A 42,569-nucleotide genomic window follows, 5' to 3' on the forward strand; every position below is an offset into this window, starting at 1 on the left:
TAGTTGGGGGCTGTCCCCCTGCGAGAGTAGGTCACTGCCAGGCAAATGATAAAGAACAGGCGCTTCTCAGAAATGAGCGGCGCCTGTTCTTTTTTAAGATAAGAAAGTTTTTCACACAAAAATGCAGCGCAGGTGCGCTGGCGCCTTGCGGGAAGAGTACTGTCTGTCCGAGGAGGCTCCCGTCCTGCCCGCGGTAAGCGAGACCGAAGCGCATTTGATGCAAAATAAAAACCAAGCATAGATAGAACATTCCGATTCATAAGGCGTTCATATTGATCCGATACACTAGTAGGGTTGGCAGTTCTCATAAATAGCAGGAAATATTATTGTCTGTAAAGAATAAATAAAATAGCTGTTTGCTGCATGAAAATGGAGTGAGAAAAATTGATCAAATTAATGCCTTATCTAAAGCCCTATAAATGGGCAGTGATTGTTGCCATTCTATTTGTCTTTTTACAATCGCTTGCAAACCTATATTTACCCACACTGATGGCGGATATTGTCGATACCGGAATCGTCAAAGGTGATATGGCCTATATCTATAAGGTCGGCATTTATATGCTTCTGGTGACGCTTCTTGCGGGAGCATTTACAGCCGTCTCGAATTATCTAGCTTCGAAAGCAGCCTCAGGCTTTGGGCGGGATGTGCGCAACAGCATGTTCGCACATGTTGAATCGTTCTCGCTTAAGGAGTTTGATCAGATCGGAACGAGTTCGCTGATCACACGCGCAACCAATGATATCGCGCAGATTGAACAAGTCTGGATGATGATTTTAAAAATGATGGCAATGGCACCGCTAATGTGCATCGGCGGGATTATCATGGCCGTCAACAAGGACGCCAAATTATCACTTGTTCTAGTTGTGGCTGTTCCTATACTGATTATTATCATTGCACTTCTTGGGAAAACTGCGGTTCCGATTTTTAAACGAATTCAGAAAAAATTGGATCGAATGAATCTGGTCTTGCGTGAACAATTAACAGGTATCCGTGTGCTGCGTTCTTTTAATCGTGAGCACTATGAGCGGGAGCGATTTGACAAAGCCAATCAAGATGTGACAGATATTTCTATCCGCATTAATAAAATTATGGCAGCTGCGATGCCATTGATGATGCTGATCATGAATTTGGCTACGGTTGCGATTGTCTGGTTCGGCGGCTTAAGAATTGATAGCGGCGAAATGCAAGTTGGAGATTTGATGGCATTTATTCAATATGCGATGCAGATTATGTTTTCCGTACTGATGGGCGCAATGATGTTCATTATGATTCCACGTGCTCAAGTGTCCGCAGTACGTGTTAATGAAGTGATGGCGATTGAGTCGGATGTATGCGATGGGGAAACCACTGTTACCAGCGGCGATACGGACCGAGCTGCGACTGTATGTTTTGATCATGTGACCTACCATTATCCAGGAGCGGAAAACCCAGCGGTGTCCGATCTTTCATTCACCGCATTACCGGGTCAGACAACAGCAATTATCGGCGGTACAGGATCAGGAAAATCTACGATATTGAACTTGATTCCGCGCTTTTTTGATGCTGATTCTGGGAAGGTTACAATTAATGGTTTGGATGTTCAGTCATGGTCGTTGGATGACTTACGCCAGCAGATCGGGTATGTGCCGCAGAAGATTCAGTTGTTTAAAGGGACAATCGCTGAGAATATCCGTTACGGTAAGCCGGATGCGACAGAAGAAGAAATTCATGAAGCGGCGCGCATTGCTCAGGCAGACGGATTTATCCGCAAAACAGAAAATGGCTATGATGCGTCACTTGTGCAAGGCGGGAAAAATTTTTCCGGTGGTCAGAAACAGCGTCTGGCAATTGCCCGAGCACTTGTCCGAAAGGCAACTATTTATTTGCTCGATGACAGCTTCTCTGCATTGGACTATCGAACGGATGCGGCACTGCGTGCGGAATTGCAAAAAATCACGCGAAAAGCGACCGTTTTGATTGTCGCGCAGCGCGTAAGTACTGTTTTGCATGCCGACAAGATAGTAGTTCTGGATGATGGTATGATTGTCGGGATAGGTACGCATGAAGAGTTGATGCAATCTTGTACGGTATATCAAGAAATTGTGGCCTCACAGTTGAACAAGGAGGAGTTGGCATGAGTGAAACCAATAATTCCTCTCGGCGACGGGGGAGTCACGGAGGCTTTGGCGGACCAGGTTTTCACGGGCAAATGCCAGTAGAGAAACCGAAAAATTTCAAAAAAACGTTTCATCGGCTGATGAGCTACCTGAAGCCACATACTTTTCTGCTCATCACCGTTTTTGTTTTCGCTGCGCTTAGCACAGTTTTTACAATTATCGCGCCAAAACTGATGGGGCATGCGACCACAAAACTTTTTGAAGGCATGATCATGAAAATGAGGCATGTGCCAGGGGCGCATATTGACTTCGGGGCGATTTGGACGATTGTTGTAGAACTGATTGTTCTCTACATTTTAAGCGCGTTGTTTACGTATCTCATGCAATATTTGATGAGCGGCGTCTCCCAAAAGATGGTCTATACAATGCGACGACAGGTCAATGAAAAATTTGCCCGTCTGCCGGTCAGCTATTTTGACAATCATCCATACGGCGATGTCCTCAGTCGTGTCGTCAATGATTCGCAGAATATCAGCAATACGCTGCAGCAGAGTCTGACGACATCCATCACATCCATTGTAACGCTGATCGGTGTGATTGTGATGATGCTGACGATCAGTCCCATTTTGACGTTGGTTATTTTGCTGACTCTCCCACTTAGTCTGATCGGTGTCAAACTGATCACAGGTCGCTCACAGCAATATTTCAAGAGTCAACAAGAGCGGATTGGTGCGCTCAATGGTCACGTCGAAGAAATGTTTACGGGTCATCAAGTGATCAAAGCGTTTGGAAAGGAGCGGGATGCCAAGAAAGAATTTAGCCGGATCAACGGTGAACTTTATCAGTCAGCTTGGCGCGCACAGTTTCTTTCAGGAATTATGATGCCACTGATGATGTTCATCGGCAACATCGGTTTTGTCTTGATCGCAGTTGTCGGCGGTATTCTCGTGGTCAAACGGGCGATAGAGATTGGCGATATCCAGGCGTTCATTCAATATGCGCGTCAGTTCGGCCAGCCATTAAACCAAATCGCGAATATCTCTAATATTATTCAATCAACGGTTGCTTCAGCAGAGCGTATATTTGAAATATTGGATGAAGTGGAAGAAGTACCGGATAAGCGAGACGCGACAATTATTGCGCATCCGAGGGGCCATGTCCGCTTTGAAGCGATCGATTTTAGCTATACGCCGGATAAACCGCTCATTGAGCAAATGACGATTGACGTGCCCGCCGGCCGCACAGTGGCAATTGTCGGGCCGACCGGAGCGGGGAAAACAACACTTGTAAATCTGCTGATGCGCTTCTACGATACGCAGGCAGGGCGGATTACGGTAGACGGTATTCCTGTGAAAGATATGAAGCGCGAGCATCTCCACCATTTATTTGGCATGGTATTGCAGGATACGTGGCTGTTTCAAGGAACGATTCGCGAAAACATCGCTTATGGGCGGCAAGACGCGACAGAAGAAGAAATTGTTCAGGCGGCTGAGGCCGCGCACGCAGATCATTTTATCCGCACATTGCCAGATGGCTACGAAACGATATTGAATGAAGAGGCAAGCAATCTGTCCCAAGGTCAGAAACAGTTGCTGACCATTGCCCGGGCAATCCTTGCTGACCCGGTCATCTTGATTCTCGATGAAGCGACGAGCAGCGTTGACACGCGGACAGAACTTCATATTCAACATGCCATGAAGACACTGATGCAGGACCGAACGAATTTCATTATTGCGCACCGCTTGTCGACGATAAAAGAAGCTGATCTGATTCTTGTGATGAATCATGGACAGGTTATTGAGCAGGGAACACATCAGCAATTGCTTGAAAAATCGGGCTTCTATGCGGATTTGTATCAGAGTCAATTTGCTGTAGAAATTGAAGCGCGGCCCAATTAAATGATAGAGTAAATTCGGACTGTTACTGTGGAGGAAAATCCAATCTGCAGACAGTCTTTTTTACCGGATCAGGGAAGACAAGACAGGGATCTAGCAGAATCCCAGAAAAAATGAAGAAGTTTTGCTTTTAATGTTTTACTTTCCCGGATCCTGTATTAAACTTTGTAACAGTGGAAACTTCAGCAAGTTCGGAAATGAGGAGAATAATGGCAAAGAAAATTATTTTTACTGGTGGCGGTTCAGCTGGGCATGTGACACCGAACCTCGCCCTGATTGCGCGTCTGAAAAAAGATTGGGCGGTAACGTATATCGGATCAAAGAGTGGGATTGAACGAGAGTTGGTTGAAGGACAAGGTATTCCTTATAAAGCTATTTCAAGTGGAAAACTGCGTCGTTATTTTGATGTCAAAAATTTTAAAGATCCGTTCAAAGTGGCGGCAGGTGTGCTTCAAGCCTATGCCATTATCCACCGAATCAAGCCTGATCTGATCTTTTCAAAGGGCGGATTCGTGTCCGTGCCAGTAGTTATTGCCGGATGGCTGAATCGCGTGCCTATTTATATCCATGAATCGGATATCACGCCGGGACTGGCCAATAAGATTGCGATTCGTTTCGCATCAAAGTTGTTTGTGACATTTGAAGAGGCCGGGGCGCATTTGCCGAAGGATAAAGTCGTGCACACGGGTGCGCCGATTCGCGAGCGTCTTTTTGAAGGACGCGCAGATAAGGGGCTGCAATTTCTCGGTTTTCAGACGGGCAAACCAGTCTTGCTGATCATGGGGGGCAGTCTTGGTGCGAAGAAGATTAATGAGGTTGTTCACGAAGCACTTCCTGAGTTGTTGAAAACCTACCAAGTTGTCCATTTATGCGGCAAAGGAAATGTTGTCCCTGAACTTGAGAATGAACAGGGTTATAGGCAGTTTGAGTATGTGAATCAGGAATTGCCGGATGTGATGGCGGCCGCGGCAATTATTTTATCGCGAGCAGGGTCCAACGCTATTTTTGAATTTCTGGCGCTCAAGAAACCAATGATTCTCGTTCCGCTGCCGCTGCGCGCGAGCCGCGGCGATCAAATTCTGAATGCTCGTTCTTTTAAACAAAAAGGTTATTGTGAGGTTTTAGATAACGATGCGTTGACCGAGGCACAGTTGATCGAGACGCTCAATCGACTTTATCGGGATCGTTACGACTATATTGATCGGATGGCGGCCGCGAAGCATGCGACGAGCGGCCTGCAAAATATCTTGGACTGGATACAACGTGCTTAATAACGTTTCAAAGGAAAAATCGTCCAACAGCTCGTCGGCTGTTGGACGATTTTTTCGTGGAAAGAATGCATGCGGTTTGGAAGCTATAGCCGGTTTATTTTTAATCAAAAATTAAGTAACTATGTTTACGCTTTATATATCCTAATATAAGGCGGTAGTCACGGATGAAGAAGAACTCTATCAAATGGATAATCGATTTGGTCATGGGGTTAATGTTCTTGCTGTTCTTCAATTCGCGCGTTTTAGGCGGCTTGACGTATCATGAAATCGCGGGACTTGTTTTTGCAGGCGTGTTCCTGACCCATGTATTGTTAAATAGTAGCTGGGTCAAAAATATTACGTTGAGAATGTTCGATGGCAAGCTTCCTTGGCGCGCGCGCGGCGCATATTTGTTGAATTTCTTGCTGCTGCTTTCGATGAGTTGCGTTATTTTCAGCGGTATCGTGATTTCGCGCGTTGTTTTTCCGAACTTTAATCTCGGTAATGAAAGCTGGTTCCGAACGGCGCATGAAGCTTTATCCTTCTTTGTTTTAATTTTGGTTGGTCTGCACGTGGGTATTCACTGGCACTGGGTGGTTAATGTATTCAAAAAAATGGTTGGTCTCAAAGCGAAAGTTAGGTGGACGACATACGTCTTACCAATAGCGGCTTTGGCCATTCTTTTATTCGGTGTGTACGAGATTCAGCAGACCAGTTTTCTCAATCGCGTCGCAAGCGTTTCATCTGTCTTCAGTGGCAGCGGTGGTGATATGAGGGGCCATGGAACTTTTGAAGCCGGCGGAAATCACCCTGCTGGTTTTAAAGGGGGTCATGGCTTTGCTTCCGCGGGCGGACAAAAACCGGATTTAACGAATGGTCAGCGACCAAATTTTGCTCATAGACAGGGCCTTCGAGGAGAAGGTGATGGCGGCGGAGCGAATGTGCTTGGCGTCATAGTGGTTTATTCAGCGATCACCGGTGTTTTTGTTGTACTCTCTTATTACCTCCGAAAATTATTTGTGCGAAGAAGACAATCGGCAAATGCAATCGGATAAGCAGGTCAATGAGGGCTGGATAAAGTTGGTATCTGTTCCGTGTTTCTAAATGTTACATGTTATCGGGCAGCATTTTTCAGTGGAAAAATGCTGCCCGATTTCTTTTTTTATCAATTAGGAAATGATATGAATTTTCGCGCGCGTAAAATGTAGCGCAAGAGCTTTGGCTTACGTGGCAGCAAGCAGCAGCTGAAGTACATTGTTACAAAAAAGACTTGGCCAAGCCAAGCTATCTCAATGAAACAATTAAGGTTCCTATGATAATCTATAGGCCTCTTGAAATGGGTTCACCCGATGATCGATGCGTATCCATGTTGAGGCAATGCTCAAGCATCCACGGCCAGGGACCGAAATGCGAGGAAACATTGATATGACCGACATCTGGGAAGATGCGGATTGGCACACGGTAGGGTGCATATTGCGCCCATTTTTCCGGCGGAAGATAGGGATCGTTTGTTGCTGTGATCAGTAAGATGTGTCGGGCGCTTTTTCTGAGATAATCATCGCCTTCTGGAACCGGAAAGAAGCTGCGGAGCTCTTGAATTTTCGTATCGCAGGCAGGCGGGCTGACGAGCGTGACGCTTTCTGCTATCCGGGTGTTTGGTTGGGCTGCATAATGCATCCAAAGGATACAGCCAAGACTATGCGTGATCACGCGCAAGGGTTCTTCCTCAGGAATATGGGCGATGGTCTGTTTCAATTGAGCGAGCCAGTCGGTTTTGTCTGGATGATTCCAATTGGTAAATTGAGGAAACCAGACCGATTTTCCCCGACCTTGCAGTTTATGGGCGAGCCATTCCTGCCAGTGGCCGCCAGTGCTTCCTCCGAAACCGTGGAGGATCAGATAACTTGTCATGGATACACCTCGGGCGCAAGTTTGTCCGCTGCTGATCGAGCGGCATGTTGTTCTATCTATAACCCAGTATACCAAACAATTGCCACGGCTGATTCAGTTGATTTGACGCACATCAACGATCACATCTAGCTTCTGCTGTGGTGTGCCATGATAAATGCCTTTAACAGGGACAATGTCTTTATAGTCGCGGCCGTAAGCAAGAATAATATAGCGCCAGTTTATGGGGACATTGTTTGTTGGATCGAAGCCAGTCCAACCGACGCCGGGTATATAGGCTTCAACCCATGCATGCGATGCTTGTTCAAAATCGGCGTTGCCACCGTTGATATCTGTGATGTATTGGTAGCCACTGACATATCGGGCGGGGATACCCATGGTTCGACACAAAGCGATCATCAGATGGGCAAAATCCTGACAGACACCACGCCTTAGTTGAATCATTTCATCAATTTTTGTCTGAACCTGTGTGGCCGATGGATCATAGGTAAAATCATTCTTAATTTGTGCGGTCAAGGCGGTTAATTTATCAGCAAGTGAGGCGAATGTGTGCGACGCTTCGAATTGGGACGCCATTTGGGAAATGTCCGGTGTGATTGGCGTATATTCTGACGGATGGAGATACTCTGCGTAGTCGTCCAGAAACCGTTCGCTTGCTAATTCTTCTAGCTCTTGCGCCCCAGTTAGCACACTTTTTATGACGGGTTCCTCGTTGCTCGTGACAACAATCGATTCGGAATGAATGGTCAAAAGGGTATGCGGATCGGCAACCGAGAAACTATAAACAAGATTTTTAAAATAATCCTCATATGTATAAATCGGGGCCTGCGGCGATGTTGTGATCCGGCTTTGCAAGCAGGTTTGGTGCGTGTTTGTCCGCGGTGTCAGACGAATTTCATTGACACTGTCTGCAATTTCGCTGGCATATTTATATTTTGTCAGATGAGAAATATTAAATTTCATGCGTTTTGTGCTGCTCTGATCGAATTTGCTGGATCAAAAGGGCAGAACACTCACCTCCTTGGTATTGAAAATAGTTTCGATGGCCTGACCAATTGTGTTACAAACACTTATTTCCTCGATAAGAAATGAAATAATGCCCGATTCGATAATTTCAGGAATTTCCATATAGGCTAGCTGTGCATGCATGCGGCCAGTCAGACGCATGACACGCTGAATCGTTTTCGATGCGGCAATGTTCGCGTGAAATAGGCTGTGCAGATGATTATTCAAATGATTCAATGCAAAGCGCGTTGAACGTGGGAAAATCGCGTTCAAGATCATAAATTCAATCATCCGTTCGATCGTAAGCGGGCTAGTTTGGCACTTGCGATAGGCCTCAAAACCGCTTACGGATTTTAGCAGAGCGAGACAATTGTCGAAGTCAACGGTCCTTTTGTGTTCGGAGATGATTACCTTAAGAATACGCAGGGTGTTTTCAGCGCGTTCAATATATTTCCCAGATTCCAAAATGTGCCATTCTTGACCCCTTAGCATCGTGGATTCAATAATGCCCTGATATAAAGCTGTCTGTTCTTTAATTTTTTGAAAAAAGGAGTGGGGATAATGAAGCATAGCCTGGGCTGTCTCATCTTTCATCCAGAGATAGAACCCATTTATTGCCTCCCATAATTCGCTCGGCACGCGTTCACGTACAGATTGGGCATCGTTTCGTGCACTGACAAGACAGGAGATGATGGAATTACTGTAATCTCGGCTGAAAACAAGCAGCTGCATGACGTTGGATTCGGAATCAATAGGGTTCTTTAGAAGAAGCTCGTTCGGTACGCCGAATGTATCAATCAATTCTGTCCACGGGTGTAGGTCTTGGCCCATGTGGTTTGCCTGCATATGATAGGCGACATCAATTAAACGTGCATGGTTCTCAATGCGTTCCATATAACGACCAAGCCAGTAAAGTGATTCCGCGATTCTGCCGATCATTTGAATCCCCTCTTATGCTTCATTCCACTGAAATTTTATTAATCTTAAGCGTATAAAAAGAATAGCTAAGCAAATGCATCTCTGTTTTTGTTAGACAATCCAGGTATCCTTGCTTCCGCCGCCTTGTGAGGAATTAACAACGAGCGACCCCTTCTCCATAGCGACGCGCGTCAGACCACCGGGGAGCACAACTTGCTGTTTGCCTTTAAAAATAAAAGGACGCAAATCAATGGTTCGACTTTCAATCATGGAACCGCTGAGTGTTGGTGATTGAGAAAGACGGATCGCGCGCTGAGCAATATAACTTTCGGGATGTCCCAGGATCTGGGCGCGGAAGGCTTTAATGGTTTCTTTATCGGCTTGAGGCCCCATCAACATTCCGTAGCCGCCCGACAGCGATGTTTGTTTAACGACCATTTTCTCCAGGTTATCAAGTACAAAACTCCGCTCTTCTGGATTGCGCAGCGAATAGGTCGGCACGTTTTTCAGTACAGGCTCTTCGCTCAGGTAGTAGCGGATCATGTCTGGCACTCTCGTATAAATAAGCTTATCATCAGCAATGCCAGTTCCTGGCGCATTGGCAATTGCCACATTTCCGGCGCGATAGGCGTTCATTAGTCCAGGTACGCCGACAAGTGAATTTGGATTGAAGGCTAGCGGATCGAGAAAACTGTCGTCAAGCCGGCGGTAAATGACATCAACGGGTTTCATACGCCCGCTAATTGTCTGTAGATAGACTTTTTGATTAATGACGCGCAAATCAGATCCCTCAACCAAATCAATGCCCATTTGCTGAGCAAGAAACGCGTGTTCGAAATAAGCTGAGTTATACCGTCCGGGTGTTAAAAGGACAACGACTGGATCCTTTTTGTTATTCGGCGCCAAGTCCTGTAACGTCGTTAAAAGCTCTTGTGTTCCTTTTTCTAATCCGCGCACGTGATAGGAAAAATAGAGATCGGGGAAATAATGCATCATTAGTATCCGATTTTTGAAGATATAAGAAAGCCCAGATGGTGTCCGCAGATTGTCTTCAAGAACAAAATAGTTGCCTTGTTCATCACGAATGAGATCAATGCCAGATATAGCGGTATAGATATTTTCCGGAACGTCAAGATGCATCATTTCTGGGAGAAAGTAGGGATTGTTGACAATCATTCGACGTGAAATCAATCCGTCTTTAATAAAACGTTGTTCATGATACATGTCGCCTAGAAAGTGATTCAAGGCGCGAACACGCTGGTTTAGGCCGCGTTCAATCATTGACCAATCGTTGGCCGGTATGATTCTTGGCAGAACATCAAAAGGGATCGTCCGTTCCGCGCCTTGCGTCGCAGAAGCAATTTGGAAAGTAATTCCTTGGAGAATCATTTGCTGCTTGATCTTTTCCGAACGACTGATCAATTCGCTCGTGCCAAGCTGTTGCAATTGATCATAAAGCTTTTGATAATGTGTGCGAATGGTTCCGCGCGCGTCAAACATTTCATTGAAGGTATTCTTTGCCGCCGGCTCTTTGGTAAACGTTATCAGCCGCCTCCCGGAGATGAAATAAATCGTAAATCACGTCAGTCTGTCTTTTTCGCGATCCTGCAGATGCAGAAGTAAAATGAAGAAATAAAGGCGTGAATTATTTGATAATTCGATAATTTTTAATAAATTATAAACATTGCCAGTGATTGCTGTCAATGTTTATGTATGCTAAGGTCGCCTTTTTTCATGAAGCCGCCTGCGGCAAGCGAACACATGGCAATAAATGATTAAAAACAACAACAGATTTTAACAAGCCTTCTATGAAAATAGCGATCAGCAACAAAAGAACAGAAAAAAGGGAGCAGAGGCCTGCCAGGCTCCGGATAAGCCTAGCGGACATAGACTGAAGGCAGAAAATGTTTTCACGTGTACGAATAGATTACAAGAAATTGGTCTATCCTAAAACAGGAGGTGGAGACATGGGGATAAACGCGCAACAGGCCGGAGAAATTTGTCTGATTTGCGGCCAATTGAAACATGAGGGTATTCACATCGGTAATCAATTAATCTGTTATTCTTGTCAAGATAAAATTGTCGCGACGGATGTCACAGACTGGAAATATCGATATTTTATTAAGAAATTATCAAAAATTAAGTGGGACACAAAGCAGCCCGCGGGGAAAATCAAATAAGCTGTACGGAGAAGCACGTGATTTGGAGCTTCTCTTTTATTTTATGATAATGATTTTTTGTGGAAAATGGCGCAAGGTGCAACACTCGCGGCAAACGAGCAACCGAAGCATATTGCTGCAAAAAAGAATGAGACGCTATTTGCCCAGTTCTTCTCATACCGATAAACGATACAGACTTGAAAATATTTCTCCGTTTCGGTCGGCAGCTAGCAGCATCTGTTTCGCGATATGCTAAAATAAAAGCAATCAATAAAACACGTTTAAACGATTCATTGACCGCTTAGTACGGTCAATTTTGAGGAGAGACGATGAATCAGAAAGCAACGCCGGTGTTTGACGGCTTGAAGACCTATGTACACGATCAGCGTTATTCTTTTCATGTTCCGGGACACAAGGACGGGCATATTCTTCCTGAACCGGCTAAGGTAATCTATCAATCTTTGTTGACAATAGATGCGACAGAAGTTGCGGATCTAGATGATCTTTATCATCCAACCGGTATTTTGCGCGACGGTGAGGCGCTGCTCGCCGATTATTACGGCACGCGTTCTAGTTATTTCCTTGTAAATGGATCAACCGTTGGCAACCTGATCATGATCTTAGCCACTATTCGTCCAGGGGATCGGGTGCTCGTCCAACGCGATAGTCATAAGTCAGTCTTCAATGGACTGAAGCTAGCAGGAGCGGAACCTGTTTTTCTGGCACCAGAGATTGATCCACAGACCGGAATTGGCTACGGTGTGTGCCTAGAGTCGCTGAACGTAGCCCTTCAGCGTTTTCCAGACGCCCGCGCCTTGATTCTGACCTACCCGAATTATTATGGGATGGCGGGAGTGATTGGGCCGGTGATTGAGCGCGCCCATCATCACGGGATGGCGGTGCTCGTCGATGAAGCGCACGGACCGCATTTTCACTTGGGCGCTCCGATGCCGCCAAGCGCGCTTGATCAAGGAGCCGACCTCGTTGTGCAGTCTGCGCACAAGATGCTGCCGGCGATGACGATGGGCGCATGGCTTCATTGCAAGACGACGCGCGTTGATCAAGAGAAAATTGAAGCAATCCGGGCGATGTTGCAGACGTCCAGCCCGTCTTATCCGATCATGGCTTCGCTTGATCTCGCTCGGTATTTTCTAGCGAGCCTAACAACCGATAAGCTTACAGCCATTTGCCACAACAGGGACACCTTCGCTGCCGAGTTGGATGCGATAGAGGGAATCGATGTGCTGAAAGCCGTTCCTGGCGCGTTTCACCTTGATCCTTTTAAGTTGACGCTCGGTTTGCAATTTGAGACCAGCGGTTTTGCCTTTCAGGAGCGGTTGATCGCGGCTGGCATTTATCCGGAATTGGCTGATCCGCATCACGTTCTGCTTACGCTTGGGCTCTCCGAACGGGAAAACTATGCCGAGGCGGTATACCGCATTCGCGCCAGCTTGTCCAGTTTCCCTAGGACCCACGCGAAGCGGAAAACGAATGAGTGCCTTTCCTTTCCACTTGTTCAGAAGCTAGACATATCGTATCGGGAGATGGATCAGCTGTCACGTGAACTTGTTGATCTGCAGGCGGCAGAAGGCGCGGTTGCCGCTGAGGCAATCATCCCTTATCCGCCGGGCATACCGCTCGTTCTTCAGGGCGAAAAAGTGACGGCGGAACAGATTCGGCGGATAGAGACGCTGCTGGCCGCAGGCGCCGTCTTTCAAAACACAGAAACGGCACAGCATAAAATAATGATTTACCAATCAGGAGTCGCATAACTATGAATAAAAGAGGACTATTTATTACATTTGAAGGACCGGACGGATCCGGGAAATCAACCCAGATTCGACGGATAGCTGAATTCTTAAAAAACCATAATTTGCCTTTTTTGCTGACCCGTGAACCGGGCGGTACGACTGTCGGTGATCAGATTCGAGCGATGGTGCTGAATCCGGAGAATCGAATGATTGTCGATCAGACTGAGATCCTTCTCTATGCTGCTTCGCGCAGTCAGCATGTTCAGGAAAAAATTCGACCGGCCCTTGAGAAGGGTTGGATTGTTCTCTGCGATCGATTTACCGATGCGTCCATTGCTTATCAAGGTTATGGCTTGGGGCAGGACGTGGCGATGGTCCAAATGATTAACCGCTTTGCAACAGACGGACTGGAACCCGATCAAACCTTTTTGATTGATGTCTCGCCGGAGACCGGGCGGAAACGTATGGAGAGTCGGGAAGGCGCCGCGGAGGTGGGTATCACGCAAAACGCGGCTGAACTTGATCGAATTGAAGCTCGGGCGCTGGCTTATCACCAGCGGGTACGGGAAGGGTTTCTGGCGCTGTACCACGAAAATAAACAGCGGATCACTTTGATTGACGGAGAAAAAGACCGCGAAGAAGTGTACAGCACGATTATCAAAGCGCTGCGTGGTTCTCTGAATCTCAAGTAAACGGATGGCTGAAGGAGTGGCTTGCATGAAACTTGTTATAGCGATCGTTCAGGATAAAGACAGCAATCAATTGCAAGGAACGCTGGTCGACGCAGGATTTCAGGTGACTAAGATGGCAAGCACGGGCGGATTTCTCCGATCCGGGAATACCACATTCATGATCGGAACAGCCGATACTCGAGTTGACGAATTGTTGACCATCATTCATGATCAATGTAAAAGCCGGCGTCAAGTCGTTTCGCCGATGTCCTCACTCGACGGCAATTCCGAAGGTTATATGATGCATCCAGTCGAAGTAGAAGTCGGTGGCGCCAATGTTTTTGTTATGGATGTCGATCGATTCGAACACTTTTGACGCGCTACATTCAGGCACTTGATGTACGTCAGTCAGTGAAGGGGGGCAAAGCATGTCCATTGAAATCAGTCGTGACTCTGTAGTGAAAGAGAAACCATCTAGAGTTGAAACACCTGTTGCGCGCACAAGTGATTCCTTTGAACAGGTCTTCTCTTCCAGAAAATCAAGCGGCGACGCAGAAGCTTTAAAAGCGCTTTTCAAGCAAATTGATGATCAGGCAAGGCGTGTGTCTGGCTCGCGAACAGTCCGCGATTTGCAGCTCTACAAGAAATATGTGCAGTCGTTTTTGCAGAACGCGGTCCAGCTCGGCCTGAAAACGGATCAGTCGCGTTCCTGGCAGCAGGGTGGTACGCTGCAGACACTTGTCAAGACGGTCAATCAAAAACTGGTTGATTTAACGAACGACGTGTTGAATAAAAATAAAGATTCATTGGATTTGCTTGGCCATCTTGATGAAATTCGCGGGATGTTGATCAATTTATATGTGTGAATGCTGTTTAAGGGGAAAGACAAGAAGCGCGTGAATACGCGCCTTTTACATACAATTTGGAATCATTAGGATTGAGCCGGGACGGAGGAGTAAGACATGGATTGGCAGCAATTAAAAGACCAGCAGAAAACGGTTGAAAAAGTCCTGCGCCATGCCGCGCTCCGGCATGAACTGGCACATGCCTATTTATTTGAGGGTCCGCGCGGCACCGGCAAACGAGACACAGCATTGATGCTGGCACAGATGCTTTTCTGCGAGGCTGCGGAGGCGTTCAGACCATGCGGTGAATGCCGGAATTGCCGGAGAATTGCCTCTGGGAATCACCCAGATGTGGTTTGGATCCGTCCTGAAGAAAACGCTCAGACGATTAAAAAAGAACAAGTGGCTTTCTTGCTGCGTGAATTTGCTTATCATGGCGTCGAATCCGCGCATAAAGTTTTTATTCTTGAAGAAGCGGAGAAATTAACTGTTCAAGCAGAGAACAGTTTGCTCAAATTTATTGAGGAGCCCAATCCTGGCACGCTAGCGATTCTCGTAACGTCGCAGATTCATCAGCTTCTGGATACAATTGTTTCAAGATGTCAGGTGCTTACTTTTGTACCGCTTTCGGACAAGGATCTTGCTGAGCGGCTTGTGGTTGACGGACAGCCGCGGCAGCTCGCTTCGCTTGCCGCCGGTTTGACCCACAACTATCAGAGCGCAGTCGATCTTTGCCATGAGCAATGGTTTGCCGATGCGCATTCGCTAGTGTTACAATTAACCCAAAGACTTCAATCGTCTTCTGAACCGATACTTCCTTTTATTTATGATAAGTTTTATCCGCTTTTTAATGATATGCCCCGCATGACGACAGGCCTGGATCTGCTGCTTCTGTGGTATCGCGATCTGCTGAATCTGCAGTTGAATCGTTCGGAAAATCTCTTCTACGCGCCTGTGAGAGAGACATTGGAACGTCAGATGATGGCGTTGACAACGGACCAGATTGTTCAATTTATTGAAATGATTCTGGAAGCGCGTAAACAATTGAATGCCCACGTCAACGGATTAAGTGTTATGGAGCGTCTCATGGCTCAACTAGGAGGTATACGAAGCTAATGAAATACGATATTGTCGGCATTCGATTCAAGAAGGCCGGTAAGATATATTATTTTGATCCCGGGGATCTAGCGTTCTCGCGCGAAGATCAGGTCGTTGTTGAAACGACGCGGGGCATCGAATGCGGGACAGTCGTCATTGAAAGGAAATCGGTTGATGAGTCGGATATCATTTTGCCACTGAAGAAGGTGATTCGTCTTGCAACCGAGGAAGACAAACGGCAGGTGCTACAGAACAAAGAAGACGCCGAAGCAGCAATGGATATTTGCCTTCAGAAAGTATACAATCATCAGCTCGAAATGAAGCTGGTTGATGTTGAATATACATTTGATCGGAATAAAATTATTTTTTATTTTACTGCCGACGGACGGGTTGATTTCCGTGAATTGGTCAAGGACTTGGCAGCGGTATTCAAAACGCGCATTGAGCTGCGGCAAATTGGTGTCCGCGATGAAGCCAAGATGTTGGGTGGAATCGGTCCTTGTGGACGGATGCTCTGTTGCTCAACTTTTCTCGGTGACTTTGAGCCGGTGTCGATAAAAATGGCTAAGGATCAGAACCTCTCTCTGAACCCGGCGAAGATTTCCGGGGTCTGTGGACGGCTGATGTGCTGCCTGAAATATGAGAACGACATGTATGAAACGGCTAAAGAGGAATTGCCGGATATCGGCGAGCCAATTGTCTTGAACATTGGCAAGGGCCGTGTCATTGGTCTGAATATACTGGAGAAACTTATTCAAATTGAATTGAAGGATCAGAGTAAAGTGGTTGAGTACACACTGGACGAGCTTATTGAAGAAGGAGCAATTTCTTCGCGAGCTACGAAATAAGAGGTGGATGACCTTGGAGAAGAAAGATATTTTCTCTCAAGTCAATCATTTGGAAGAACAGCTAGGTCAAATTTATGTCGCATTCGGCCAGATGAAAGCGCAGTTGGCTCATGTTTTGGAAGAAAATCAAAATCTGACGCTTGAAAATGATAATTTGAGGAAGCGTCTGGAGAGCGAACAAGATGCTGGAAATCCGCCCAAGAGCAGGCGAGCCTCAGCAGCGAAACCTGCGCAACGCGATATCGGCGAGGGCTATGACAACTTGGCCAGACTCTACAAAGAAGGGTTCCACATTTGCAATCTTCACTACGGCAGTGTGCGTAAAGATGGCGACTGTCTTTTTTGCCTGTCGTTTCTAAACAAGAAATAATTAATAATGAACAAGGAAGAAAACTTGGCTCGCCGCATCGGCGGGCTTTTGTCTACAGATGAGGGACGCTTAAGGGGTCTGTGAAAGGAGGAGACGCGTATGTCGCTTCAGAGCAACGCGCATGAGCGGATTGATTTTATACCGCGGACGGATCTGAAAATTGTACAGTCCGACTTGCTTTTTCCATTTTCAATTGATTCTGTGCTTCTGGCGCACTTTGCCTATGTACCGATCCAGCGAGGATTGTTAGCTGATCTGTGCACAGGCAATGGCATTATTCCGCTGCTCCTTTCTCAGCGCAGTAAAGCGGCGATTGTCGGTGTTGAGCTGCAACAGGAGGTGGCTCGTCTGGCTGAGCGGGGTATCCAAATCAACCGGTTGGAAGAGCGGATAGACATCTATTGCGGCGATGCGAAAACACTTCCGGAGCACATTGGTCGTCATCAATGCGATGTTGTGACGTGCAACCCGCCTTATTTCAGCCGCGAGGCTGCCCGAGATGTGAAAATGAATCCGCATTTGGCGATTGCCCGTCACGAATTGATGATTAACCTTGAGGATGTGGTCCAAACGGCAGCACTCTTGCTCCGGCAAAATGGCAAACTGGCGCTCGTGCACCGACCGCAGCGGCTTGCAGAGATTCTTGCTGTCATGAGCCGCGAGCGTATTGAACCGAAACGGCTGCAATTCGTTCACCCACGACCGGGAAAAGCGGCGAATATGGTACTGGTTGAAGGGGCAAAGGACGGAAAACCCGGACTCAATGTTCTGCCACCCATTTTTGTCCATGAAGCAGACGGCTCGTATGCCGATGAGGTATGGAGCGGCTCATGAAATCATTCAGTGTCTACATTCTGGAATGCGCCGATGGCAGCTATTATACCGGTTATGCCGCGGATGTCGAGGCGCGATTTGCCCGCCATGTGCGTGGAAAGGGAGCTAAATACACGCGCAGCCATCGTCCGCTGCGTATTGTTTACAAGGAAACATTGGAAGATAAATCAGCAGCGATGCATCGCGAATGGCTGATCAAACAGATGACGCGCAAGCAGAAAGAACAATTGATTCAAGGGGATGATCGCAATCTGGGAACAGAAAAGCTTTCAGGGAACGAATGAGAAAGGAATGCTGTATCTTGTGCCGACGCCGATCGGCAACCTGGACGATATCACCTTTCGTGCGCTGAATGTATTGAAGGAAGCAGATATTCTCGCTGCTGAAGACACCCGGCACACGATGAAGCTGTGCACACATTTTGATATTCACGCGCCGCTTTGGAGCTATCACGAACACAATAAGAAAACGAGCGGCGAGAAACTGATTGCTGCGCTAGAAGCGGGGCAAACTGTAGCCTTGGTCACAGATGCGGGTACACCGGGGATTTCTGATCCCGGCGCTGATCTTGTCACAGCCTGTGTCACCCAACGGATTCCTGTCGTGCCGCTACCGGGCGCCAATGCGGCGATTACGGCTTTCATTGCCTCAGGCCTGCCGACCGATCACTTCCTCTTTTACGGCTTTTTGCCACGGACAAAGAAAGAGCAGACCGAAGTCCTGCAGGGGCTGAGCCGATTCACATGCTGTCTTATCTTCTATGAGTCGCCGTTCCGGATTAAGGAGACGCTCGGAAGAATTGCTGCGGTTTTGGGCAACCGACGTGTGGCGCTGGCTCGCGAATTGACCAAACGGTACGAAACGTTCCTGCGCGGCACGGCAGAGGAAGTGTTGCAGTTCTTATCGAGCACAGACTTGATCAAAGGGGAATTCTGTCTTGTTGTTGCCGGCGCGGCAAAGGAATTGGCTGATCAAGAGTCTGACTGGTGGCAACCACTTAGTATTGCAGAGCATGTTGACCATTATGTGGCGAGTGGTTCGATGCCGGTTAAGGAAGCGATCAAGCAGGTCGCCCTGGACCGCAAGCAAACGAAACGGGAAATTTACGCGGTTTATCACGGGCTAGATCAGGCTTAGACAGTAGGATCATCGGGCTTTTTACGCGCAGCGCTTTCTTGACATTGGGTGCGGCGAAACGTATAGTTTTTTAGAGAAGAATGGCTCGGAATGAGGCAATTAAGGAGGCTGCTAGAAGGCTTATGACGGAAGACAGGAAATCATTTTATTTAACGACACCTATCTATTATCCAAGCGGGCGCTTGCACATCGGGCACGCCTATACGACGGTTGCTGGCGATGCAATGTGCCGCTATAAACGACTGCGTGGTTATGATGTCATGTTCTTGACCGGAACGGATGAACATGGTCAGAAAATCGAGGAAAAAGCAAAGGCAAAAGGAATTGCTCCGATTGCTTATGTCGATGATATGGTTGCCCAGATTAAACAACTCTGGGATAAACTAGATATTTCATATGACGATTTCATTCGGACGACACAGGAACGCCACACAAAAGTGGTTCAGAAAATTTTCAAGCGTCTGCTGGATCAGGGCGATATTTATCTGGGCGAGTACGAAGGCTGGTACAGCATTCCAGATGAAACGTATTATACCGAATCGCAAATTGTTGACATCGAAAAGGATGCCAGCGGCAAGGTGATTGGCGGCAAGAGTCCGGACAGCGGTCACCCTGTTGAGAAAGTCAAAGAAGAATGTTATTTCTTTAAAATGAGCAAATATGCCGACAGGCTATTAAAATATTATGAAGAACATCCCGATTTTATTCAGCCCGAAACACGTAAAAATGAGATGATTAATAATTTCATCAAGCCAGGGCTTGAGGATTTGGCTGTATCACGTACTTCGTTTACCTGGGGCATTAAGGTGCCAGGCAATCCAAAGCATGTGGTCTACGTCTGGCTGGACGCTTTAACCAACTATATTACGGCACTTGGCTACGGATCGGAAAATGAGGAGAAATTCGAGCAATTCTGGCCTGCCGACGTTCATTTGGTCGGTAAGGAAATTGTGCGTTTCCATACGATCTACTGGCCAATCATGCTGATGGCCCTTGATCTGCCGTTACCGAAAAAAGTATTCGGCCATGGCTGGCTATTGATGAAAGACGGCAAAATGTCGAAATCCAAAGGGAATGTTGTTGATCCGGAGACGTTAATCGATCGATACGGTCTTGATGCCTTGCGTTACTACCTGCTTCGCGAAGTGCCGTTTGGCGCTGACGGCTTATTCACACCTGAAGCTTTCATTGAGCGGATTAACTTCGACCTAGCGAATGATTTGGGTAACTTGCTGAACCGAACCGTAGCGATGATTCAGCAATATCGCGAAGGCCACGTGCCCGCTTACGCCGGCACGGTGACAGCCTATGATCAAGGTCTGGAAGCAGCCCTTTCCGAAACGCGCACGACGGTTGAACAGCAAATGGAAAACTTGCAGTTCTCTGTCGCACTGTCCGCCATTTGGAAATTGGTTGGTCAGGCGAATAAATACATTGATGATACGCAGCCATGGGTTCTGGCGAAAGACCCGCAACAGGCAGCTGCTCTTGAGTCCGTACTGGCGCATCTTGCGGATACGCTCCGCTCGGTAGCGATCATGATCCAGCCGTTCTTTACCTCTACACCAGCGAAGATATTCCGTCAGCTTGGTGTTGTGGAAACATCTGATCAGGCATGGGATTCCATTGGCTACCCGAAGACAAACACAGGCAAATGGACAGTACACAAAGAGGCACCGATCTTCCCGCGATTGGATATTAAAGAGGAAGTGGCTTATATTCAATTGCAGATGCGCGGCGGTGCGGCGGAAACGAAACCGAATGGCAATAAAGAGACAAAGTCGAAGGCAAAACCGAAAACAGCCGTACAGGCACCGGAAGAAATCGGTATTGACAGCTTCCAGAAAATCGATCTACGTGTCGGTGAAATTCTGCAGGTCGACAAAGTCAAAGGTGCGGATAAACTGCTGAAGATCCAAGTTGATCTTGGGTATGAAAAAAGGCAGATCGTTTCGGGTATCGCTGAATTTTATAAACCCGAAGAGTTGGTTGGCATGAAGATTATCGTGATCGCTAATCTAAAACCAGCGAAGTTGCGCGGCGAAATTTCCCAAGGGATGCTACTTGCTGGCGACGCGGACGGCAAATTGAAATTAGCAACAGTATCTGGGCCGTTGCCAAATGGTACAAAGATTCGTTAAAACAGATAGAAAAATGAACAATTTCAGGCGGGAAGAGATGTGCTGCAGGCGTGCGGCGCAAAGCTTCCCGTTTTTTGCGAAATCGATTGCCATAATAAAAACGTGGGGGGGTTTTGATGCTCTTTGATTCGCATACCCATATAAATGACGAGGCTTTTGACGAAGACTTCAGCCAGGTGTTAGACCGAGCGAAACAAGCGGGTGTCGGCAAGATGCTCGTGATCGGTGTGGATCGTTCGTCAATGGAAAAGGTTTTCCCAATCATTGATCGCGAGCCAAATATTTATGGCGCAATTGGTTGGAATCCCGAAGATGCAGTCGATATGACTGAGGAAGATTTTGCATGGATTCAATCCAATTTGTCGCATTCGAAAATCGTTGCCCTTGGTGAAATCGGCCTTGACTACCATTGGGATAAATCACCGAAGTCGGTGCAGCACGACGTTTTCCGCAGACAAATTCGCCTAGCGAAGCAAGCCGGTCTGCCGTTGATCATTCATAATCGCGAGGCAACAGCTGATACCGAGCGCATGCTCCGCGAAGAAGGGGCGGCAGAAATAGGTGGTGTGATGCACTGCTATAGCGATACGGCGGAATGGGCAGAGAAATTTATTGACTTGAATTTTTATATCAGCTTTGGCGGCCCTGTCACTTTTAAAAATGCTCGAATACAGCAGGAAGCAGCCGCCGCGGTTCCGATCGAGCGACTGTTGATTGAAACCGATTGCCCTTTTCTTAGTCCGCAGCCTTATCGGGGCAAACGCAACGAACCGGCACGTGTCCGACTTGTTGCAGAGAAAATTGCGGAATTGAGGGGCGTGTCGCCTGATTTGATTGAGCAGGCGACGACAGAGAATGCGATTCGTCTCTTTCATATAAATAGTTATGTTTAAATTTAATGTAGTTTTTCTGACCAAATAAGTACAGAGTAATGATAGGGGAAGAGAAATGATTGTAAAAGAAATCATTGTTGTTGAGGGTAAGAGTGATACGGAGGCAATCCGCCGGGCACTGCCTGCGGAGACCATTGAAACCAATGGTTCACGTGTCAGCCGACGGACGATTGAGATGATCCGCCATGCTCAGGCGAAACGCGGGGTGATTATTTTTACTGATCCCGATTATCCGGGCGAGCGGATTCGTAAAATTGTCAGCCGCGAGGTTCCTGGCTGCAAGCATGCGTTCATCACGAGACACGAAGGAAAAGGCGGCGATCATGAAAGTCTCGGCATTGAGCATGCATCGCCGGAAGCGATCCTGAGTGCGTTGTCCAAAGTTTACTCGGAAATTGCTGATCCGGAGGAGCGGATCAGCATACAGATGCTGCGGGATTTCGGCCTTCTCGGTGGCGCGGATGCGCGGTGGCGTCGTGAACGGATCGGTGAGGTACTGAAGATTGGTTATACGAACGGCAAGCAGCTGTATAAACGGCTACGGATGTTCCAGGTCTCTGCGGATGACTTGGAACGAGCCATGGCAGATATTCTCCAAAGGGGGAAGTCCAATGGATAAACGGATCGCATCACCCAAGCAGACACAGGAAATAATCCGTGCTCATCGTTTTACTTTAAAGAAAAGTCTAGGGCAGAATTTCCTGGTCGATGCCAATATATTGAATAATATTGTTCAGGCTGCGGCCATTGACGCGGAAAGTTTTGTCTTGGAAATTGGTCCAGGGGCGGGTGCACTGACTCAAATTCTTGCCGCTCACGCGAAAAAAGTTGTGGCGATTGAAATCGATCGCCGACTTGAACCGATTTTGTCAGAGACGCTGCAGGAATTCAATAACGTGTCCCTTCACTTTGGAGATGTGTTGAAAATTGATCTGGATGCGATTCTTCGGAAAGAGTTCCCGCCAGATGCCCCAGTCATCGTTGTGGCTAATCTACCGTACTACGTTACCACGCCAATTTTAATGAAATTGCTTATGCCGAATATGCCGTTCTGTCGAATCGTTGTGATGATTCAAAAGGAAGTGGCGGCGCGTCTTGAGGCACATCCAGGTGAAAAAAGCTACGGATCGCTGTCGATTGCTGTTCAGTACTTGGCGGATGCATCGATCGTCTTGACTGTGCCGAAAACAGTATTCATGCCGCAACCGAATGTCGATTCAGCAGTTATTCGTCTCGACGTCCGAAAAGACAAGAAGGTTGCGGTTGCTGACGAAGCCTTTTTCTTCCGGCTTGTTCGCGCGAGTTTTGCGCAAAGACGCAAAACATTGCTGAATAACTTAATGAATAACCTTTTCTCAAAAAATGAAAAGGATGCGATTCAGGCTGTTCTTGAGGAACAAGGCGTTGATCCTGGTCGCCGGGGCGAAACTTTGACCATTGAGGAATATGCACGGCTGAGCGATGCCCTGCAATACCTAGACAAAAAATAAAGCCTTTTTAAACTTGCTAAAAAAGAAATGAAATAAAACTTTCCAAGCGTCCAACTGTCGCAGGAAAGTTTTTTTATGCATTCAGAAGGCATCAGACTCCTTTGACGAATAATGCAGCACAGGCATTCTGGCGCCCGGATCGCATGTGTTGCACAAAAGACTTGGCTAAGCCAGATTTATCGCCTACGTTAAGAATTTTTTCATATTTGATACGCGATGATCATAGCTTGGTAAGGATGGCTTTGATTTCGGATTTGCGATCAGCTGCCTTCGGAAAGAGAGGATATGGGCGATGGCATTTCAACCGGGCGACCTCGTTTCTCGAAAATCGTATAAGTGTGATTTACCTTTCAGGATCACGTCAATTAACGCAGAGAGCGGGACGGCTGAATTAGCTGGTCATGATTTGCGTCTCTATGCTGATGCACCACTGGATGATCTGGTTCTTGTAACAATTGATGAAAGGGAACAATTTGAACAGAACATACACAGTAAAGAAGCACAGTCACTCAAACTCTTTAGACAAGACTATAAACAAATGCAAATGAAGCACCAATATCGGGCGACAAACGGTTATCGATCCACCGTCTCCTATTTTGAAATGCCAGGACGTGTTCTGCATATTGACGGCGATCCGTATTATCTGAAAAAATGTCTGGCGGTTTATGAGAAATTGAGTGTACCCGTTATCGGCAAATATATGAACGAATCGGAGATGCCTGAGCGCGTGCCCAAACTGATTGCGCAGGTGCGACCGGATATTCTCGTCCTAACCGGACACGACGCTTTTATGAAAAGCAAGGGATCGATAGAGGATTTAAAAGCATATCGTCATTCCGGTCACTTTGTTCGGACGGTCAAGGAAGTACGTTATCACTGGCCGAGTCTCGATCAACTCAATATTTTTGCGGGGGCCTGTCAGTCAAACTTTGAGATGCTGATACGCGCGGGCGCTAATTTCGCCAGTTCGCCAGGGCGCGTGAATATTCACGCCCTCGATCCGGTATACCTTGTCTCGAAAATCAGTTTCAGTTCATTTATGGAGAGCGTCAATGTATGGGAAGTGCTGCGTAACACGTTGTCTGGCGCGAATGGACTCGGTGGTGTTGAAAGCCGGGGGATGATGCGGACCGGCATGCCTTTTCCTACTGAGGACAATCAGGGAGATTGAAGAATTCTGTGAAATTCAGATTTTTTTCTCAAAGGATAAGAATGGGTAGGATTTTGCGGCTCTTACGCCTTGCGAGAAAAGTGAGTCCCCGCGGATTTAAGCTTGTTTGAGGAGAGTTAGTGCGTCCTGGCAAACGCGCACTGAAGCGTAATTGTTGAAAAATGGATTTGGGTGTGAAGCTAGGTGTTTCTTACAGTTGTTTGAATTTTACTGGCGAAAATAGCGCATGCTAAGGGCAGATAATAAAATGGGCAAAAAAAAACAGTAAAATGATTGACAGTATGACCTATTTGCTGTTAGAATTTAAAATATTTGCTTTTTGACGTCCATTGTGTTAAACTTATAATTAAGCGAGGTGGATTGTCGAGATGGGAAAAACCATTGAAGATATCAAAGGCGTTTTGGATGAACGCGTTGGCAAGCGCTTGACGCTCAAAGCCAATGGGGGCCGGCGCAAAACAATTCAGCGCATTGGTATTCTGGAGGGAACTTATCCGGCAGTATTTATCGTTCGGCTGGATAAAGATTCAAATGCTTTTGAACGGGTGTCTTACAGCTATACGGATGTTTTGACAGACTCGGTAGAACTCACCTTTTTAGAGGAAATGGCAAGCGGCCAGTAATTAGAGGCAGCTCTGTTTCTTGATTGATGAATAGAGATAATAAGGATTAGCTGCTGCGCGCACACCTCCCCTCTAGGCAGGGCCAGGCGTGTGCGTTTATGCTGTTTGAAATCCCTTTCATTGTATTCAGTTTATCATAAATCATGCATAGATGAAAGCCTTTAAACAAATGATAAACAGGCTCGACCATTTAAAGGAGGATCGCCAATCATGTCCAGACGCAAAGGTATCATGTCCGAATCGTTTAAAATTGAACTTGCAAAAGAGCTTGGTTTTTATGATACGGTAAAGCAAGAAGGCTGGGGCGGTATCCGCGCACGGGATGCTGGAAACATGGTTCGGCAAGCCATTCGAATAGCTGAGAAGCAGCTGGCTGACTCTGGGAAAAATCAATGATTGAGCGTAAGAGGGGGACTTTGCCGGAAAATGGCAATGTCCTCTTTTTCTTTATGCTTTTTTTCGATACTATTAGGGATAGCGTTGTCTTTTTAAAACATGCGGATAAAGTCGGATAGATGATTCGATCCTGAAAACAAAGTTGTTATAAAAGTGGGGGAGAACGGTGAAAGTACTTGAGAAAGCACCCGCAAAAATAAATTTATCGCTGGACGTGCTTGGACTGCGTCCGGATGGCTACCATGAAGTACGGATGGTGATGACGACGATCGATCTTTCGGATCGTGTTGAATGTGAGTCCATTCCGCAAGATATTATCTTGCTCCATGCCTCGGAAAGTTATATTCCTGAGGATGGGCGTAATTTTGCCTATCAAGCGGCCGACTTAATCAGGGAAAAATACGGGATAAAAGAAGGCGTACGCATTTTTATTCAGAAAAAAATCCCAGTTGCTGCAGGACTTGCCGGAGGCAGCAGTGACGCAGCGGCAACAATCCGGGCCCTTAATCGGCTCTGGTCGTTGGAGATGACCAATGAAGACATGCAGGAAATTGCAGTGCAAATCGGATCGGATGTCGCGTTCTGTTTGCACGGTGGAACGGCGTTAGCGACTGGAAGGGGTGAGATCATCGATCCACTGCCGGATTTGCCGCCGTGCTGGGTGGTGCTTGTGAAACCGGATGTGTCGGTCTCGACTGCGCAGGTTTACCGAGACTGGGACGATCAAGAAGCCGTACATCCGAACGTTAATGCGATGATCTCTGCCGTACAAAATCATGATTTTCAGGAAATATGTCGCCAGCTTGGCAATACGCTTGAGCCGGTGACGGTGAAAAAAGTTGCTGATATCGCTCGCATTAAAGAACATATGCGCCAAATCGGAGCTGAAGGTATTTTGATGAGCGGCAGTGGACCGACTGTTTTTGGGCTGACACAGAAAGAATCAAGGATGCAGCGATTGTTTAATGGAATGAAGGGTTATTGCCGCGAAGTTCATGCGGTCCGTCTGAGCAAATCCTTGGACCACTTGTCCAAATACGAATAATGGTGTAAAATTACTTTAAAATATTCGGATTTGGAGGGTTATCATGAAACTCAGGCGTAGCAGCAGACTGGTTGATATGACCAGATACTTGCTGCAGCATCCCCACCAAATTGTCCCGCTTTCCCATTTTTCCGAACGTTATGAATCTGCTAAATCCTCGATTAGTGAAGATCTTGCCATCATAAAGGAAAACTTTGAGACGCTAGGCGCGGGCAAGTTACAGACGCTGGCAGGAGCGGCGGGGGGTGTTTGCTTTGTCCCTTACATGGCGACGAATGAAGCGGAACAGATGCTTCAGATACTTCGTGAGAAAATGACGGAACCGGAGCGTATTCTGCCGGGCGGCTATCTCTATATGACAGATATTCTGGGGAAACCCGATTACGTCAACGCCATCGGCCGGTTGATTGCATCGGTTTATGCGGATCGTCAAATTGATGCGATTATGACGATGGAGACTAAGGGGATTCCGATTGCTTATGCTGTAGCCACGCAGTTTAGCGCGCCGGTCGTCATTGTCAGGCGTAGTAGTAAGGTCACAGAAGGATCGACGGTTAGCATAAACTATATTTCTGGTTCTTCCAAAAGAATTCAAACGATGGTGTTGCCGAGAAGAAGCCTGAAAGAGAATGCCCGCGTGTTGATTGTTGATGATTTTATGAAGGCCGGAGGCACGATGAAGGGCATGATGAACTTGACCAAGGAATTCGGGGCCTCTGTAGTCGGCATGGCTGTTTTTGTTGAGAAGAAAGAGGAACAATCGAAGCTGGTCAGCGATTACACCTCTCTACTTAAACTAACGATTCTCGAACAAGAGGAGCAGCTGGTTATTGATCCGGGAAATGCTGTTTCCTCACTCGCAGAATGTTCCTTGAATATTTGATGGTTATTCCTGACGCGTCTGAAAAGCCAACTCTTTCGGCTTTCCAGACGTCTTTTTTTAGCGATAAGAAAACATAAGGATTTTTGCCCAAAAATGCTGCGAGGTGCGCTGGCGCCTTACGGGAACAGCGTGCCAGGAGCAGCCAAAGTTTAGTTGTTCAAAAGGACTTGGCTAAGCCAAGTTTTTCTTAAATTCTAGAATGTATAAAGCTTTGTGCAAAAAACGGACCGAAGTCGGTCGGCAATTTTCACTATATTCTATTTTTTGCAGGAGTTTTCTTCTTTGTGTTGAATTCTTTCTCATAATGATTTCGATAAATCACGAGAAGGATGGTGCTCCCTAGTGGAAATTACTGACGTAAGGATGCGGATTGTTCATACGGACGGTCGGATGAGAGCGATCGCATCAATAACCATGGATCAAGAGTTTGTAGTTCATGACATCCGCGTTATAGACGGAAATAACGGTATTTTTGTCGCTATGCCTAGCAAGCGGACCTCGGATGGTGAATTTCGTGATATTGCGCATCCGATTACTTCAGGGACAAGGGAAAAAATCCAAGATGCTGTTCTTCGTGAATATCGGTTGGCGCTTTCGGAGGGAACTTCCTATCAGCAGGCGGGTGCTTCTTAACGGAGCAATCGTGGTTGAGTAAAAAAACGAACACAGATGCTGATTTTAACTTTGGGAGAAGTAGAATGTGTCTAGTGGGGATATGCGCTTGGTCTTGCGCATTTTCTAAGCGATATCGGATAATCGGGAAGCGAGAGTGGACAGAAAAATATTAAAAATATTCTATCGGTTAGGCGCACAGGCAAATCCTTTGCGCCTTCTTGAAATTGGGAATTAATTAGGCTATAGTCAAGTAAGGACGCTATTTTTTCTATTAAAATAAATGGATGGAGCTGTGAGGAGGGAATATCCTCGGCTCTCGATCCTTGTTTTGCTGCTTGGTGTAACCAAGCGCGCCTTTGCGGATGGAGGTTAGTCATGTCAACCCGATATGCAATCATTCTGGCTGCTGGTCAAGGCACCCGAATGAAATCAAAGCTGTATAAAGTTTTGCATCCGGTATGCGGCAAGCCGATGCTGCGGCATGTCTTGGATCAGATCGGCAAGATCGATTTTACAAAGAAAATGGTGATTGTCGGTCATGGCTCAGAGTCTGTAAAAGCATGTGTTGAGACGGATGCGGTTTGCATTTTTCAAAAAGAACAGCTTGGTACGGCGCATGCTGTGCTTCAGGCGCGCGGCGAACTCGCTGGATTAGCTGGGACAACAGTTGTCCTGTGCGGTGACACACCGCTCGTACGCGCGGAGACAATCAAGAAGCTGATTGATTTCCAGGAAAAGGAACATGCTGCTGCTGCTGTTCTGACCGCGCATGCCGGCGATCCAGCCGGTTATGGCCGGATTGTCAGAGACGCTTCCGGGAATTTGTCGCGAATTGTCGAGGATAAGGATGCTTCGGAAGTTGAGAAAGCGATTGATGAAATCAATACAGGTATTTACAGCTTCGATAATCAGCTGCTATTTCAGTTTCTTGAACAGGTCGGCAACGCGAATGCTCAGGGGGAGTATTATCTTCCCGACGTGCTTGCATTGCTGATTCAGGCCGATGAAAAAGTCGTTGCCTGTACGACGCAACATTTTGAAGAAACGGCGGGTGTCAATGACCGCGCCCAGCTTGCCGCGGCGGAAAAGACCATGCGGCAGCGGATTAATCATGAACACATGATGCGCGGAGTGACGCTTACGGATCCGGATCACACTTATATTGATGCAGACTGTCTGATTGGCCAGGATACCGTCATTCAGCCTGGGACAATCATTTCTGGAAAAACCGAAATAGGCGCAGGTTGTCTGATTGGTCCGAATGCGCGGCTTTCGAACTGCCAGATTGGTAACGAAAGTATTGTGGAACAATCAGTCATAGAGGATAGTGAAATTGGTCATGCGGTGCAAATTGGGCCGTTTGCCCATATCCGTCCAGAATCAATCATTCACGATCAGGCAAAAATTGGTAACTTTGTTGAAGTCAAAAAGTCGGAGATAGGCGCAGGCAGTAAGGCGTCGCATCTCACTTACCTCGGCGATGCCGTGCTTGGCTGCGACGTGAATATGGGTTGCGGAACCATCACGGTAAACTACGATGGTAAGAATAAGTATCAGACGCATATCGGAGACGGAGCATTCATCGGCTGCAATGCCAATCTCGTGGCTCCCGTGTCGATTGGGAAGGGCGCATTTGTGGCTGCCGGCTCGACGATTACCGAGTCTGTGAATGACGATGCGCTGGCAATTGCCCGATCACGGCAAACGAATAAAGAGAAGTACGCACAGAAACTGAATTACAGGGTAAACCAATAACTGGAGGGAACCTCAAGAATGGTCAGCTATTTAGATCCGAATTTGAAAGTATTCAGCCTGAATTCCAACCCCGACCTTGCCAAGCAAATCGCCGAACATATCGGTATTCAACTTGGCAAATGTATTGTTTCATCGTTCAGCGATGGTGAAATTCAAATCAGTATTGAAGAAAGTATCCGTGGCAGCGAAGTTTATGTGATCCAGTCTACTTCGGATCCGGTTAATCAGCATCTGATGGAATTGCTGATTATGATTGACGCGCTGAAGCGGGCATCCGCGAAAACAATTAATGTCGTGATGCCGTATTATGGCTATGCACGCCAGGATCGCAAAGCACGCGCCCGTGAACCGATTACAGCCAAGCTTGTGGCTAATCTGTTGGAAACAGCTGGGGCCACGCGTATTCTGTCGCTTGATCTTCACGCGCCGCAGATTCAGGGCTTCTATGATATTCCGGTTGACCAGCTCCTGGGTGTTCCGACTTTGGCTGAATATTTTCTCAGCAAGCAAATGGAGGATGTCGTTGTCGTATCGCCGGATCACGGCGGTGTTACGCGCGCGCGTAAAATGGCGGAACGGCTAAACGCGCCAATCGCGATTATTGATAAACGCCGCCCACGTCCGAATGTAGCTGAGGTCATGAATATTATCGGCGATATTCAGGGGAAAACGGCAATTATTATTGACGATATCATTGATACAGCTGGCACAATTTCGCTGGCGGCGAACGCGTTGGTTGAGCGCGGTGCCAAAAAGGTGTATGCTTGCTGTACACATCCAGTGCTCTCAGGGCCTGCGATTGAACGTATCCAGAAGTCCGCGATCAGCGAACTTGTTGTGACCAATACGATCACGCTTCCCGAAGAGAAAAAAATTGATAAAATCGTGCAGCTATCGGTTGCTCCGCTGATTGGTGAAGCAATCATTCGCATTCACGAAAAACTTTCTGTCAGCCGGCTCTTTAATTAACCGGGACATCTTCCCGGCAGATGTAAAGCAGCGGGACGTACGGCTATAACTCTTGGATCTGTCCCTTTTGAGGGCAGGTGTTCCTTGAGAACTGCAACAGGCTCCCAAGAAATTTTGTGTACTCTACTCACAAACATCAGTTTTTATAACAATTGCCGCATCGCTCCAAGCCACAGAACCGGATTGGCTGGTAACTTTGTGATTCTTTCCCGGATAATCTGGGAATAATGATAAAAACTTTTTTGTTAGTGAAAGGACGTGCAAGATATGGCGCTATTAGCGGCAGCTGTTCGTGACAGTTCGAAAAAATCTGTAACACACGCATTAAGAAAAGAAGGTAAGGTTCCTTCGGTCGTTTATGGAAAGACCGTAGGCAATCAGTCAATAGTCGTCAACGCAGGCGAGGTCAGCAAATTGCTGCACAGCGAGGGTCGCAATGCGGTCATTTCTCTGGATATTGAAGGCAAGAAGAGTTATACAGTGATGGCTCATGAAATGCAGTATGATCCTATCAAAGGCAGCATCCAGCATATTGACTTCCTTGAGATCAATCTTCATGAAAAAATAGATGCGGTCGTGCCTGTTGAACTTGACAATACTGAAGCTTTTGAGGGCAGCGATGCTGTGCTGAATCACACGATCTCAGAATTAACGGTTCGCGCATTGCCGAATGATCTGCCTTCAGCAATTCATGTTGATGTGTCCAAGCTTTCTGTCGGCGACAGCATTCGTATCAGTGATGTAAATCCAGATGCCGATTATACGATTATAGGTGACCCGGAAGACGTCATTGTTTCGCTTTCCCATGGTGAAGCAGATGAAGCGGCCGAAGAGACAACCGCTGATACTACTGCTGAAGCACAAGAGACACCTGCGGAATAATTGATTGTTTCCTGCATAAAATGAAACCGGGCGTAACATTGCGTTACGTCCTTTTTCATAATATAAGAAAGTAAATGATTTTGTGCATTAAATGGAGCTCAGCGCCTTGCGGGACAAGTGAGGCCCCGCAGGTTACTTGCCTGTTTGAGTAGGCTCACGTCCGGCCTGCGGCAAGCGAGCAGCCGAAGCGTATTTTTGCAAAAAAAAAAAGACTTGACTTAACCAACTCCAATTTGCGTGTGCAGTACCGAGGGTGAGAATAAGCAGTGAAAATGATTGCTGGCCTGGGGAACCCAGGGCGAGAATATGCCGGCACGCGACACAACATCGGTTTTGATGTGATTGATCGGCTGGCAAATAAATATGGAATCGAAATCAATAAGAGTAAATTTAACGGCCTGTTTGGAAAAGGAACGGTTAATGGCGAACCGGTCATTCTAGTGAAACCGCTGACTTATATGAATTTATCCGGGGAAGCTGTGGCTCCGCTGCTCCGCTTTTTTCAAATTGAGAGCAGCGATTTGCTGATCATTCAGGACGATATGGATCTTCCAGTCGGGAGAATCCGGATTCGCGCGAAAGGAAGCTCCGGCGGCCATAATGGACTAAAGTCGCTGATTCGCCATTTGCATTCTGAAGAATTTGCCCGAATTAAGGTCGGCATCGGTCATCCACCGAGAGATCAGCAGGCTGTCATTAGCCACGTGCTTCATGGGTTTACAAGAGAAGAGCAGCCGGCAATTGATGATGCACTGGACCGAGCCGCTTCTGCTGCTGTGGACTGGTTGGTTGAACCCTTTGTGAAAGTGATGAATACGTATAATGCAAATAAATAATCGTGTTGCCCGAAATGCAAAAAAATCGGAGCGATTCATCACCGGAGCATGGCAGGGATTCTTCTTTGCCCCGTCTGTTGAAACGCCTGTACAAACACTTGCTTTGGCCGAAAGCCAAGGCGTTTTTCGGGTTGAAGGCGAGGGTGGATACTGATGCGGGGTCTTGGCATTTATTTCAAGCAAAAGCTAGCAGAATTTGAGGCAGTTCGAGACGGCTTTGAAAACGGCATGAAGCAACAGCTTATTTCAGGGTTATCCGGAAGTGCCAAATCGCTACTGATCGCCGCGTTTTATCACGACAACTCGAGCAGATCCTTAATTGCGGTCGCGCATAATTTGTTCCAGGGACAGAAGATGTACAATGATCTGCAAGGGTTGATTGATTCAGAGGAATTGTTGCTGTATCCGACAAACGACATGATCGCCTCTGACCTTGCAGTCTCCAGTCCAGAACTTCTTGCGCAACGAATTCACGTTCTTAATCGTCTTGCAGAAGGCAAAAGGTGTTTGATCGTGGTTCCAATTGCCGGTTTGAAACGATTGATGGCACCATTTTATTTGTGGAAGGCCAGTCTGATGCGTTTTAAGTCAGGGGAAACGCTTGACTTGGCGGAAATCGCGAGCAAATTGAGCGCGATCGGCTATGAGCGTGAACCGATGATTACGAGTCCCGGGCAATACAGTATTCGCGGCGGCATCCTCGATATTTTTCCTTTGACTGAACGGCATCCGCTGCGCATTGAATTATTTGACGATGAAGTCGACTCGATTCGTTTTTTTGACAGCGAATCACAGCGCTCGATAGAGACGTTGACAGAAAGTCCGATTATCGGACCCGCTCGTGAATTATTGCTTTATGACGAACAATACGTACAGGGTAGCGAGCAAGTCGAGCAGAAGCTTTCTCTGACGCTGTCGCGCATGAAAAATGAACAAGTGAAGCAGCTGCTTCATGAACAGATTGGTGCAGAGGTCGAATCGCTTCGTCAGAAACAAACATTTGAAGGTATTGGAAAATACAGCGCCTTGCTTTATAATAGGCCAGCCACGCTGACCGATTATTCGCCTGAAAACGCTTTAATCATTATGGATGAAATCAGCCGCATTCAGGAAATGAGTGATCAGCTTGATCACGAAGAAGCGGAGTGGCAACTTGATCAGCTGCAACGCGGGCGGATCGTCGCTGATTCACCGCTGATGCGGGACGGATCCGAATGGGTGGAACAGCTCAGGCAGCCGGTGTTGCTGCTCTCGCTTTTTCTGCGTTATCACGGGCATTTCCAGCCGCAGAATGTTGTCACGCTCAGCAGTCGATCGATGGAGAACTTTCATGGTCAGATTAATCTGCTGAAGACAGAGACGGATCGCTGGCTGAAGAGCGATTATGCGCTTGTCTTCTTGGCTTCCGACAGCGATCGAGCCGAACGGATGGAACAAGTTCTTCAGGATTACCAAATTGACGCTGCGCTTGTCGATTCGGATTGTTTGCCAACACCAGGAAAGATTCATATTATGCAGGGCATTTTGGGCAGTGGCTTTGAAATACCGCTGCGAAAACTGGCGGTGATTACCGAACAGGAAGTGTTCACCAGTAAACTGGCGAAAAAGGCGCATAAAGGTAAGCGGCTCTCGAACGCCGAGCGCTTGCGCAATTACAATGAACTTTCCATAGGTGATTACGTGGTCCATGTTGATCACGGTATTGGACGTTATGCCGGGGTTGAGACACTGGAAGTCAATGGTATCCATAAAGATTATTTGAAGTTAATTTATAAAGGCAATGATAAGCTCTATGTGCCTGTGGAGCATATTGATCAGGTTCAAAAATACGTCAGTGCTGAAGGAAAAGAGCCGAAAATCTATTCGCTTGGCGGTTCGGAATGGAAAAAGGTCAAGAGCAGAGCACGCTCGTCGATTCAGAATATTGCTGATGATTTGATCAAGCTCTATGCCAAGCGGGAGGCAAGCCGCGGTCACGCTTTTTCGTCAGATGGGCCAGAACAGCACGACTTTGAAACAGCATTTCCCTATCAGGAAACCGTTGATCAGCTGCAGGCGATCGAAGAAATCAAAAAAGATATGGAGAGCGAACGGCCAATGGACCGGCTGCTCTGCGGCGATGTCGGTTATGGAAAAACAGAAGTCGCGTTGCGTGCGGCATTTAAAGCAATCGCTGGCGGCAAACAAGTGGCTTTTCTCGTGCCAACCACAATTCTCGCACAGCAGCACTTTGAAACAGCACGGGAACGCTTTGAGGATTTCCCAGTTTCAATCGGTGTATTAAGCCGTTTTCGTTCACGCAAAGAAAAGCTTGAGACGCTGCGCGGACTTAAGGATGGAACGATTGACTTAATTATTGGCACCCATCGCTTACTGTCCAAAGATGTCGTTTTCAAAGACCTCGGTTTGCTCGTTGTTGATGAAGAACAGCGTTTCGGTGTGACGCATAAGGAGAAGATTAAGCAGCTGAAAGCCAATGTTGATGTGCTGACACTGACGGCGACACCGATTCCGCGGACACTGCACATGTCAATGCTCGGTGTGCGTGACCTATCTGTCATTGAAACACCGCCGGAAAATCGTTTTCCGGTGCAAACCTATGTGACTGAATACAGCGGCTCGCTAATTCGCGAAGCGATTGAACGGGAATTGGCACGAGGCGGACAGGTCTATTTTCTCTATAATCGAGTGGAAACGATTCAGCATATGGCGGAAGTCATCTCTCAATTGGTGCCTGACGCGACGGTTACCGTTGCGCATGGGCAGATGAAAGAGACCGAGCTGGAATCGGCGATGATTGACTTTCTCGATGGAACAAGCGATGTGCTCGTCAGCACGACGATTATTGAAACTGGAGTTGATATCCCGAATGTCAATACACTGATTGTCTATGATGCGGATCGGATGGGGCTTTCGCAATTGTACCAATTGCGTGGGCGTGTCGGGCGTTCAAGTCGCGTTGCCTATGCCTATTTCACGTATCAGCGCGACAAGGTGATGAATGAAGTTGCCGAGAAACGGCTGCAGGCGATTAAAGAATTTACAGAGCTGGGTTCTGGATTCAAGATAGCGATGCGCGATTTATCCATTCGCGGCGCCGGTAATCTGCTTGGTGCGGAGCAGCATGGGTTTATCGACTCGGTCGGCTTCGATCTCTATTCGCAAATGCTCCGAGATGCGGTGGCTGAGCGCAAAGGGTCAGCGGATACGGCACACACTGCTGTTCGGGCGACATTGGCTATCGAAACGGACGCGTACATTCCGGATACCTACATTGAGGATTCGATTCAGAAAATCGACATGTATAAACGTTTTAAAGCAGCCGATTCAATCAGCTACTTGGAGGAACTTCAAGACGAGATGATTGACCGTTTTGGCGATTATCCGGTTGAGGTTGCTGATTTATTCAAGGTGGCTGCCATCCGTGTGTTAGCTGATAAATTGATGATTGAGGAAATAAAAGAAAAAGCGTCCGAGCTTCTGATTGTGTTCTCTGAAATGGGCTGGAAGCATATTGACCGCCAAGCTCTGTTTCAATATGTCAGCACGATGGGCCCGGGCATTGGCGTTGGATCAGACGGCGCAAGAATGAAATTGTCGCTGAAACGTGGACCATTAGGGAGCAAACGGCTTGATCACATTCTTGATCTGTTGAAGAAAGTGGAGCCGATGCAGATCCAAGAACAAACGGCCGGTTAATTTTGGCGGGGCATGCATAGCTTGGACGGGTGGGCAGATACTAATTGCAAGGAATTAACATAAAGAGCAAGCGTTCATCAGGCGATTACAACGGAGGGCTTCCCTCCTTAGACAAGCAGGTGAACGACCTCTATGATGAAAGAGAGGACTTCCTTGTATGAAAGCTACTGGTATTGTCCGCCGAATTGATGATCTCGGGCGGGTTGTTATTCCTAAAGAAATACGCCGCACACTGCGTATTCGCGAAGGTGATCCGTTAGAAATATTTGTTGATCATGATGGTGAAGTGATTCTAAAAAAATATTCACCAATGAGCGAACTTGGTGATTTTGCCAAGGAATATGCAGAGTCACTTGCGGAAAATTCAGGAAAACTGGCGCTGATTAGTGATCGTGATACAGTCATTGCTGTCGCCGGAGGATCAAAAAAAGATTATATTGATAAAAGAATCTTGTCTGTCCCGGAAAAAGCAATGGAACTGAGACAGACCATTTTAGAGAAAGAGCACGGTGAACCATTAACAGAAGGGACAAATGAACTGACGGGTTCGTTTGTTGTTGCTCCGATTGTTGCTGGCGGCGATCCAATTGGTACAATTATGCTGATTGATAAAGATAAAAACCCGCTTAGTGAAGTTGAACGTAAGCTCGCCGAAACAGCAGCAGGTTTCCTTGGCAGACAAATGGAACATTGATAGACGATATGTGTTTGTGGGAGAGAGGCATTTTGTCTCTCTCCTTTTCATTTTCTCAGGCATCGCGGCCCGAGCGGCTCATCAACTATAAGACATAGCGATAGTAAACATTCTTTTTTTGCCGACATAAGGAAAAATGGCTTGTGGTGTATGGTATAATCCACATGAGAATTTGGGCCAAAGGTGGAGAAACGTGCATCAACTAAGAATAGAAAGCGGCAGAATTTGGAGAGGGGCATTTATTCTGACCGTTGCTGCGTTGTTTGTTAAAATTCTGAGTGCTGTTTACCGTATGCCCTACCAGAATTTTGCAGGGGATGTTGGCTTCTATGTATACCAACAGGTTTATCCGTTTTACGCGCTTGCAGTCGCACTTGGCGGAACCGGTTTTCCCATTGTCATTTCGAAATATATTGCTGAATCTGGGCGTAATAAGGGAATAGGAGAAGAAGCGACTGTCCGCCGCCATGCGCGAATTGCTTTATTTTTTCTTTGTGGCTTAATTTTTGTCGTGCTTGTTCTTGGAGCCGAACCGCTGACCGAAGTCATGGGCGACCAGCATCTCGCACCGCTGCTCCGCACGGCGGCATGGGTTTATCTATTCGTGCCGTTCAGCGCGGTTTTACGCGGCGGCTTTCAAGGGAAAGATGAAAACATGGTGCCGACGGCGGTTAGTCAGATTGGTGAGCAGGTTGTTCGTGTGTCACTGATCATTGGTTCGTCATGGTTCCTTTTTCTGCACCATGGCGGTGCCTATCAATTTGGTGAAGCGGCCATCACTGGTTCGGCGATTGCGCCAGCTGCGTCGCTGCTTATCCTCATCCTGTTTATTCGAAAGGGGACCAATCGAGATGTTCAGGAAGTACCAGTGAATCGTTCGATCAACTGGCGCCTGATCGGTAGTCTGCTGCTTGGCGGCAGCGTGTTCTCCATTCTTGCCTTGCCGCTTGTTCTGTTTCAGCTTGTCGACTCGCTGTCGGTTATTCGGCTGTTGCATCATGCGCAGATTGCGGAGCCAAGACAGGCAAAAGGAATTTATGATCGCGCCTACCTCCTGACACAATTTGGAATGATTGCGGCGGCGTCGCTCACAGCATCCATTGTACCGGGCCTTGCGAAGCTTGCCGCTAGACGGAAAGTTCAGGAAATCAGGCGCCAAGCGACGCTCGCGCTCAAAATAAGCCTTGCTTTCGGACTCGCAGCCGCGTGCGGTCTTGCGGCAATCAGCGGTCCGGTCAATATTATGCTATTCCGCAATGATCGCGGCGCAGTGACTTTTGCAATCATTGCGTTTACATTGCTCACCTTGTCTGTAATTCTAACGACGTCAGGTATGTTTGAGGCTGCCGGGCACCCCGTGCTGCCTTTTCTGTTTCTTTGCTTGGGTGCTGCAGTGAAATTGATTTTGAATATTTGTCTGATTCCGCATTTTTCAATAGCCGGGGCAGCGCTTGCGACGTGTCTTGCCACGCTGCTGACTGCCGGATTAAATAGTTTTGCACTTTTGCGAATGCGTCTAATCAACCGTATTCCAACCGCTGCGTTATTGAAACTTGCTGCTGCGTCGGGTGTGATGCTGACGGCTGTCTATTTATTCGGACGCTCGCACCTTCCATTTGGTGGATCTTCTCGATTGGCGGAGACTGCAACCGCATTGGTGGGTGCGGCCGGTGGTGCTGTTCTATTCATTGCGCTACTAATTCTGCTGCGTTACTTTACACCCAATGATATTGCTCGGCTTCCTTTGACGGGCAAGCTTGGCATGCGGCGGCCATCTGATCTGTAATAATCAAGAATGTGAACCACCAATTGGTTTATGATAAAATGAGAAAGAAAATGGAATCAGTTTTTTGTGAGGGCTCTATAAAATATGCCTGAATCGGTGCACGATTAGCATAAACAAGTCCATCAGGAGGGTTTTCTATAATGAATAAAAATGAACTCGTTCAGAAAGTTGCAGAAAAAACAGGAATGTCGCGAAAAGATACGGAGTTTGTTGTCAACGAGGCTTTTGATACGATCATTGAAACGTTGCACAGAAATGAGAAAGTACAAATCGTTGGCTTCGGTACGTTTGAGGTTAGGCAGCGGGCTGAACGTATCGGACGTAACCCACAGACTGGAGAAACGATTACCATTCCTTCAACCTATGTACCCGGTTTCCGTGCCGGCAATAAATTTAAGGATGCTGTGAAAAAATGAGACTGGATAAATTTCTAAAGGTATCACGATTGATTAAACGGCGAACGGTTGCCAAGGAACTTGCCGATCAAGGCAGAGTTTCGATAAATGGTCAGCCGGGGAAAGCAAGTGCTACGGTTAGCGTCGGTGATCAATTAACGCTGCACTTCGGTCAGAAACAGACAACCGTTCGAATCATCCAGCTGAAGGAAACGGTAAAAAAAGAAGAAGCAGAATCACTTTATGAGATCGTCAGTGAAAAAGCGGCAGATAAAGATAAAGAAATGTAAAGTGGGTTGCTGAACTGTTCTAATAGGGACAACTCCCTCATAACTTATGAATTGAGGGGGGACGTCCAATGAACCAACATTATCCAACGCAGGCTTCAAGCAAAGACAAGCCCGTGCAGAATCACGATATCATTGTTAGAAACCGTAAAACGATCGAGATTACTGGCGTCAAGCATGTCGAGAGTTTTGACCATGAAGAATTTCTAATGGAGACGGTCATGGGCTATCTCGCGGTTAAAGGCGCGTCACTTAAAATGCAGAATCTTAATGTAGAGCAGGGCATGGTTGCCATCGAGGGAAAAATATTCGAAATTAGTTACCTGGACGAACCAGGCGGAGAACCATCAAAGGGTTTCTTCGGTAAATTATTTCGATGACGCTTCGTGAACAATTTCTTTCGCTGATGGTCATGCTGCTGATGGGGTTATGGGTTGGCGCCTCTTATTCCGTGTATGGACGTTTTCTCCACCCCGGGAAAAAGAGACGCTGGATTCTTTTGTTCACCGACCCTCTTTTCTGGATCCTGCAGGCACTGATCTTATTCGCCTTCTTATTGCCGATCAATGAGGGACGGCTGCGCTTTTATATGTTTCTCGGAGCCATTCTTGGCTTTTCTTTTTATAAAGCTTTGCTTGAGCACCCTTTTTTGTTTCTTTTTGACAAATTAAGCAGTCTGATTGTCCGAATCAGTCGTTTTTTTGCAAAAACTGTCTATCAATTAATCATTTATCCTATCTTTTTTCTATTGATGCTTGTCTATAGATTGTGTAGAATGACAGTAAGCGCTTTGCTTCGGATTCTACTATTCCTGCTTTTGTTCCCGCTGAAGTTGCTTCGCGGTATCCTGAGACTGATTCTGCCGGAAAAATGGCTGATCGGGTTTAAAAACAAGGTTATCCGTGTGCATCAGCAGATTCTAAAGGTAGGCAAATTTCTATCCGGGTGGCGGAAAAAGATCAGGAGTTTGTTTCCTGGGGGAGGCAGCGATGATGGTTGACGGCGGACGTATTGCACAGCTGCAAAACGAATATCTTCAATCCCAACAAATCGCTGAACAAAGACGGCAGCATAGACGAAAAGGATTGATTCACCGCTTGATGGCTTTTGCCATTCTCTTCATGCTCGTTTGTTCGGTCATGGTTGGCTCTCTCATTTCTCAGGCGGGCAAGTATCACCGTATTGAGGGACAAAAGCAGACGCTTGAGAAAAAGGTTAATGCTTCTGTAGCTCAAGCCGAACAACTGAAGAAGCGGATTAAACTCCTTCACAACAAGCAATATATCGGCGAAATTGCAAGGCATGACTATCTCCTGTCCAAAAAAGGTGAGATTATTTTTTCCAAACCTGAAAATGGCGGGAATTGACAGGCTCTTTTTTCGCTATGTATAATATAATAAGTAGAGATACCATACTAGGAGGAAGCTTTTTTTTATGTCAATTGAAGCAGGCAGCAAGCTGAAGGGTAAAGTGTCAGGCATTACGAACTTCGGAGCCTTCATTGATTTGCCCGATGGAAAAACGGGTTTGGTTCATATCAGTGAGGTTGCGGATCGGTACGTCAAAGATATTCACGAGGTTCTGTCAATTGGTGATGAAGTCACAGTAAAGGTATTGCAGGTGGCACCAGACGGAAAGATCGGTCTGTCGATCCGCAAAGCTGTCGATAAGCCGAAACCAGCGCCAAGAAGTCCGCGTAGCGGCGCAAATGGTGGCGGCGGTAAGCGTTTTACGCGCACGCAAACTTTCGAGGACAAAATTTCCCGTTATCTCAAGGACAGCGAAGATAGACTTTCAACAATCAAACGCCAGACGGAATCCAAACGTGGCGGCAGAGGCGCGCGTAGGGGCTGAACCGTCGTTATCGGCTATAACCATATATATCAGGCATAAGAAAAGCATCCGGCGAAAAAATCGGATGCTTTTTTAATCGGCTTGAATTTACACTTTAAGTGCAACACCTAGAAAATAATAGGACCCATTGCTGAACCTTCCCTGTACAATAGGATTTGCGGAAACTATTGAAAACAGGTGAACAGCAATGAGTCACTATCACCATCTTAATCCATTTGAACGGGAAAGCATACTGAGAAATGTCACATTGGGCAAGTCTATACGCGCAATAGCGACCCTGCTGGGACGCTCCCCAGCCACCATCAGCCGTGAACTGAAACGCAATCCACAGCAGGATGGCACGTACTCTTCGGTTCATGCCGAAGAAAACTACCATGCCCGGCGTACAGGCTGTCACCGCCAGCCCTTACTCGCCAATGCGGCGCTTCGTGATCAGGTACAATGGTTGATTCTTGATCACCAATGGTCGCCTGAGCAAATTGACCAGCGGATGAAATACGATCAGAGTCCTTGGAAAATCAGCTATACCACCATTTATCGTGGCATTGAGCGGCATCTGCTCGATATACCGGATCGCCAACCGAGCCAGCGGGGGCTCGCACGTCACCTGCGTCATCGCGGGAAAGCCCGGCACGCCAAGGGTTATGAAGAACGTCGGGGAAAAATCGATTTTCACCTGCCCCTTGACCAGCGTCCAACGGACGCTCAGGAACGCCGAACCGTTGGCCATTGGGAGGCAGACACAGTTATCGGAAAACTCGGTTCCGAATGTCTGGTGACACTTGTTGATCGAAAAACCCGATTTTTAATGGCTGCCAAAGCAACCCGTAAAACCGCGCAGTGTGTGACCGAAAAGTTGATTGGACTTCTTGACGCCTTGCCTGATTGCCAGCGTCAGAGTGTCACACCGGATCGGGGAAAAGAATTCGCCTGGTACGCCCGTATCACTGAAAAACTAGGCGTTCCCTTTTATTTTTCCTGCCCCACACGCGCCTTGGCAACGCGGCAGCAATGAAAATACAAACGGCCTACTGCGCGAATATTTTCCAAAGGGGCATGATCTGACGCAGGATTCCGATGCCGCTGTCCAACAAACTGTGGATGAACTGAATCACCGTCCACGCAAATGTCTGGGATGGCAAACGCCTTTTGAGGCCTTTTATCATCAGGTGTTGCACTTGACTTGACAATTCAAGGGTATAGAAACATTCATGACCGGCTTGTGAAGGCGGAACACTGATCAATATGCCGCGGCAAGCGAGCAGCCGAAGCGTAATTGATGAAAAAGGACTTGGCTTAGCCAAGTTTTTCTTAGAGAGATAAGAAAATATAAGGATTTTTGCACAAAAATGCAGCGAAGGCGCGAGAC

General features: G+C 47.1%; 42 protein-coding genes and 1 pseudogene. 39 read left to right on the plus strand and 4 right to left on the minus strand.

Features of this window, described 5'->3' with window-relative positions:
- Nucleotides 1-384 precede the first annotated feature (384 nt).
- The 4 genes from JOC27_RS10980 to JOC27_RS10995 all read left to right on the plus strand — a co-directional run bounded on the left by JOC27_RS10980 (nt 385) and on the right by JOC27_RS10995 (nt 6,297).
- On the plus strand, nt 385-2,118 hold the full coding sequence (locus JOC27_RS10980) for an ABC transporter ATP-binding protein (RefSeq protein WP_205007345.1): 1,734 nt from the start codon (nt 385-387) through the stop codon (nt 2,116-2,118).
- Complete coding sequence (locus JOC27_RS10985; protein ID WP_205007346.1) at nt 2,115-3,995, plus strand: ABC transporter ATP-binding protein; 1,881 nt, start codon at nt 2,115-2,117, stop codon at nt 3,993-3,995. The genes JOC27_RS10980 and JOC27_RS10985 overlap by 4 nt, the downstream gene beginning before the upstream one ends.
- Nucleotides 3,996-4,201: 206 nt before the next feature.
- Nucleotides 4,202-5,263, plus strand: a complete 1,062-nt coding sequence (locus JOC27_RS10990; RefSeq protein ID WP_205007347.1) for an undecaprenyldiphospho-muramoylpentapeptide beta-N-acetylglucosaminyltransferase — start codon at nt 4,202-4,204, stop codon at nt 5,261-5,263.
- Nucleotides 5,264-5,427: 164 nt separating this feature from the next.
- Nucleotides 5,428-6,297 (plus strand): DUF4405 domain-containing protein, encoded by an 870-nt coding sequence (locus tag JOC27_RS10995; protein ID WP_205007348.1) that lies wholly within the window; start codon nt 5,428-5,430, stop codon nt 6,295-6,297.
- Between the two features lie 265 nt (nt 6,298-6,562).
- Here JOC27_RS10995 and JOC27_RS11000 read toward each other — a convergent pair whose 3' ends face one another.
- The 4 genes from JOC27_RS11000 to JOC27_RS11015 all read right to left on the minus strand — a co-directional run bounded on the left by JOC27_RS11000 (nt 6,563) and on the right by JOC27_RS11015 (nt 10,573).
- Nucleotides 6,563-7,153 (minus strand): RBBP9/YdeN family alpha/beta hydrolase, encoded by a 591-nt coding sequence (locus JOC27_RS11000; RefSeq protein WP_205007349.1) that lies wholly within the window; start codon nt 7,151-7,153, stop codon nt 6,563-6,565.
- Nucleotides 7,154-7,246: 93 nt separating this feature from the next.
- Nucleotides 7,247-8,113 carry a transglutaminase family protein gene (locus tag JOC27_RS11005; RefSeq protein WP_205007350.1) on the minus strand — a complete coding sequence of 289 codons (867 nt, stop codon included), beginning with the start codon at nt 8,111-8,113 and terminating at the stop codon, nt 7,247-7,249.
- Between the two features lie 33 nt (nt 8,114-8,146).
- On the minus strand, nt 8,147-9,094 hold the full coding sequence (locus JOC27_RS11010) for an alpha-E domain-containing protein (protein WP_205007351.1): 948 nt from the start codon (nt 9,092-9,094) through the stop codon (nt 8,147-8,149).
- A gap of 90 nt (nt 9,095-9,184) precedes the next feature.
- On the minus strand, nt 9,185-10,573 hold the full coding sequence (locus tag JOC27_RS11015) for a circularly permuted type 2 ATP-grasp protein (RefSeq protein WP_205007352.1): 1,389 nt from the start codon (nt 10,571-10,573) through the stop codon (nt 9,185-9,187).
- 467 nt (nt 10,574-11,040) lie between these two features.
- On the opposite strand from JOC27_RS11015, the gene JOC27_RS11020 reads away from it, so the two are divergent.
- The 35 genes and pseudogenes from JOC27_RS11020 to JOC27_RS11190 all read left to right on the plus strand — a co-directional run bounded on the left by JOC27_RS11020 (nt 11,041) and on the right by JOC27_RS11190 (nt 42,387).
- The gene (locus tag JOC27_RS11020) at nt 11,041-11,253 is read left to right on the plus strand and encodes a sigma factor G inhibitor Gin (protein WP_205007353.1); all 213 of its coding nucleotides are present in this window, start codon (nt 11,041-11,043) and stop codon (nt 11,251-11,253) included.
- Between the two features lie 308 nt (nt 11,254-11,561).
- On the plus strand, nt 11,562-13,004 hold the full coding sequence (locus JOC27_RS11025; protein ID WP_205007354.1) for an aminotransferase class I/II-fold pyridoxal phosphate-dependent enzyme: 1,443 nt from the start codon (nt 11,562-11,564) through the stop codon (nt 13,002-13,004).
- A 2-nt stretch (nt 13,005-13,006) separates the two neighbouring features.
- Complete coding sequence (gene tmk, locus JOC27_RS11030; protein WP_205007355.1) at nt 13,007-13,675, plus strand: dTMP kinase; 669 nt, start codon at nt 13,007-13,009, stop codon at nt 13,673-13,675.
- 25 nt (nt 13,676-13,700) lie between these two features.
- Nucleotides 13,701-14,030, plus strand: coding sequence for a cyclic-di-AMP receptor (locus tag JOC27_RS11035; RefSeq protein ID WP_205007356.1), 330 nt, complete (start codon nt 13,701-13,703; stop codon nt 14,028-14,030).
- 52 nt (nt 14,031-14,082) lie between these two features.
- Nucleotides 14,083-14,520: a YaaR family protein gene (locus tag JOC27_RS11040; RefSeq protein WP_205007357.1), complete on the plus strand. Its 438-nt coding sequence runs from the start codon at nt 14,083-14,085 to the stop codon at nt 14,518-14,520.
- A 96-nt stretch (nt 14,521-14,616) separates the two neighbouring features.
- Nucleotides 14,617-15,615 (plus strand): DNA polymerase III subunit delta', encoded by a 999-nt coding sequence (holB, locus tag JOC27_RS11045; protein WP_205007358.1) that lies wholly within the window; start codon nt 14,617-14,619, stop codon nt 15,613-15,615.
- On the plus strand, nt 15,615-16,445 hold the full coding sequence (locus tag JOC27_RS11050) for a PSP1 domain-containing protein (protein WP_205007359.1): 831 nt from the start codon (nt 15,615-15,617) through the stop codon (nt 16,443-16,445). The genes holB and JOC27_RS11050 overlap by 1 nt, the downstream gene beginning before the upstream one ends.
- Nucleotides 16,446-16,458: 13 nt before the next feature.
- Nucleotides 16,459-16,815, plus strand: coding sequence for a DNA replication initiation control protein YabA (yabA, locus tag JOC27_RS11055; protein WP_205007360.1), 357 nt, complete (start codon nt 16,459-16,461; stop codon nt 16,813-16,815).
- A 99-nt stretch (nt 16,816-16,914) separates the two neighbouring features.
- Nucleotides 16,915-17,649 (plus strand): tRNA1(Val) (adenine(37)-N6)-methyltransferase, encoded by a 735-nt coding sequence (locus JOC27_RS11060; protein WP_205007361.1) that lies wholly within the window; start codon nt 16,915-16,917, stop codon nt 17,647-17,649.
- Nucleotides 17,646-17,933 carry a GIY-YIG nuclease family protein gene (locus JOC27_RS11065; protein ID WP_205007362.1) on the plus strand — a complete coding sequence of 96 codons (288 nt, stop codon included), beginning with the start codon at nt 17,646-17,648 and terminating at the stop codon, nt 17,931-17,933. Before JOC27_RS11060 ends, JOC27_RS11065 begins: the two co-directional genes overlap by 4 nt.
- Entirely contained in the window at nt 17,890-18,786 is an 897-nt protein-coding gene (gene rsmI / locus JOC27_RS11070; protein ID WP_205007363.1) for a 16S rRNA (cytidine(1402)-2'-O)-methyltransferase, read from the plus strand. Before JOC27_RS11065 ends, rsmI begins: the two co-directional genes overlap by 44 nt.
- A gap of 122 nt (nt 18,787-18,908) precedes the next feature.
- A complete protein-coding gene (gene metG / locus JOC27_RS11075) occupies nt 18,909-20,927 on the plus strand; it encodes a methionine--tRNA ligase (protein WP_205007364.1) in 2,019 nt (672 codons plus the stop codon).
- Nucleotides 20,928-21,043: 116 nt separating this feature from the next.
- The gene (locus tag JOC27_RS11080; RefSeq protein WP_205007365.1) at nt 21,044-21,820 is read left to right on the plus strand and encodes a TatD family hydrolase; all 777 of its coding nucleotides are present in this window, start codon (nt 21,044-21,046) and stop codon (nt 21,818-21,820) included.
- Nucleotides 21,821-21,875: 55 nt separating this feature from the next.
- Entirely contained in the window at nt 21,876-22,439 is a 564-nt protein-coding gene (gene rnmV / locus JOC27_RS11085; RefSeq protein ID WP_205007366.1) for a ribonuclease M5, read from the plus strand.
- Entirely contained in the window at nt 22,432-23,310 is an 879-nt protein-coding gene (gene rsmA, locus JOC27_RS11090) for a 16S rRNA (adenine(1518)-N(6)/adenine(1519)-N(6))-dimethyltransferase RsmA (protein ID WP_205007367.1), read from the plus strand. The genes rnmV and rsmA overlap by 8 nt, the downstream gene beginning before the upstream one ends.
- 292 nt (nt 23,311-23,602) lie before the next feature.
- The gene (yabG, locus tag JOC27_RS11095; RefSeq protein ID WP_205007368.1) at nt 23,603-24,481 is read left to right on the plus strand and encodes a sporulation peptidase YabG; all 879 of its coding nucleotides are present in this window, start codon (nt 23,603-23,605) and stop codon (nt 24,479-24,481) included.
- 368 nt (nt 24,482-24,849) lie between these two features.
- On the plus strand, nt 24,850-25,104 hold the full coding sequence (locus JOC27_RS11100) for a Veg family protein (protein ID WP_205007369.1): 255 nt from the start codon (nt 24,850-24,852) through the stop codon (nt 25,102-25,104).
- A 210-nt stretch (nt 25,105-25,314) separates the two neighbouring features.
- On the plus strand, nt 25,315-25,500 hold the full coding sequence (locus JOC27_RS11105) for a small, acid-soluble spore protein, alpha/beta type (protein ID WP_205007370.1): 186 nt from the start codon (nt 25,315-25,317) through the stop codon (nt 25,498-25,500).
- 166 nt (nt 25,501-25,666) lie between these two features.
- Nucleotides 25,667-26,545: a 4-(cytidine 5'-diphospho)-2-C-methyl-D-erythritol kinase gene (gene ispE / locus JOC27_RS11110; RefSeq protein WP_205007371.1), complete on the plus strand. Its 879-nt coding sequence runs from the start codon at nt 25,667-25,669 to the stop codon at nt 26,543-26,545.
- Between the two features lie 43 nt (nt 26,546-26,588).
- Nucleotides 26,589-27,428, plus strand: coding sequence for a pur operon repressor (purR, locus tag JOC27_RS11115; RefSeq protein ID WP_205007372.1), 840 nt, complete (start codon nt 26,589-26,591; stop codon nt 27,426-27,428).
- Between the two features lie 342 nt (nt 27,429-27,770).
- Complete coding sequence (gene spoVG, locus JOC27_RS11120; protein ID WP_205007373.1) at nt 27,771-28,061, plus strand: septation regulator SpoVG; 291 nt, start codon at nt 27,771-27,773, stop codon at nt 28,059-28,061.
- A 357-nt stretch (nt 28,062-28,418) separates the two neighbouring features.
- Nucleotides 28,419-29,798: a bifunctional UDP-N-acetylglucosamine diphosphorylase/glucosamine-1-phosphate N-acetyltransferase GlmU gene (gene glmU, locus JOC27_RS11125; protein ID WP_205007374.1), complete on the plus strand. Its 1,380-nt coding sequence runs from the start codon at nt 28,419-28,421 to the stop codon at nt 29,796-29,798.
- Between the two features lie 18 nt (nt 29,799-29,816).
- Entirely contained in the window at nt 29,817-30,767 is a 951-nt protein-coding gene (locus JOC27_RS11130; RefSeq protein WP_205007375.1) for a ribose-phosphate diphosphokinase, read from the plus strand.
- Nucleotides 30,768-31,034: 267 nt separating this feature from the next.
- On the plus strand, nt 31,035-31,649 hold the full coding sequence (locus tag JOC27_RS11135) for a 50S ribosomal protein L25 (protein ID WP_205007376.1): 615 nt from the start codon (nt 31,035-31,037) through the stop codon (nt 31,647-31,649).
- A gap of 266 nt (nt 31,650-31,915) precedes the next feature.
- The gene (pth, locus tag JOC27_RS11140; protein WP_205007377.1) at nt 31,916-32,485 is read left to right on the plus strand and encodes an aminoacyl-tRNA hydrolase; all 570 of its coding nucleotides are present in this window, start codon (nt 31,916-31,918) and stop codon (nt 32,483-32,485) included.
- 153 nt (nt 32,486-32,638) lie between these two features.
- Entirely contained in the window at nt 32,639-36,184 is a 3,546-nt protein-coding gene (gene mfd / locus JOC27_RS11145) for a transcription-repair coupling factor (protein WP_205007378.1), read from the plus strand.
- 157 nt (nt 36,185-36,341) lie between these two features.
- Nucleotides 36,342-36,878: a stage V sporulation protein T gene (gene spoVT, locus JOC27_RS11150; RefSeq protein WP_205007379.1), complete on the plus strand. Its 537-nt coding sequence runs from the start codon at nt 36,342-36,344 to the stop codon at nt 36,876-36,878.
- A gap of 193 nt (nt 36,879-37,071) precedes the next feature.
- Nucleotides 37,072-38,664 carry a putative polysaccharide biosynthesis protein gene (locus tag JOC27_RS11155; RefSeq protein WP_338062805.1) on the plus strand — a complete coding sequence of 531 codons (1,593 nt, stop codon included), beginning with the start codon at nt 37,072-37,074 and terminating at the stop codon, nt 38,662-38,664.
- 140 nt (nt 38,665-38,804) lie between these two features.
- Entirely contained in the window at nt 38,805-39,080 is a 276-nt protein-coding gene (locus tag JOC27_RS11160; RefSeq protein ID WP_205007381.1) for an HU family DNA-binding protein, read from the plus strand.
- Nucleotides 39,077-39,349 (plus strand): RNA-binding S4 domain-containing protein, encoded by a 273-nt coding sequence (locus tag JOC27_RS11165; protein ID WP_205007382.1) that lies wholly within the window; start codon nt 39,077-39,079, stop codon nt 39,347-39,349. Before JOC27_RS11160 ends, JOC27_RS11165 begins: the two co-directional genes overlap by 4 nt.
- Before the next feature lie 68 nt (nt 39,350-39,417).
- Nucleotides 39,418-39,726, plus strand: coding sequence for a sporulation protein YabP (gene yabP, locus JOC27_RS11170; protein ID WP_205007383.1), 309 nt, complete (start codon nt 39,418-39,420; stop codon nt 39,724-39,726).
- Nucleotides 39,723-40,346: a spore cortex biosynthesis protein YabQ gene (yabQ, locus tag JOC27_RS11175; protein WP_205007384.1), complete on the plus strand. Its 624-nt coding sequence runs from the start codon at nt 39,723-39,725 to the stop codon at nt 40,344-40,346. Before yabP ends, yabQ begins: the two co-directional genes overlap by 4 nt.
- Nucleotides 40,339-40,713 (plus strand): FtsB family cell division protein, encoded by a 375-nt coding sequence (locus tag JOC27_RS11180; RefSeq protein WP_239530270.1) that lies wholly within the window; start codon nt 40,339-40,341, stop codon nt 40,711-40,713. Before yabQ ends, JOC27_RS11180 begins: the two co-directional genes overlap by 8 nt.
- Nucleotides 40,714-40,780: 67 nt before the next feature.
- Nucleotides 40,781-41,200, plus strand: a complete 420-nt coding sequence (locus JOC27_RS11185) for a S1 domain-containing RNA-binding protein (RefSeq protein ID WP_205007386.1) — start codon at nt 40,781-40,783, stop codon at nt 41,198-41,200.
- Between the two features lie 187 nt (nt 41,201-41,387).
- Nucleotides 41,388-42,387 (plus strand): annotated as a pseudogene (locus JOC27_RS11190) (IS30 family transposase).
- Nucleotides 42,388-42,569: the final 182 nt, after the last annotated feature.

The sequence above is a fragment of the Sporolactobacillus spathodeae genome (assembly GCF_016908935.1).
Lineage (GTDB): Bacteria > Bacillota > Bacilli > Bacillales > Sporolactobacillaceae > Sporolactobacillus > Sporolactobacillus spathodeae.

What these genes read in the sequence shown, in the direction of transcription:
- JOC27_RS10985 (WP_205007346.1), top strand. Translation starts at nt 2,115, where the DNA reads ATGAGTGAAACCAATAATTCCTCTCGGCGACGGGGGAGTCACGGAGGC.
- JOC27_RS10990 (WP_205007347.1), top strand. Translation starts at nt 4,202, where the DNA reads ATGGCAAAGAAAATTATTTTTACTGGTGGCGGTTCAGCTGGGCATGTG.
- JOC27_RS10995 (WP_205007348.1), top strand. Translation starts at nt 5,428, where the DNA reads ATGAAGAAGAACTCTATCAAATGGATAATCGATTTGGTCATGGGGTTA.
- JOC27_RS11000 (WP_205007349.1), bottom strand. Translation starts at nt 7,153, where the DNA reads ATGACAAGTTATCTGATCCTCCACGGTTTCGGAGGAAGCACTGGCGGC.
- JOC27_RS11005 (WP_205007350.1), bottom strand. Translation starts at nt 8,113, where the DNA reads ATGAAATTTAATATTTCTCATCTGACAAAATATAAATATGCCAGCGAA.
- JOC27_RS11010 (WP_205007351.1), bottom strand. Translation starts at nt 9,094, where the DNA reads ATGATCGGCAGAATCGCGGAATCACTTTACTGGCTTGGTCGTTATATG.
- JOC27_RS11015 (WP_205007352.1), bottom strand. Translation starts at nt 10,573, where the DNA reads ATGTTTGACGCGCGCGGAACCATTCGCACACATTATCAAAAGCTTTAT.
- JOC27_RS11020 (WP_205007353.1), top strand. Translation starts at nt 11,041, where the DNA reads ATGGGGATAAACGCGCAACAGGCCGGAGAAATTTGTCTGATTTGCGGC.
- JOC27_RS11025 (WP_205007354.1), top strand. Translation starts at nt 11,562, where the DNA reads ATGAATCAGAAAGCAACGCCGGTGTTTGACGGCTTGAAGACCTATGTA.
- tmk (WP_205007355.1), top strand. Translation starts at nt 13,007, where the DNA reads ATGAATAAAAGAGGACTATTTATTACATTTGAAGGACCGGACGGATCC.
- JOC27_RS11035 (WP_205007356.1), top strand. Translation starts at nt 13,701, where the DNA reads ATGAAACTTGTTATAGCGATCGTTCAGGATAAAGACAGCAATCAATTG.
- JOC27_RS11040 (WP_205007357.1), top strand. Translation starts at nt 14,083, where the DNA reads ATGTCCATTGAAATCAGTCGTGACTCTGTAGTGAAAGAGAAACCATCT.
- holB (WP_205007358.1), top strand. Translation starts at nt 14,617, where the DNA reads ATGGATTGGCAGCAATTAAAAGACCAGCAGAAAACGGTTGAAAAAGTC.
- JOC27_RS11050 (WP_205007359.1), top strand. Translation starts at nt 15,615, where the DNA reads ATGAAATACGATATTGTCGGCATTCGATTCAAGAAGGCCGGTAAGATA.
- JOC27_RS11060 (WP_205007361.1), top strand. Translation starts at nt 16,915, where the DNA reads ATGTCGCTTCAGAGCAACGCGCATGAGCGGATTGATTTTATACCGCGG.
- JOC27_RS11065 (WP_205007362.1), top strand. Translation starts at nt 17,646, where the DNA reads ATGAAATCATTCAGTGTCTACATTCTGGAATGCGCCGATGGCAGCTAT.
- rsmI (WP_205007363.1), top strand. Translation starts at nt 17,890, where the DNA reads ATGATCGCAATCTGGGAACAGAAAAGCTTTCAGGGAACGAATGAGAAA.
- metG (WP_205007364.1), top strand. Translation starts at nt 18,909, where the DNA reads ATGACGGAAGACAGGAAATCATTTTATTTAACGACACCTATCTATTAT.
- JOC27_RS11080 (WP_205007365.1), top strand. Translation starts at nt 21,044, where the DNA reads ATGCTCTTTGATTCGCATACCCATATAAATGACGAGGCTTTTGACGAA.
- rnmV (WP_205007366.1), top strand. Translation starts at nt 21,876, where the DNA reads ATGATTGTAAAAGAAATCATTGTTGTTGAGGGTAAGAGTGATACGGAG.
- rsmA (WP_205007367.1), top strand. Translation starts at nt 22,432, where the DNA reads ATGGATAAACGGATCGCATCACCCAAGCAGACACAGGAAATAATCCGT.
- yabG (WP_205007368.1), top strand. Translation starts at nt 23,603, where the DNA reads ATGGCATTTCAACCGGGCGACCTCGTTTCTCGAAAATCGTATAAGTGT.
- JOC27_RS11100 (WP_205007369.1), top strand. Translation starts at nt 24,850, where the DNA reads ATGGGAAAAACCATTGAAGATATCAAAGGCGTTTTGGATGAACGCGTT.
- JOC27_RS11105 (WP_205007370.1), top strand. Translation starts at nt 25,315, where the DNA reads ATGTCCAGACGCAAAGGTATCATGTCCGAATCGTTTAAAATTGAACTT.
- purR (WP_205007372.1), top strand. Translation starts at nt 26,589, where the DNA reads ATGAAACTCAGGCGTAGCAGCAGACTGGTTGATATGACCAGATACTTG.
- glmU (WP_205007374.1), top strand. Translation starts at nt 28,419, where the DNA reads ATGTCAACCCGATATGCAATCATTCTGGCTGCTGGTCAAGGCACCCGA.
- JOC27_RS11130 (WP_205007375.1), top strand. Translation starts at nt 29,817, where the DNA reads ATGGTCAGCTATTTAGATCCGAATTTGAAAGTATTCAGCCTGAATTCC.
- JOC27_RS11135 (WP_205007376.1), top strand. Translation starts at nt 31,035, where the DNA reads ATGGCGCTATTAGCGGCAGCTGTTCGTGACAGTTCGAAAAAATCTGTA.
- mfd (WP_205007378.1), top strand. Translation starts at nt 32,639, where the DNA reads ATGCGGGGTCTTGGCATTTATTTCAAGCAAAAGCTAGCAGAATTTGAG.
- spoVT (WP_205007379.1), top strand. Translation starts at nt 36,342, where the DNA reads ATGAAAGCTACTGGTATTGTCCGCCGAATTGATGATCTCGGGCGGGTT.
- JOC27_RS11160 (WP_205007381.1), top strand. Translation starts at nt 38,805, where the DNA reads ATGAATAAAAATGAACTCGTTCAGAAAGTTGCAGAAAAAACAGGAATG.
- JOC27_RS11165 (WP_205007382.1), top strand. Translation starts at nt 39,077, where the DNA reads ATGAGACTGGATAAATTTCTAAAGGTATCACGATTGATTAAACGGCGA.
- yabP (WP_205007383.1), top strand. Translation starts at nt 39,418, where the DNA reads ATGAACCAACATTATCCAACGCAGGCTTCAAGCAAAGACAAGCCCGTG.
- yabQ (WP_205007384.1), top strand. Translation starts at nt 39,723, where the DNA reads ATGACGCTTCGTGAACAATTTCTTTCGCTGATGGTCATGCTGCTGATG.
- JOC27_RS11180 (WP_239530270.1), top strand. Translation starts at nt 40,339, where the DNA reads ATGGTTGACGGCGGACGTATTGCACAGCTGCAAAACGAATATCTTCAA.
- JOC27_RS11185 (WP_205007386.1), top strand. Translation starts at nt 40,781, where the DNA reads ATGTCAATTGAAGCAGGCAGCAAGCTGAAGGGTAAAGTGTCAGGCATT.